The 55,347-nt window shown below is 72.1% G+C and carries 58 protein-coding genes and 1 tRNA gene (1 of these 59 only partly in view); 25 read left to right on the top strand and 34 right to left on the bottom strand.

The annotated features are described in order from the left end of the window. Positions 1–226 precede the first annotated feature (226 nt). A complete protein-coding gene (locus tag AB0910_RS12290; RefSeq protein WP_366744491.1) occupies positions 227–910 on the bottom strand; it encodes a DUF461 domain-containing protein in 684 nt (227 codons plus the stop codon). A gap of 755 nt (positions 911–1,665) precedes the next feature. Here AB0910_RS12290 and AB0910_RS12295 point away from each other — a divergent pair. The 10 genes from AB0910_RS12295 (at position 1,666) to AB0910_RS12340 (ending at position 8,828) form a co-directional block, all read left to right on the top strand. Next, complete coding sequence (locus tag AB0910_RS12295; RefSeq protein ID WP_003953493.1) at positions 1,666–2,148, top strand: CarD family transcriptional regulator; 483 nt, start codon at positions 1,666–1,668, stop codon at positions 2,146–2,148. 430 nt (positions 2,149–2,578) lie between these two features. Beyond that, positions 2,579–3,325 (top strand): 2-C-methyl-D-erythritol 4-phosphate cytidylyltransferase, encoded by a 747-nt coding sequence (gene ispD, locus AB0910_RS12300; protein WP_366744492.1) that lies wholly within the window; start codon positions 2,579–2,581, stop codon positions 3,323–3,325. Next, positions 3,315–3,830, top strand: coding sequence for a 2-C-methyl-D-erythritol 2,4-cyclodiphosphate synthase (ispF, locus tag AB0910_RS12305; protein ID WP_366744493.1), 516 nt, complete (start codon positions 3,315–3,317; stop codon positions 3,828–3,830). Before ispD ends, ispF begins: the two co-directional genes overlap by 11 nt. Before the next feature lie 267 nt (positions 3,831–4,097). Beyond that, positions 4,098–5,498 carry a cysteine--tRNA ligase gene (gene cysS, locus AB0910_RS12310; RefSeq protein ID WP_366744494.1) on the top strand — a complete coding sequence of 467 codons (1,401 nt, stop codon included), beginning with the start codon at positions 4,098–4,100 and terminating at the stop codon, positions 5,496–5,498. 172 nt (positions 5,499–5,670) lie between these two features. Beyond that, positions 5,671–6,624 carry a 23S rRNA (guanosine(2251)-2'-O)-methyltransferase RlmB gene (rlmB, locus tag AB0910_RS12315; RefSeq protein WP_366744495.1) on the top strand — a complete coding sequence of 318 codons (954 nt, stop codon included), beginning with the start codon at positions 5,671–5,673 and terminating at the stop codon, positions 6,622–6,624. A 107-nt stretch (positions 6,625–6,731) separates the two neighbouring features. Then, positions 6,732–6,950 carry a hypothetical protein gene (locus AB0910_RS12320; RefSeq protein WP_366744496.1) on the top strand — a complete coding sequence of 73 codons (219 nt, stop codon included), beginning with the start codon at positions 6,732–6,734 and terminating at the stop codon, positions 6,948–6,950. After that, positions 6,937–7,455 carry a DUF6879 family protein gene (locus AB0910_RS12325; RefSeq protein WP_366744497.1) on the top strand — a complete coding sequence of 173 codons (519 nt, stop codon included), beginning with the start codon at positions 6,937–6,939 and terminating at the stop codon, positions 7,453–7,455. Before AB0910_RS12320 ends, AB0910_RS12325 begins: the two co-directional genes overlap by 14 nt. 15 nt (positions 7,456–7,470) lie before the next feature. Continuing rightward, positions 7,471–8,322: a helix-turn-helix transcriptional regulator gene (locus tag AB0910_RS12330; protein ID WP_366744498.1), complete on the top strand. Its 852-nt coding sequence runs from the start codon at positions 7,471–7,473 to the stop codon at positions 8,320–8,322. Between the two features lie 114 nt (positions 8,323–8,436). Further along, a complete protein-coding gene (locus AB0910_RS12335) occupies positions 8,437–8,610 on the top strand; it encodes a hypothetical protein (RefSeq protein ID WP_366744499.1) in 174 nt (57 codons plus the stop codon). 5 nt (positions 8,611–8,615) lie between these two features. Then, the gene (locus AB0910_RS12340) at positions 8,616–8,828 is read left to right on the top strand and encodes a hypothetical protein (protein WP_366744500.1); all 213 of its coding nucleotides are present in this window, start codon (positions 8,616–8,618) and stop codon (positions 8,826–8,828) included. 96 nt (positions 8,829–8,924) lie between these two features. Here AB0910_RS12340 and AB0910_RS12345 read toward each other — a convergent pair whose 3' ends face one another. The 3 genes from AB0910_RS12345 to AB0910_RS12355 form a co-directional block, all read right to left on the bottom strand. Next, entirely contained in the window at positions 8,925–10,091 is a 1,167-nt protein-coding gene (locus AB0910_RS12345; protein ID WP_366744501.1) for a S1 family peptidase, read from the bottom strand. Between the two features lie 611 nt (positions 10,092–10,702). Next, positions 10,703–12,313, bottom strand: coding sequence for a glycosyltransferase family 2 protein (locus AB0910_RS12350; protein WP_366744502.1), 1,611 nt, complete (start codon positions 12,311–12,313; stop codon positions 10,703–10,705). Continuing rightward, positions 12,307–13,146 (bottom strand): sulfotransferase, encoded by an 840-nt coding sequence (locus AB0910_RS12355; protein WP_366744503.1) that lies wholly within the window; start codon positions 13,144–13,146, stop codon positions 12,307–12,309. The genes AB0910_RS12350 and AB0910_RS12355 overlap by 7 nt, the downstream gene beginning before the upstream one ends. A gap of 386 nt (positions 13,147–13,532) precedes the next feature. Here AB0910_RS12355 and AB0910_RS12360 point away from each other — a divergent pair, with 386 nt between their 5' ends. Beyond that, positions 13,533–15,368 carry a DoxX family protein gene (locus tag AB0910_RS12360; RefSeq protein WP_366744504.1) on the top strand — a complete coding sequence of 612 codons (1,836 nt, stop codon included), beginning with the start codon at positions 13,533–13,535 and terminating at the stop codon, positions 15,366–15,368. A gap of 187 nt (positions 15,369–15,555) precedes the next feature. Here AB0910_RS12360 and AB0910_RS12365 read toward each other — a convergent pair whose 3' ends face one another. From AB0910_RS12365 to AB0910_RS12380, 4 genes are all read right to left on the bottom strand, one after another. Next, entirely contained in the window at positions 15,556–16,287 is a 732-nt protein-coding gene (locus AB0910_RS12365; protein ID WP_366744505.1) for a nucleotidyltransferase family protein, read from the bottom strand. Positions 16,288–16,394: 107 nt separating this feature from the next. Beyond that, positions 16,395–16,814 carry a hypothetical protein gene (locus AB0910_RS12370; RefSeq protein ID WP_366744506.1) on the bottom strand — a complete coding sequence of 140 codons (420 nt, stop codon included), beginning with the start codon at positions 16,812–16,814 and terminating at the stop codon, positions 16,395–16,397. A 262-nt stretch (positions 16,815–17,076) separates the two neighbouring features. Further along, complete coding sequence (gene ugpC, locus AB0910_RS12375) at positions 17,077–18,201, bottom strand: sn-glycerol-3-phosphate ABC transporter ATP-binding protein UgpC (RefSeq protein WP_366744507.1); 1,125 nt, start codon at positions 18,199–18,201, stop codon at positions 17,077–17,079. A gap of 217 nt (positions 18,202–18,418) precedes the next feature. Next, positions 18,419–19,021: a PadR family transcriptional regulator gene (locus AB0910_RS12380; RefSeq protein ID WP_366744508.1), complete on the bottom strand. Its 603-nt coding sequence runs from the start codon at positions 19,019–19,021 to the stop codon at positions 18,419–18,421. 128 nt (positions 19,022–19,149) lie between these two features. Here AB0910_RS12380 and AB0910_RS12385 point away from each other — a divergent pair. Next, positions 19,150–19,223 (top strand) — tRNA-Thr (locus AB0910_RS12385). Positions 19,224–19,268: 45 nt separating this feature from the next. On the opposite strand, the gene AB0910_RS12390 is transcribed toward AB0910_RS12385, so the two are convergent. From AB0910_RS12390 to AB0910_RS12495, 22 genes are all read right to left on the bottom strand, one after another. Then, a complete protein-coding gene (locus tag AB0910_RS12390) occupies positions 19,269–20,666 on the bottom strand; it encodes a site-specific integrase (protein ID WP_366744509.1) in 1,398 nt (465 codons plus the stop codon). A 66-nt stretch (positions 20,667–20,732) separates the two neighbouring features. Then, positions 20,733–20,936: a helix-turn-helix domain-containing protein gene (locus AB0910_RS12395; RefSeq protein ID WP_366744510.1), complete on the bottom strand. Its 204-nt coding sequence runs from the start codon at positions 20,934–20,936 to the stop codon at positions 20,733–20,735. Positions 20,937–21,444: 508 nt separating this feature from the next. Then, on the bottom strand, positions 21,445–22,920 hold the full coding sequence (locus AB0910_RS12400) for an ATP-binding protein (RefSeq protein WP_366744511.1): 1,476 nt from the start codon (positions 22,918–22,920) through the stop codon (positions 21,445–21,447). 3 nt (positions 22,921–22,923) lie between these two features. Further along, positions 22,924–23,796 (bottom strand): bifunctional DNA primase/polymerase, encoded by an 873-nt coding sequence (locus AB0910_RS12405; RefSeq protein WP_366744512.1) that lies wholly within the window; start codon positions 23,794–23,796, stop codon positions 22,924–22,926. Positions 23,797–23,900: 104 nt separating this feature from the next. Continuing rightward, on the bottom strand, positions 23,901–24,353 hold the full coding sequence (locus AB0910_RS12410) for a hypothetical protein (protein ID WP_366744513.1): 453 nt from the start codon (positions 24,351–24,353) through the stop codon (positions 23,901–23,903). 81 nt (positions 24,354–24,434) lie between these two features. Beyond that, positions 24,435–24,836 carry a hypothetical protein gene (locus AB0910_RS12415; RefSeq protein ID WP_366744514.1) on the bottom strand — a complete coding sequence of 134 codons (402 nt, stop codon included), beginning with the start codon at positions 24,834–24,836 and terminating at the stop codon, positions 24,435–24,437. 22 nt (positions 24,837–24,858) lie between these two features. Further along, entirely contained in the window at positions 24,859–25,326 is a 468-nt protein-coding gene (locus AB0910_RS12420; RefSeq protein ID WP_366744515.1) for a hypothetical protein, read from the bottom strand. 6 nt (positions 25,327–25,332) lie between these two features. Next, the gene (locus AB0910_RS12425) at positions 25,333–25,518 is read right to left on the bottom strand and encodes a hypothetical protein (RefSeq protein WP_366744516.1); all 186 of its coding nucleotides are present in this window, start codon (positions 25,516–25,518) and stop codon (positions 25,333–25,335) included. A gap of 57 nt (positions 25,519–25,575) precedes the next feature. Beyond that, the gene (locus AB0910_RS12430) at positions 25,576–25,827 is read right to left on the bottom strand and encodes a hypothetical protein (protein WP_366744517.1); all 252 of its coding nucleotides are present in this window, start codon (positions 25,825–25,827) and stop codon (positions 25,576–25,578) included. Between the two features lie 140 nt (positions 25,828–25,967). Continuing rightward, a complete protein-coding gene (locus AB0910_RS12435) occupies positions 25,968–28,259 on the bottom strand; it encodes a cell division protein FtsK (protein WP_366744518.1) in 2,292 nt (763 codons plus the stop codon). Between the two features lie 304 nt (positions 28,260–28,563). Further along, positions 28,564–28,935: an RRQRL motif-containing zinc-binding protein gene (locus AB0910_RS12440; RefSeq protein WP_366744519.1), complete on the bottom strand. Its 372-nt coding sequence runs from the start codon at positions 28,933–28,935 to the stop codon at positions 28,564–28,566. Then, positions 28,935–29,639: a DNA methylase gene (locus AB0910_RS12445; RefSeq protein WP_366744637.1), complete on the bottom strand. Its 705-nt coding sequence runs from the start codon at positions 29,637–29,639 to the stop codon at positions 28,935–28,937. Before AB0910_RS12445 ends, AB0910_RS12440 begins: the two co-directional genes overlap by 1 nt. A gap of 149 nt (positions 29,640–29,788) precedes the next feature. Then, a complete protein-coding gene (locus AB0910_RS12450) occupies positions 29,789–30,442 on the bottom strand; it encodes a GGDEF domain-containing protein (RefSeq protein ID WP_366744520.1) in 654 nt (217 codons plus the stop codon). Next, positions 30,439–30,648 carry a hypothetical protein gene (locus tag AB0910_RS12455; protein WP_366744521.1) on the bottom strand — a complete coding sequence of 70 codons (210 nt, stop codon included), beginning with the start codon at positions 30,646–30,648 and terminating at the stop codon, positions 30,439–30,441. The genes AB0910_RS12450 and AB0910_RS12455 overlap by 4 nt, the downstream gene beginning before the upstream one ends. Beyond that, positions 30,645–31,718 carry a DUF2637 domain-containing protein gene (locus AB0910_RS12460; protein ID WP_366744522.1) on the bottom strand — a complete coding sequence of 358 codons (1,074 nt, stop codon included), beginning with the start codon at positions 31,716–31,718 and terminating at the stop codon, positions 30,645–30,647. Before AB0910_RS12460 ends, AB0910_RS12455 begins: the two co-directional genes overlap by 4 nt. Next, the gene (locus AB0910_RS12465) at positions 31,715–32,017 is read right to left on the bottom strand and encodes a hypothetical protein (protein ID WP_366744523.1); all 303 of its coding nucleotides are present in this window, start codon (positions 32,015–32,017) and stop codon (positions 31,715–31,717) included. The genes AB0910_RS12460 and AB0910_RS12465 overlap by 4 nt, the downstream gene beginning before the upstream one ends. A 92-nt stretch (positions 32,018–32,109) precedes the next feature. Continuing rightward, entirely contained in the window at positions 32,110–32,874 is a 765-nt protein-coding gene (locus tag AB0910_RS12470; protein ID WP_366744524.1) for a DUF4097 family beta strand repeat-containing protein, read from the bottom strand. A gap of 139 nt (positions 32,875–33,013) precedes the next feature. Next, positions 33,014–33,274: a hypothetical protein gene (locus AB0910_RS12475; RefSeq protein WP_366744525.1), complete on the bottom strand. Its 261-nt coding sequence runs from the start codon at positions 33,272–33,274 to the stop codon at positions 33,014–33,016. Positions 33,275–33,385: 111 nt separating this feature from the next. Beyond that, positions 33,386–33,577 (bottom strand): hypothetical protein, encoded by a 192-nt coding sequence (locus AB0910_RS12480; protein WP_366744526.1) that lies wholly within the window; start codon positions 33,575–33,577, stop codon positions 33,386–33,388. A gap of 97 nt (positions 33,578–33,674) precedes the next feature. After that, positions 33,675–34,148 (bottom strand): nucleoside 2-deoxyribosyltransferase domain-containing protein, encoded by a 474-nt coding sequence (locus tag AB0910_RS12485; protein WP_366744527.1) that lies wholly within the window; start codon positions 34,146–34,148, stop codon positions 33,675–33,677. Then, on the bottom strand, positions 34,148–34,282 hold the full coding sequence (locus tag AB0910_RS12490; RefSeq protein WP_345653705.1) for a hypothetical protein: 135 nt from the start codon (positions 34,280–34,282) through the stop codon (positions 34,148–34,150). The genes AB0910_RS12485 and AB0910_RS12490 overlap by 1 nt, the downstream gene beginning before the upstream one ends. Positions 34,283–34,287: 5 nt before the next feature. Next, positions 34,288–34,464, bottom strand: a complete 177-nt coding sequence (locus AB0910_RS12495) for a hypothetical protein (RefSeq protein WP_366744528.1) — start codon at positions 34,462–34,464, stop codon at positions 34,288–34,290. 784 nt (positions 34,465–35,248) lie between these two features. On the opposite strand from AB0910_RS12495, the gene AB0910_RS12500 reads away from it, so the two are divergent. Together AB0910_RS12500 and AB0910_RS12505 are read left to right on the top strand one after the other, a co-directional pair. After that, a complete protein-coding gene (locus AB0910_RS12500; RefSeq protein WP_366744529.1) occupies positions 35,249–36,019 on the top strand; it encodes an XRE family transcriptional regulator in 771 nt (256 codons plus the stop codon). Beyond that, positions 36,016–36,489 (top strand): NUDIX domain-containing protein, encoded by a 474-nt coding sequence (locus AB0910_RS12505; RefSeq protein ID WP_366744530.1) that lies wholly within the window; start codon positions 36,016–36,018, stop codon positions 36,487–36,489. The genes AB0910_RS12500 and AB0910_RS12505 overlap by 4 nt, the downstream gene beginning before the upstream one ends. Here AB0910_RS12505 and AB0910_RS12510 read toward each other — a convergent pair. The 4 genes from AB0910_RS12510 to AB0910_RS12525 all read right to left on the bottom strand — a co-directional run bounded on the left by AB0910_RS12510 (position 36,477) and on the right by AB0910_RS12525 (position 39,710). Further along, positions 36,477–37,037, bottom strand: coding sequence for an HD domain-containing protein (locus tag AB0910_RS12510; protein ID WP_366744531.1), 561 nt, complete (start codon positions 37,035–37,037; stop codon positions 36,477–36,479). The genes AB0910_RS12505 and AB0910_RS12510 overlap by 13 nt on opposite strands. A gap of 17 nt (positions 37,038–37,054) precedes the next feature. Continuing rightward, positions 37,055–37,504 carry a GntR family transcriptional regulator gene (locus AB0910_RS12515; RefSeq protein ID WP_366744532.1) on the bottom strand — a complete coding sequence of 150 codons (450 nt, stop codon included), beginning with the start codon at positions 37,502–37,504 and terminating at the stop codon, positions 37,055–37,057. Between the two features lie 134 nt (positions 37,505–37,638). Continuing rightward, complete coding sequence (locus AB0910_RS12520; RefSeq protein WP_366744533.1) at positions 37,639–38,952, bottom strand: hypothetical protein; 1,314 nt, start codon at positions 38,950–38,952, stop codon at positions 37,639–37,641. A gap of 368 nt (positions 38,953–39,320) precedes the next feature. Next, complete coding sequence (locus AB0910_RS12525) at positions 39,321–39,710, bottom strand: hypothetical protein (protein WP_366744534.1); 390 nt, start codon at positions 39,708–39,710, stop codon at positions 39,321–39,323. 92 nt (positions 39,711–39,802) lie between these two features. Between AB0910_RS12525 and AB0910_RS12530 the strand changes: the two genes are divergently transcribed. The 11 genes from AB0910_RS12530 to AB0910_RS12580 all read left to right on the top strand — a co-directional run. Beyond that, positions 39,803–40,354, top strand: coding sequence for a hypothetical protein (locus tag AB0910_RS12530; RefSeq protein WP_366744535.1), 552 nt, complete (start codon positions 39,803–39,805; stop codon positions 40,352–40,354). A 34-nt stretch (positions 40,355–40,388) separates the two neighbouring features. Beyond that, positions 40,389–41,033 (top strand): hypothetical protein, encoded by a 645-nt coding sequence (locus AB0910_RS12535; RefSeq protein WP_366744536.1) that lies wholly within the window; start codon positions 40,389–40,391, stop codon positions 41,031–41,033. A gap of 76 nt (positions 41,034–41,109) precedes the next feature. Next, the gene (locus AB0910_RS12540; RefSeq protein ID WP_366744537.1) at positions 41,110–41,838 is read left to right on the top strand and encodes a hypothetical protein; all 729 of its coding nucleotides are present in this window, start codon (positions 41,110–41,112) and stop codon (positions 41,836–41,838) included. Positions 41,839–42,176: 338 nt separating this feature from the next. Then, entirely contained in the window at positions 42,177–42,590 is a 414-nt protein-coding gene (locus AB0910_RS12545) for an NUDIX hydrolase (protein WP_366744538.1), read from the top strand. 28 nt (positions 42,591–42,618) lie between these two features. Continuing rightward, positions 42,619–43,596, top strand: a complete 978-nt coding sequence (locus tag AB0910_RS12550) for a radical SAM protein (RefSeq protein ID WP_366744539.1) — start codon at positions 42,619–42,621, stop codon at positions 43,594–43,596. A gap of 6 nt (positions 43,597–43,602) precedes the next feature. Next, positions 43,603–44,766, top strand: a complete 1,164-nt coding sequence (locus AB0910_RS12555; RefSeq protein ID WP_366744540.1) for a hypothetical protein — start codon at positions 43,603–43,605, stop codon at positions 44,764–44,766. Positions 44,767–44,867: 101 nt separating this feature from the next. Beyond that, on the top strand, positions 44,868–46,058 hold the full coding sequence (locus tag AB0910_RS12560; RefSeq protein WP_366744541.1) for a hypothetical protein: 1,191 nt from the start codon (positions 44,868–44,870) through the stop codon (positions 46,056–46,058). Then, positions 46,049–49,165, top strand: coding sequence for an SUMF1/EgtB/PvdO family nonheme iron enzyme (locus tag AB0910_RS12565; protein WP_366744542.1), 3,117 nt, complete (start codon positions 46,049–46,051; stop codon positions 49,163–49,165). The genes AB0910_RS12560 and AB0910_RS12565 overlap by 10 nt, the downstream gene beginning before the upstream one ends. 856 nt (positions 49,166–50,021) lie before the next feature. Then, complete coding sequence (locus AB0910_RS12570) at positions 50,022–51,233, top strand: cytochrome P450 (protein WP_366744543.1); 1,212 nt, start codon at positions 50,022–50,024, stop codon at positions 51,231–51,233. Between the two features lie 127 nt (positions 51,234–51,360). Beyond that, positions 51,361–52,719, top strand: coding sequence for a serine hydrolase domain-containing protein (locus AB0910_RS12575; protein WP_366744544.1), 1,359 nt, complete (start codon positions 51,361–51,363; stop codon positions 52,717–52,719). 288 nt (positions 52,720–53,007) lie between these two features. Beyond that, a protein-coding gene (locus AB0910_RS12580) for a non-ribosomal peptide synthase/polyketide synthase (protein WP_366744545.1) crosses the window boundary here: on the top strand, positions 53,008–55,347 show its beginning. 16,266 nt of this gene lie beyond the right edge of the window; 2,340 of the gene's 18,606 nt are visible here — the first part of the coding sequence; its start codon is at positions 53,008–53,010; its stop codon lies off the right edge, out of view.

A 55,347-nucleotide genomic window follows, 5' to 3' on the forward strand; every position in this document is an offset into this window, starting at 1 on the left:
GGGCGGGTCTGCTTGTTCTGGGCCTTTACCTGCAGGTTCTCGGTGTGCGTGCGCATGACCGTGGCCTTGTGGTCGAGCTTGTAGAGCGTGGGGAGGCGCTGGGGGTCCTGCTCGCGCTCCTCACGCGACTCGATGACGCCGAGCTGGCGCTCGACCAGGCCGAGGTTGCCGCACCGGGGGCGCCTCCCTCACGTCGTACACGGGGCCCGAGCGGCCCGCTGCCGTGTCAGCCGGTGATCGCGCCGCCGCCTGTACCCGCGGCCGCGCCGGACGCCGCGCCCGACGGCGACCCGGAGGCCGCGCCCGAGGGGGAGCCGGCCGGCGACCCGGACGGGCTGGTGGAGCCCGAGGGGGAGGAGGAGCCGGACGGCGAGGCCGGGGCGCTCTGCGTCGGGGCCCCGGTCGGCGCGACCCGGTCGAAGTAGCTGGTGGCAGGCACGACGAGGGCGCGCACGCCGATGTCGCCGGTCTTGCTGAGGGTGAAGACGACCTGCTCGGCGTCGCCGTTGCGGGAGCCAGGCAGGCCCTTCTGGATCAGCGCGGACGCGTTGCCCTTGCCGCCGAACGTCACGGCGCCCTGGGCGGGCACGGTCAGCGGGCCCGCGCCCTTGGCGGGCTTCAGCTGCACCGTGGCGCCTGTGCCCGGCAGCTTGATCGACTGGAGCGTCTGCGCGCTGCTGCCGTTGTTGAAGACCTTGCCGGTCACGGCCGCGGGGCCGGAGGCGTCCTGCTGCGGCTGCGTCACCACCGTGACGTTCTGGACCTTGATGTCGCCCACCGAGGTGGCGGCGCTGTCCGGCTTCACCTCGTCGGTCTGCGCGGTGCCGCCCGCGCCGCACGCGGCCAGCGTGGCGAGGGGGAGGACAAGGGCAGTCGCGGCGAGAGCGCCGCGTCGAAGGCTGCTGCTCACGGCGGCGGCATCTCCTTGGACGTACGGGAGGGTGGTGGACGTGCGGTGTTCGGCTGTGCTGCGCTTCGGCGTGCGTGCCGGGTCCTTGCGGGCCCGTGCTCATGCCTGAACGCGGGCTAAAGCTGCCTCAGCGGCCATAGGTTACCGACCCGTTGTCGCGGCCCCGCACCCGACCCGCCCCGATGCGCGCCCAGGGGTGGGTTCCCGCCGCCGACCGCGGGGTTTCGCATGCCGTTCACATAATCCGGGTGATCCATTTCCGGGGCGGGCCCGCATTCTGCCGCGCCTTTCCTGTGAATATCGGCGGACGGCCGGGTGGTCGGAATTCCGCGGCAACGCCCCGGCGCAGGTGAGTACGGCACGATCCGCCGCTCCCTTGGCGAGCCCCTCCCGCCACTCCCCGCACACCCGCCGCAGAGTGGCCGGATGTGATCTCCGTTTCAGTCCGCATCCGCCCGGTTTCCCACTCGGATGGATCATCGGAAACCGAACGGAGTGTGGAAATTTTGGCGTCACGAAACCGACAAATGCGGATGTTCGGCCGGTTTGGGGAGGGTTGAGTGGCGCGTGTCGAGCATGTTTCCGTGCGCCGCCGCAGCGCCGGTGACCTGCGGATACCCCCTTCCGGAGGCCGGGTGCAGCACGTCCGCATGGCTGTTGTCAAGCCCCGAGATGCGGCCTGACCTGCGAAAACGCCATTCAGAAGAGGGCATTCTCGTGTTACCCTGGATAGCCACGGAAGGGGTACCTGTCACATGACGTTCAAGGTTGGCGACACCGTGGTCTATCCCCATCACGGGGCCGCGCTGATCGAGGCCATCGAAACTCGCCAGATCAAAGGCGTGGACAAGACCTACTTGGTGCTCAAGGTCGCCCAGGGCGACTTGACGGTGCGCGTACCGGCGGACAATGCGGAGTTCGTCGGAGTGCGCGATGTGGTCGGTCAGGACGGACTGGACCGGGTCTTCGAGGTGCTCAGGGCACCGTACGCAGAGGAACCGACGAACTGGTCCCGGCGCTACAAGGCAAATCTTGAGAAGCTCGCCTCCGGCGACGTCATCAAGGTCGCCGAAGTCGTGCGTGACCTGTGGCGCAGGGAGCGGGAGCGTGGGCTCTCCGCCGGCGAGAAGCGCATGCTCGCCAAGGCGCGCCAGATCCTGGTGAGTGAACTCGCCCTCGCGGAAAACACCAACGAAGACAAGGCCGAGGCCCTGCTCGACGAGGTTCTCGCGTCCTGAATCCCCATGCGGTGCCGTCTGCCCGCCGGCGTGCGCGTCATGCGCGGACGACTGGGACGGAACATCGCACGTAGTGCTCGCAGTATGTGTCGTGGTGCCCGGTGACCGAAGGTCCGGTGGCGCACGGTGCCGTCAGTGACCGCCTCCTCGGATTCCTCGGAGGGGGTCGTCACTGACCGGTGCGTGCGCCGCCCCCTTCGTGTCGGCGGGCGCCGCGGCATGTCCGTACACCCGAATTCTGTCCGTCGCCCGGTGTACATCCCCCGTCCCCCGGCCTGACCGCCGTATGGAGCCTGACTGCCGTACGGCACAAAGCTGGCGCGGCACCTCTTGACCATGGTCACGGAAGGGTCCGGTCAAGGCGTCGCGCCCGGCACGTTCAGGCCATACCCAGGTCGGGCGCGGATACAAACCTGCCGGAGTTCACCCGATGTCAGACGAAGCCAGCCCGCACCGCACAGCGGCCGTGATCCCGGCCGCGGGACGTGGCGTGCGGCTCGGCCCAGGCGCCCCCAAAGCGCTCCGCGCGCTGGGCGGCGCCCCCATGCTCGTCCACGCCGTCCGTGCGATGGCCGCGTCACGCGCCGTCGAACTGGTCGTGGTCGTCGCGCCCCCGGACGGCGCGCCCGAGGTCAGGAAGCTGCTCGACGCGCATGTCCTGCCCGAGCGCACCGACTACGTCGTCGTGCCGGGCGGCGAGACCCGCCAGGAGTCCGTCGCGCTCGGCCTGAAGGCGCTGCCCGACACCATCACCACGGTCCTCGTGCACGACGCGGCCCGCCCGCTCGTCCCCGTCGACACGGTGGACGCGGTCGTCGGGGCCGTACGCTCCGGCGCGCAGGCCGTCGTGCCCGCGCTGCCGCTCGCGGACACGGTCAAGCAGGTCGAGCCGCGCGGCGGCGGGGAGCCCGAGCCCGTCGTCGCCACGCCCGACCGCTCGACGCTGCGGGCGGTGCAGACCCCGCAGGGCTTCGAGCGCGGGGTGCTCCAGCTCGCCCACGACACCGTGGGCTCGGTGGGCGAGGGCGCGACGGACTGCGCGGGCATGGTGGAGCGGCTCGGCTCGCCCGTGGTGGTGGTGCCGGGCCACGAGGAGGCGTTCAAGGTGACGAGGCCGCTCGACCTCGTCCTGGCGGAGGCCGTACTCGCCAGGAGGCGGGCGAACGATGAGTTCTGAGGAATCCGGCGGCGGCCGCGGTCCTGTGGTGCTGCCGCGGGTCGGTATCGGCACCGACATCCACGCGTTCGAAGAGGGCCGCGAGCTGTGGTGCGCGGGCCTGCTGTGGGAGGGCGAGGGCCCCGGCCTCGCCGGCCACTCCGACGCGGACGTCGTCGCGCACGCCGCGTGCAACGCACTCTTCTCCGCTGCGGGCCTCGGCGACCTCGGCGCCCACTTCGGCACCGGCAGGCCCGAGTGGTCCGGTGCTTCCGGCCTCTCCCTGCTGACGGAGGCCGCGCGCATCGTGCGCGAGGCGGGCTTCACCATCGGCAATGTCGCGGTCCAGGTCGTCGGCTCCCGCCCGAAGATCGGCAAGCGCCGCGACGAGGCCCAGAAGGTCCTCAGCGAGGCCGCGGGCGCCCCGGTCGCCGTCTCCGCGGCGACCTCGGACGCCCTCGGCTTCACCGGCCGCGACGAGGGCCTCGCCGCGATCGCCACGGCACTGGTCGTCCCGACGCCCTGAGCCCCGCGCCCTGGCGGGTTCGTACGGCCGTGACCGTACGAGTGAACCGGGCGGCCGGCGGCCCGGGGCGGTGCCCGTACCGGACGCGGCCGGCGCGGGCGCGGCGCCCGGCACGGTGGTGCGCGGGCGCGGGCCCGGCGCCCGACTGGGGCGCATGCCCGGGTGCCGGGCGCGGGCGCGGTGGTGCGGGGCGCGGGCCGGTCACGGAGCGGTGTCCGTGGGTCCGTCGGGCACCGGGCACAGCCCCCCGCGCATTACCCTGAACCCGTGACTATTCGGCTGTACGACACCGGCGCCCGGCAGATCCGTGACTTCACCCCGCTCACGCCGGGCTGCGTCTCGATCTACCTGTGCGGTGCCACCGTGCAGGCCGCGCCCCACATCGGGCACATCAGGTCGGGCCTCGACTTCGACATCCTGCGCCGCTGGTTCGAGTACCGGGGCTACGACGTGACGTTCGTGCGCAACGTCACCGACATCGACGACAAGATCATCCAGAAGTCGGTGGACCAGGGCCGCCCCTGGTGGGCCATCGGATACGCCAACGAGCGCGCGTTCAACGCGGGTTACGACGCCCTCGGCTGCCTCCCGCCCACCTACGAGCCGCGCGCGACGGGCCACATCCCGGAGATGACCGAGATGATGCGGGTCCTGATCGACAACGGCAACGCCTACGCGGCCGACGGCAACGTCTACTTCGACGTGCGGTCCTTCCCCGACTACCTGGAGCTGTCCAACCAGGATCTGGACGACCTGCGCCAGCCCTCGGGCGAGGGCGAGACCGGCAAGCGCGACCCCCGCGACTTCGCGCTGTGGAAGGCCGGCAAGCCGGGCGAGCCCAGCTGGGACACGCCCTGGGGCCGCGGCAGGCCCGGCTGGCACCTGGAGTGCTCGGCGATGGCCCACAAGTACCTGGGGCCCGTCTTCGACATCCACGGCGGCGGCCTCGACCTGATCTTCCCGCACCACGAGAACGAGATCGCCCAGGCCAAGGCGTACGGCGACGGCTTCGCGCGGTACTGGCTGCACAACGCCTGGGTCACCATGAGCGGCGAGAAGATGTCGAAGTCGCTCGGCAACAGCGTCCTCGTCTCCGAGATGGTCAGGCGCTGGCGGCCCATCGTGCTCCGCTACTACCTGGGCACCCCGCACTACCGCTCGATGATCGAGTACAGCGAGGAGGCGCTCCGCGAGGCGGAGTCCGCGTTCGCGCGCATCGAGGGGTTCGTGCAGCGGGTCGTGGAGAAGGCGGGCGGCGCCGTCGAGCCGGCAGCCGAGGTGCCGCCCGCGTTCGCCGCCGCGATGGACGACGACCTGGGCGTGCCGGGCGCGCTCGCCGTCGTCCACACCACGGTCAGGCAGGGCAACTCGGCGCTCGCCGCCGACGACAAGGAGGCCGCGGTCGCCAGGCTCGCCGAGGTGCGGGCCATGCTCGGCGTCCTCGGCCTCGACCCGCTCGACCCGCAGTGGGCCGAGGAGAGCGACCGGGGCGCCGACCTGCACGGCGCGGTCGACACCCTCGTACGGCTCGTGCTCGACCAGCGGGAGGCGGCGCGCGCCCGCAAGGACTGGGCGACCGCTGACGGGATCCGCGACCAGCTCCAGCAGTCGGGCCTCGTCATCGAGGACAGCCCTTCGGGCCCGCGCTGGACCCTCGGCGCGCGCTGAGCCCCGGCCGCCCCACCCGCCGCCGCTCAGGGCGTGTTCTGCTGCGCCCCGTACGGCCCCTGCCAGGGGTTTCGTACGGGGTTGGGCGCCGCGCCGCGCGGCTGCGTACTCTGGTACGGGCACCAGGTCGGTGCGCGCACCACAACCCACGAATCAGGTAGGCACACACACCATGGCCGGGAACAGCCAGCCCAGGAACCGACGCGCGTCAGGGAAGAAGGGCGCGCAGGTCGGCAGCGGCGGCAATCGGCGCCGCGGCCTCGAAGGCAAGGGGCCCACGCCGCCCGCGTCCGCCCGCAAGGGCCATGTGAAGAACCGCATCGCCAATGCCAAGGCCCGCCAGCAGGCGGCCCGCCCGCAGCGCGCGCGGCGCGGCGGCAAGGGCTCGACGGACATGGTCGTCGGCCGCAACCCGGTCTTCGAGGCGCTGCGCGACGGCGTCCCGGCCACGCAGCTGTACGTGCAGCAGTACATCGACAACGACGACCGCGTGCGCGACGCGCTCAAGCTGGCGGCCGACCGCGGCGGCATCCACCTGATGGAGGCGCCCAAGCCCGAGCTCGACCGGCTCACGGGCGGGCTGAACCACCAGGGTCTCGTCCTCCAGATCCCCGCGTACGAGTACGCCCACCCCGACGACCTGGTGGCGGCCGCGGCCGACGAGGGCGAGGACCCGCTGATCGTCGCGCTCGACGGCGTCACGGACCCCCGCAACCTGGGCGCGATCGTGCGCTCCGTCTCGGCGTTCGGCGGACACGGCGTGGTGGTGCCCGAGCGGCGCGCCGCCGGCATGAACGCGGGCGCGTGGAAGTCGTCGGCGGGCACCGCGGCCCGCACGCCCGTCGCGCGCTGCACGAACCTCACCAGGACCCTGGAGTCGTACAAGAAGGCCGGCCTCACGGTCATCGGCCTCGCCGCGGACGGCGACCTCGACATCACCGAAGTGGCCGCGCTCGACGGCCCGTTGGCCATCGTCATGGGCAGCGAGGGCAAGGGCCTCTCCCGCCTGGTCGGCGAGACCTGCGACCTCCGCGTCCGCATCCCCATGCCGGGCGGCGCCGAGTCCCTCAACGCCGGCGTGGCCACCGGCATCGTCCTCTACGAAACCGCCCGCCGCCGCGCCTGACGCCCACCGCACGCGCGCAAGTCCGCGCACGTTCCTGGCGGCGACGGGGTCTGCTCCGCAAACATGATCACGGCAACGCACACATCGGGTTCGATGGAGGAGTGGCTGTGGCTTTACACAGGCTGGGGAAGGATCCGGAGAGCAAGAACGGCGGTTCGCCCACCGCCTACTACGACGACGTGACGGGCAACTACCTCTTGCAGGGCTGGAAGGTGGCTGACGCCGACCGGCTGGGCCAACTGGACATTCCCGCGCACGAAACGGTGATCGAGTTTCCCCGGCGCATGATGCAGTTCTTTCCGGAGGTGCGCCGTGGCGGAGCCTGACTTCGAGCGGCTGTTCCGTGCGGCGCAGGTGTCCGCGCTGCATCTGGAGATGCGCGACGGCTATATGACCTCGGACCCGGGGTTCGCCGCCTGGCAGCGTGGTGAGCGGATCGACCCGGTGCAGGACCCGGACATGCGGTCGTGGGTGGGGCTGATGAAGGAGACGACCGGGCGGGGCGTCGAGGTCCGGCGGGCCAGGATCGTCTCCGAGCCGGTGAGCGACTACATCCGCTACGAGCACTACTTCACGCCCGGCAACATCGCGGGCGGCGAACAGGTGCGGTGGCTGCCCCGGCGGAAGGCGTCCGACCTGGCGCTGCCGGGCAATGACTTCTGGCTGTTCGACGGCCGTCTCGTACAGTTCCTCCACTTCGCCGGCGACGGCGAGTTCGCCGAGGAGCACGACGAGTTCACCACCGACCCGGAGGTCGCCAAGCTGTGTTCCACTGCGTTCGAGTCGGTGTGGGACCGGGCGATCCCGCACGCTGAGTACGAGATCATCTGACAGGCTCCGCGGCCCGTGTCCTCTCCGGTCTCCAGCGTTCAGCAGGCGCGTCGGGCCCTTGGCCTGCGCCTGCGGGAGATCCGGAAGGACGCGGGCCTGACCGCGCGCGAGGTGGCGCGGCGCGCCGGGTGGCACGAGTCGAAGTGCTCGCGGCTCGAACACGGCAGGACGCCGCCGTCCGACGAGGACATCAGGGTCTGGGCGGCAGTGTGCGGCGCCCGTGACCAGATCCCGGACCTGACAGCGACCGCTCGCGGCATAGAGGGCATGTACGTCGAGTGGCGGCGGCAGAGCGCGGCCGGGTTGCGGCAGGTGCAGCGGGCCGCCGTCCCCCTGTACGAACGCACCCGGCGCTTCCGGGTCTACGAGCCGGGCGTGGTGCCCGGCATTCTGCAAACGCCCTCCTACGCGCGGGCATTGATGGGCTCGATCATCGCGTTCCAGGGAATCCCGGACGACACCGACGAGGCAGTGGCGGCCCGCATCGAACGCCAGCGTGTGCTGGGCGACGGCCACCGCACGTTCGCGATCCTTGTGGAGGAGTCGGCCTTGCGGGCGCGGGTGGCACCCGACGAGGCGATGGCGGCCCAACTGGGTCATCTGCTGGGCGCGATGGCCCACCCCAGGGTCAGTCTCGGGGTCGTCCCCGCAGATGTGGCGCGCCCCATGTGGCCGGTCGAGGGCTTCTGGATCTTCGACGACGAGCGTGTGGTGGTCGAGTTGGTGACTGCGGAGGTCACCATCGAGCAGCCCCGCGAAATCGTCCTCTACGCGCGGACGTTCGCGGCGCTCGCGAACCTCGCCGTCTACGGCCCCCGCGCCCGCGCGCTCGTCACCGCGGCGATCGGCGCGCTCGACGGCGGGTGATCCGGGTCGGGCGCGGCGCGGGTTCGTGCGTGGTGAGGGCGCGTTCGGGGGGCGTCGTGCAAGCACGCGCACATGCGTGGTGGGCGCTCGCTGCCCGCTCCCAGAGTGGTGGGCATGGCGGAGACGACATCGGGTGGGCGGCTCGTGGCCCGGCCCGGGTGTGATGTGTGCGCGGCGCTGGTGAAGCAGCGCGCTGCCGCACGGCGCGCCGGGGACTCGGGCGCGGCCGCGGACTGCGACGCCGAACCCCGCCGCCATCGCAGCCGCAGGCAGGAGCAGGGGAGTTGAGCCGTATGACGGTTCCGACGCAGGTGGAGACCTTCGAGAGCCGTGTGCCCGACGGGTGGGGGTGGCGCGGTGTGCCGTTCCGCCTGCCCCCGGTGCCCGCCGGCCGTGGCGGCGCGGCCGCCGGTGCGGACGGCGGCAAGCACGACGGCGGGCCGATGCCGCCGGAGGCGCCGCGCACCCCGCAGCCCGCGGGTGGGGACAACGGCGGCTCGCGGTAGGGGAGTCCGGGAGCCGGAGTCAGGTGCGGCCCCGCCGCAGGGGGTGTGGTGCTTGCGGCGGGGCCGTTCCGGGGCTGAGGTCCCCGGGGGGCGGGGTCAGGCCGAGGTCTGGAGGGTCAGGCCGTAGTGGCTGAGGATCGGGTTGATGGGCTGGAAGAACGACGTGCCGCCGCTGGTGCAGTTGCCGGAGCCGCCCGAGGTGACGCCCTGGGCCTGGTCGCCGCTGATGTAGGCGCCGCCGGAGTCGCCCGCCTCGACACAGACGCTGGTCTGGGTCATCGAGTAGACCGCGCCCTGGGCGTAGTTGACGGTGACGTTGGTGGCCTGGACGGTGCCGCAGTGCCAGTGCGAGGTGGAGCCGGAGCGGCAGATCGCGGAGCCGACGGGCGCCACGGCGGAGCCGCGTACGAGCTGGTCGGAGACCGTGCCCCAGCCGAGGACGACCGGCACGGTCCACCAGCCGCTGCCGACGTTGACCCATGCGTAGTCGTTGCCGGGGAACGTCGAGCCCTGGATGTTGCCGATGTACGAGCCGTCCCAGCCGGTCACCGAGCCGCCGGGCGAGCCGCAGTGGCCCGCGGTGACGAAGCCGCCGTTGACGGAGAAGCCGATGGAGCAGCGGACGTTGCCGGTGTACCAGGGGTCGCCGCCGACCGTGCCCGCTGCCGTGGTGCGGGGCCTGGCCGCGACCTGGTCCACGGCGACGGGACCGGCGGCGCGGGCGCGCGACACAAAGCTTCGGACATCGTTGTCACCCTGTCGGCCTGCGACGACGTCCACGACAACCTGGTTGGTCTCGGGATCGACCCGCCAGCTGCTGACGCCCGCGGGGGCGGCGGTCGAGAGCTTGTCGATGCGGGACTTGGCGGCGTCCAGCTGACGTGCGCTGTGCCGCACCAGCTTGACGGCGGCGCCGGTCGCGCGGACCGCCGCTGCCTTCTTCTTCGTGGTGACGGCCACGGTCAGGGCGCCGGTGTGCGCGTCGATCCAGGAGCCGCCGTACGCCGGGCCCGCGGCGCCGCGCGCCTTGCCCGCGACCGCGGTGGCCTTCTTGTCGGCGGCGAGGCGGGCCTTGGCCCCGGCCTCGGAGAGCCCGAGGTCCTTGCGCATCGCGGCGATCAGTCCTGCGGAGGCCGGCGCCTTCGCCGTCTTCTGGGCGGGGGCGGGCGCGGCCTGCGCGGCAGGCGCGGCGCCCGCCGCGGCGAACGCCCCGGTGAGCAGGAGCGCGGTGAGGCCGGTACGTATCCGGGTGGAACGTCTCATGGGGGGACGGCCCTTCTGTGTTCCGGTTGGCGGGGGTGGCACAGATGATGCCCAAGTGCCCTTTATGCAGAGCAACTTGACGGCGAGGGTAGCCAAGGGCCGGGACTTGGTCCATACCGCGGCGGGAAGCGGGCACGGGGCTGCCCGGTCGGGCCCGCGCCCTCGACTCCCCGTACCGACCGGTTGGCCGCGAACTCCGCGCAGGTCGGGGAGAGTGCGCCAGGGTGCGCGCGCCGGCCCACCGCGCCCGGGGTCGGGTGGAGAGCCGCCCGAAGCGGGTGGCCGGCGCCCTGGGGACGGAGACATGGCCGAGAACGCCGGCCGGGGCGTGGACGGGGAGAGGGCGAAGCCGCGGGCCGACGGGCCGGCCCCCGCATTCGAACTGCGCTGGGGCGGCCCGCACGTGACGGCCCACCGTGTGCCGAGGTGGGCCGGCACGGCGGTGACCGCGGCGACGGGCTCCGCAAACACCTGGCCGGCCAGCCGTTTCGCGCAGGCAGCCGCGGCCGTTTCCCGCACGGTCCCGGCCGCGGGGTGCCTGTGCGAAGACGCGGCCGTGTGCCCCGCCACGCTGGACCCCGGTCTCGCAGGGGCCCAGCGGCGGGGCGGTGCTACGTGCTGCTGCCGCCGCCCGTCAGGCGGCGGGCGCGGCGCTTGAGGCGGGTCAGCAGGGGAGCCGCCGTGCCCTTCCTGAGGACCGGCGGTGCGCCGTCGGTCGCGATGGTCAGGGAGACCCGCAGCTCGGTCTCCTGCTGCCAGCCGCAGCTGGCGATGCGCGCCTTGAGTTCCCAGCGGCCCGCGTTGCGGCCGGAGTTGAGGGTGTCGGGCGCGAGCTTCGCGACCGTGCGGTAGCGCAGCGCGAAGGTGCCGTCACCCGCCGGTGCGCGGGTCACGGTGGTCTCGCCCGGCACGAAGAACTCCTCGCCGCCGCCCCCGCGCCGCCGCGCCACCAGGTCCATGCGCGCGGTCTTCACCCGGTCGGTGACGTCGAGCGCCGGCGCGGGGATGCCGTCGACGGGCGGCGCGAGCACGTCCTTGCCGTCCACCGTGCGGAACGTCAGCGGTGTGCCGCCCGGCGCCGTCAGCTCGCCCTCCACGGTGATCTCCGACGCGTCCGTCACCCGCGCCGAGGCCCTCGCCCGTACGCCCGACTGCCAGAGCGCGAGCTGCCGTACGGCGTCGAAGCGGTCCGCCTCGACGAGCGCGGCGAGGGCGCGCTGCGGCGCGGGCAGACCCGCGGCGACGCCCGGCGCGAAGCGCTCGACCAGCACGGAGCGCACCTCGCAGAAGAAGTCCCTGCGCCAGTCCTCGGGCGCGGCCAGGTGCCGCGCGGAGGCGAGCCTGCCGACCATCTCCACCCGCAGCCACCTGCGGTGCAGCCGGTCGCGGAAGGCGCCGGGCTCGGTGTGCGCGTCCACGATGTCCAGCGCCTCGCGCAGGTTGCCGAAGTAGCCCGCCGGATCGAAGCGCCGGAAGCCCGCGTTGGACGCGTCGCCCAGCGCGACGTGGAAGTAGCACACGTAGTCGGAGAGCACGGAGATCCGCGCGGCCGCGAAGTACGCGGCCGTCACGAACACGTGGTCCTCCAGGCGGCGTTTGCCCTCGGGGAAGCGCAGCCCCGCGTCGAGCAGGAACCGCCGCCGGAACATCTTGTGCGGGGTGAGGCTGTCGATCAGCGGGTCCTTCGCCAGCTTCGCGTCGGGGCGGTTGCGGCGGAACAGCTCGCGCGGCACGCCCCGGCCGCGTCCCGCCATCTTCCCGATGACGACGTCGGCGCCGTTCTCCCGCGCGTACGCGTACAGGCGGTGCAGCGCCTCGTCGCCCAGCCAGTCGTCGTGGTCGGCGAACTGCACGTACTCGCCGCGCGCCCGCTCGATGCCGATGTTGCGCGGGCGGGACGGCCAGCCCGAGTTCGGGATGTGCTCGACCCTGATGCACCCGGGGTGCTCGGCGGCGAGCGTGTCGAGGCGGGCGCCGGTGCCGTCGGTCGACCCGTCGTCGACGAAGACCGCCTCCCACTCGCCCGCCGGCATCGTCTGCCGCAGCAGCGAGGCGACGAGCCCGTCGATCGCGGGGCCCGGGTTGTAGACCGGGACCACCACCGAGACCTTCACCCGCGGCGCGGCGCCCCCGGCCCCGGCCGGTGCGCCGTCCGACTGCTCCCGCGCGCCGTCCGCCTGGTCGTGGTCGGTGGCGGCGGGTCTGTCCGTGTCGTTCAACATGCGTATCCCCAGCGGCGCGTGACCTCCCTCAAGGAATCCGGCACCTCGTCGGGACCGGGCAGTTCACGCGCCTGCTGGATGCTGCCCGATTTGATGTTGTCGCTCCAGTCGCCGATGTACGCCTGGAACGGGCCGTGTTCCTGTTTCCCGTACTCCAGCATGCTCGCATCCCACTCCACTCCGAGGAACGCGCAGATCTCCCGGGTCGTGTCGACGGGCCGCTCGGTCAGGTCCTCGTAGCGCACGGTGAGCCCCGGGAGCGCGCCGCGCGCCTCGTCGACGGCGTCCACGTACCGCTTGACCTCGGCGACGGTCGCGGCGGGGTCGCGGTCGGGCCGCCCGTTCATCAGCGAGCTGACCATCGAGGCGGGGTGGCGCAGCAGGAACAGGTAGCGCGCGTCCGGCCACGCCTCGCGCAGCCGCTCCCAGACCAGGGCGTTGCCGGGGGTCTTGTCGACGATCAGCTCCTTGCCGCTGTGCGCGAGCTCGCGGTGGAGCACCCGGTCCCACAGGAGGTGTTCTAGCTCGGCGCCGTCGAGGCCGAGCTGCCGCATCGCCTTCTCCGTGTACGGCTTGGTCTGCCGGACCTCCAGGGTCCGCAGGTGCATCTCGTGCGGGGCGCGGATCCTGGGGTGGCTGTTGAGGACGACGCGCAGCAGCGTGGAGCCCGACCGTACGGACGACAGCACGAACACCGGCGACGGCACCAGCCGCAGGCCCTTGGGCGCGGGCGCGGCCGCCCGCGCGCGGCCCGTGACCCGCGCCCGCACCCTGCCGAGTCTCCGGCGGGCCCTGCGGGCTACGGCCCGCATTCCGGTGGGGCTGGCAGGCATGGCGCGCACATCCTTCGTGGAGACGGTGAGAGGGGTCCTTCGCGCGGGCGGGAGTGCGGTCGGGCGCCGTACACCCGGCCCTACCGGGGCCCGGCGGCCGCCCGGGCCCTACCGGGGCCCGGCGGCCGCCCGAACGCCCCCGGGCCCCACGGGATTTCTAGGCGGCCTTTCTGAGAGCGGCCTCACGTACGCCGGGCCGCGACATGAGAATCGCGTGAGAACGCGGGGCCGCGGGCAACCGATGCGCGCGAAAACCCCTCGCTGTGCGGGGGCTGTGCCCGCGGCCGGACGGACGGCGCGTGCGCGCCGTACGGAAATGATCTTGACGGGTCTCGGACACTTCCCGCTTGTCAAGGCAGTGTCCTAACCACAGGTCACTCGGTTAGATGAGTGTGGACACCAGAACGCCCCGGTCCGGGTTCGACGAACAGCCGCCGCTGAGCACGCTCAAGGTGGACAGCGACCCCGCGCAGGTCATCGTGAACCACGCGAGCTTCCGCGTGAAGCTCGCGACGCCCAGCCGCCCGGCGCCCCGCCGCGCTGCCGCGCAGCGGGCGGCGGCGGCCGGGGCGGGCGTCGCGGACACCGCGCGCATCCCCGCGGTACGCGACGCGAACACCGCGCGCCGCAGGGCGCCCGTGGTCTGGAGCGGCAGGTCGCAGCCGGGCGACCCCGCGGCGAGCGGGCTCCTCCAGGCCGTGCGCGACTCCGGCGCGGGCACCACCGCGCTCGCGGCCCCCGCCGTGCGCGGCTACGACAACGGCGCCTACGACACGGGCTCCTACGACACCGGTGCGTACGACGCCGGTGCCACGCAGGTCATCCCGCGCGTCGGCGTCGACCAGGACGCCACCGTCCAGGCGCCGGCCGCAGGCGGCGGGCGCGGCACCGAGGCGCCGCTGCTGCCGCCCATGCGCCAGGCCGTCGGCGCGTACGACACCCCGCCGCGGGGCGCCGGTTACGGCGGGGGCGACGGCGACACGTACGCGAGGGAGGCCTACGCGGACGACCCGTACGACACCGCGTACGGCCGCGAGGACGCCTACGACCTCACCCCGGACGACGACGACCCCGAGCAGACCGGCGCGCACCCCCGGGCGCGCAGCGCGGCGGCCGAGGCGGCGGTGCGCCACGCGTACTTCCCCGGCCGCAGGATGAATCTCGGCGTGGTGCTGCTCCCGCTGCGCGTCTTCCTCGGCCTCATCTCCGTCTACGCGGGCATGGGCAAGCTGTGCGACCCCGTCTACTTCGACGGCGGCGAGCGCGGCTCGATGGTCAAGTGGCTGACCTCGCTGCACCCGTGGGCCCTCGCCGAGCCGCTGCGCGACTTCGCGCTCGCCCACCCGGTGGGCGCGGGGCTGAGCGTGGCGTTCCTCCAGATCGTCGCGGGCGTGCTGACGGCGCTCGGCCTCTGGCAGCGCGTCGCCGCCTCCCTGGGTGCGCTGCTCTCGGCCGCGCTGCTGGTCACGGTGAGCTGGAAGACCGTCCCCGCGTACGACGCGCCGGACATCATCTACCTGGCCGCCTGGTCGCCGCTGATCATCGCGGGCGCCCCCGTCTACTCCGTCGACGGCAAGCTCGCCAGCGACGCCTGGCGCAAGCTCGGCCCCCGCTCCAGCCTGCTCGACCTGCGGCGCTACGTGCTGCGGCGGGGCGTGGTCGTGGCGAGCATCGTCATCGGCGTGACCCTGCTCGTGGGCTCCGTACTCGGCGGCGCCGTCCGCTCGTCGGGCGTCGTGACCGTGCCGGGCCCCAACCACGACCCGGTCAACCAACTGCCGGGCGAGCCACTGCCGCAGAACTCGGCGAGCCGCACCAGTTCGGGCACGCCGGGCGCGCGGGCGCAGGGCGAGGACGGCACGCACACCGGCGAGCCCTCGACGGGCCACTCGCACACCCCGACCGCAGGCACGCAGTCGGCTCCCGGCACCCCCGGCGCCGGCGGCGGCACGAGCGGCGGCACCGGTTCGTCCGCCACCCAGGGCGGCGCGCCCACCCAGAGCCAGGGCGGCGGCCAGGCGTCCTCCGGCACCACCCAGCAGCAGGCGCCGCCCGCCGTGGGCGGCCAGAACGTCGCGCCGTCCACCAGTGGTTCGGCGAGCGCGGGCTCCTCGTCCTCGTCCTCCGGCGGTTCGTCCTCCTCCGGGGGCGCGGAGAACGGCGACTCGTCGGGCGGCTCGTCCTCCGGCGGCGGCAACCCGATCGGCGGGCTGCTCGGCTGAACGGGCGGAAGACGGCAGGGGGTTGAGCCCCCGGTGCTCTTGAGGCGGGCGCGGGCCCCGGCACACGGATGGTGCCGGGGCCCGCTGCTGTGCGCGGCGGCGCGCAGTGCGGCCGGGGGCGGAGCCGGTTGCCGGTGCCAGGTGCCAGGTGCCGGGCGCAGGGAACGCGGCGTCCGGCCGGCCCGGGTCACGCGGGGAGCGTGGTCCCCGCCGCGAGTTCCTTCGCCGCCTGCGTGAGGTCCTTCGCCGTGTCGATGGCGCGCCAGTACGCGCCCTGCGGCAACGGAAAGCCCGCCAGGCGCCGTTCGCGCGCCAGGCGGGGGAAAGTGGTGCGTTCGTGGTCGCCGCGGTCGGGCAGCAGCGCGGTGAAGTCCGCGGAGAACACGTACACACCGGCGTTGATCAGATACGGCGAAGGCGGGGCCTCGATGAAGTCGAGGACATGCCCGAACTCGTCGGTCTCCACGGCTCCCCAGGGGATCCTGGGCCGGGCCAGAGCGAGCGTCGCGGTGGCGTCGCGCTCGGTGTGGAAGTCGGCCATCTCGCGCAGCGAGAACCGCGTCCAGATGTCGCCGTTGGTGGCGTACCAGGGCGCGTCCGGCGCGGGCAGGTGGGCCGCCGCGTGCTTCAGGCCGCCGCCGCGGCCGAGCGGCTCGGACTCGACCACGGTTGTGACCCGCAGCGGCAGCTCGTCCGCCGCGGACTCCAGCCACTCCTGCAGGACTTCGGCGAGGTGGCCGCAGGACACGACGGCGTCCGTCACGCCCTCGGCGGCGAGCCAGGACAGCTGGTGACCGATGATCGGGGTCCCCGTGCCGGGGATCTCGACCATCGGCTTCGGCCGGTCGTCGGTGTACGGGCGCAGCCTTGACCCCTGGCCGCCCGCCAGCACGACCGCCTGCGTCGGAAACGTATGCATGGCGTGCACCCTATGCGGGACGGCGCGGCGAACACCGCCGAGGATGCGGGACGGGCGGGGGCGTGGGCAGTGGTGTGCGGGCGGACGGGGCGCGGGCCCCGTCCGCGTCAGCCGGCCGCGGCCTGCGTGGAGACCCCGTAGGCGAACGACGTGTCGCACACCGGGCGCGAGAACGACTGCGCGCGCGTGGGACCGTAGTGCTGCACCGCGGCGCGGCCGAGGGCCCGCGCGATCGCCATGCAGTGCTTCGCGAGCGAGGGGCGCGCCTCGACCTCGCGCTGGAGGTGGGTGAGGGCGATCCCCGGGTCCTTCTCCTGGAGCTCGACGAGGAGCTTGTCGCGCAGGACGTCCTGCGGGGTACGCGACGTGGCGGGCGCCGACGCGGTCTCCGAGGAGGCCGTCAGGGCCTGCGTCTCGGGGCTGGAGGCCCACGGGACACGGGCGACCGCGAGGGTCCCGGAGAGCACCAGGACGACGGGCAGTACGAATGCGAGAGTTCGGCCGATACGCCGCGCTGAGTGGTTCACGGAGCGAGCGTAGCGGGCGGTAGTGATATGGCGACATTTCGTCACCCACGCGAGGGATGGTTCGACGTGTTTATTCGAATCGCGTGTTGACGAGGTGGGGTTGTGTGGGCGATTTGTCGACTTGGGTGGGCGCCTCGACCGCGGTGCGTGGCGGGTGCCGGGCGGCGGCCCGGGTGGTGCGCGGCGCGGCCCCGGTGCGTACGCGCGCGGCCCCGCGCCCGGTGAGGGGCGCGGGGCCGCGTGACGGCTGCCGCGAGCGGGGTCAGTCGCTGAGGCGCTCGCCCGTGGAGGTGGAGAAGACGTGGGCCTCGCCCGCGCGGGGGACGACGTTCAGCGTCGCGCCCTTCTCAGGGACGGCGCGGCTGTTGCCGCGGATGACCAGGTCCCTGCGCTCGCCGTTCACCTCGATGGTGCCGAAGATGAACGCGTCGGCGCCGGTCTCCTCGACCACGTTGACGGTGACCTCGACGCCGGGCGCCGCGTCCTTGGTGAGCGTCTTCGTGTCGGAGGCGCCGCCGCCGATGTCGAAGTGCTCGGGGCGTACGCCCACGGTCACGGTCTTGTCGCCCTTGTCGGCCGCGGCCTTGAGCGCGTCGCGGTTGACCGGCACGACGCTGTTGCCGAACTTCACACCGCCGTCCGTGATCGGGACCTCGATGAGGTTCATCGCGGGGGAGCCGATGAAGCCGGCGACGAAGAGGTTGGCCGGGCGGTCGTACATGTTGCGCGGCGAGTCGACCTGCTGGAGGAGGCCGTCCTTGAGGACCGCGACGCGGTCGCCCATGGTCATGGCCTCGACCTGGTCGTGGGTGACGTAGACGGTGGTGATCCCGAGGCGGCGCTGGAGCGACGCGATCTGCGTACGGGTGGAGACACGCAGCTTGGCGTCGAGGTTCGACAGCGGCTCGTCCATGAGGAAGACCTGCGGCTCGCGGACGATGGCGCGGCCCATCGCGACACGCTGGCGCTGACCGCCGGAGAGCGCCTTCGGCTTGCGGTCGAGGTACTCGCTGAGGTCGAGGATCTTCGCGGCCTCCTCGACCTTCGCGCGGATCTCCGTCTTGTTCACGCCGGCGATCTTCAGGGCGAAGCCCATGTTGTCGGCGACGGACATGTGCGGGTAGAGCGCGTAGTTCTGGAACACCATGGCGATGTCCCGGTCCTTCGGCGGCAGGTGCGTGACGTCGCGCTCGCCGATGCGGATCGCCCCGTCGTTGACGTCCTCAAGACCCGCGAGCATGCGCAGGGAGGTCGACTTGCCACAGCCGGAGGGGCCGACGAGGACGAGGAACTCGCCGTCCGCGATGTCGATCTCGAGCTGATCCACGGCGGGCTTGGTGCCGCCCGGGTATATGCGGGTCGCCTTGTCGAACGTGACAGTGGCCATGGCGGATGTGTCCCTTCACCGGCAGGAACGTGCCGGACGATCCGAGTAAAGGAATGGCTCTCCCCGCGGGTGTGCGGAAGAGAGATGGAGAGGTCTGGTCCACCTGGGTGAACTGGAGGTGACGGTACCCGGCGTTTCGTGATCTGTCAGTAGTCGAGGACCGCCGATTTTTTCCGCCGTGTTACCTGCCCGCGCCCGCCCCGCGCCGCCCGCGCGCTCAGCCCGCGGGCCTGCGTGCCTGCTCGGGGCGGCGTACGGGCCGCCGCTGCGGCCGGGCCTCGGCCCATACCCCGGTCTCGGCCTCCAGCTCCGCGATGACGGACCGTAGCCACTCGACGTCGGCGTGTGCCGTCGCGGCGGCGGTCGAGAGCATCCCGCGTCTGAACCTGTCGGTCATCTCGTCAGCGCGCAGCGGCCTGCCGTGCTCGTAGAAGTAACTGGCCGGCCGGTCGTAGAAGCTCAACCGCCGCCGCAGGATGCGCAGTTGCGCCGCGGGGTCGGGCAGCCTGCCGAGGAAGGCGAGCAGGATCATGAACGAGTCGCGGTCGGTGATCTCGACGGGCGCGGGCGCGGCGAGCCGCCGCAGGAACTCCTGCCGGCCGCTCTCGGTCAGCGTGAACACCTGCCGCCGCGCGGCCCCGCTGCCCGGCGCCTCCTCGCGCACCACGAACCCCGCCCTGCGCAGCCGGTCGAGCGCCGGGTACAGGGCCCCGTCGCTGACGGGCCGGCTGTTGCCCGACAGCCCGGAGATCCGGTTGCGCAGTTCGTACGCGTGCAGGGGCTGTTCGGCGAGGAACCCGAGAATGCTCAGGGTCAGCATGCGCCTACGATGCCACGCCCGCCGCCGCAGGCGGGGGTGCGGCCGCCCCGAAGACCGTGGTAAGGGCCTCGGGCGCCTGTGTAGAGTGGAACGGCCACGGCCCGGGCCCCGCCCCTCCGCCCGGCACTGCCTCCTTAGCTCAGCTGGCCAGAGCAACGCACTTGTAATGCGTAGGTCGTCGGTTCGAATCCGACAGGGGGCTCACCCCAAGCCCAGCTCAGACAGTGTCTGAGCTGGGCTTTTCGGTTCAGCGGATGCGGCGGCGGCGTTGGGAGCGGGCCGCGCGGGTGTCGGGGGTCTCAGTCCTGGTCTCAGTAGGGCCCTGGACCGGGGGCGCCGACGGGGGGACGAAGAACTCGCCCATGCGGCGCATGGCGTCCTTGGACAGGTGGGATCGGCCCTTGACGTAGCGCCGGGTCTGGCTGATCTGGGTGTGCCGGAGGATCTCCATGATCGTGGGCATGTCGACGCCCAGCTCGTTGAGGATCGTGCCGGCGGTGTGGCGGCTCCCGTCGTAGAGGCGGCGGTCATCGATCCCGGCCTCTTCGAGTAGCTCTTTGAATTCCGCGTAGTCGGCGCGCGGGTCCAGCGGGCGGCCGTCCGGTCGGCAGAACACGACGTCGTGTTCCTGCCAGAGTTCCCCGGCCGCTTCCCGCATCGCTTCCTGCTGGGCTCTATGGTCGATCAGGAAGGGGATGAAGACGGGTGGGATCGGCACGGCGTTGCGGCTCTTTTTGGTCTTGGGCCGGGTGAAGGTGAGCCCGCCCTCTTTGCGCTGGGGGCAGCTGCTCGCGTGCTTCGTACAGGTCTTGGAGCAAGGCTTCGGGCAGCCGCGCTTGTAGCCCTTGTGCGCAGTGCAATGCGGCGGGCACGGCTCGAAGCGGTGCAGGCGCCCGCCGCAGACGTGGGGATCGGCGCAGCCGTGCCGCCAGGTGAGCCGCTGGAGCTGCCATTCGGGCCGGAACAGCTCGGCTTCCAGGTCTACGTACGCCCAGCGCAGACCGAGCGTCTCACCCTGCCGGAACCCCATGCCGACCCCGACAATCCAGCGCATGAGGGTGGGGCGCTTCGCCGCGGCTTCGAGGAAGGCTTTGGCCTCTTCCTGGGTGAAGGGGTTGGCCTCGGTCTCGTCAACGCTCGGCGGATCCACGAGCGTGGCGACGTTCTCACCGATGATGCGGCGCCGGTGGGCGATTTTCAGGGCGCGGGACAGAATGCGGTGCACCTTCACGACGTGCGAGGGCGCGTGCCCGGCATCGAGCATGGCCCGGTACATCCGCTCCAGGTGTTCGGCCTGCAATTTGTCGATGCGGTGCTTTCCGACGCCGGGGATGATGTCGTTTCGGGTCTTCGACCAGTAGTCATCGAGCGAGCGCGGCTTGAGTTTCAGGCTCGCGATATCGGTGAGGTAGGTCCCCATCCACGCCTCGACGGTCGGCTTACGGCCCGCCGCGGGTGCACGGCCCTGATCCCGCTGGCGTTCCAGCTCCTTCACCTTGCGCTTGATCTCGGGCTCGGACTTGGCGCGGCGATGGCGCCGGTCGGGGCTCCCGTCGCTTTTCACGCCCATCGTCACGCGGCCGTGCCACCAGCCATCGCTGCCGAGATAGATGGACGACTCCATGTTGGGTTTCCGGGGACTCACGGTGCCTCCATGCGAAGGGGCGAGCCGGAAGCGCTCCGGCTCGCCCCTTCGGGGGTTGTGCGGTGTTCAGTGGACGGATTCGTGGTGGAGCCGTGCGACGTACGACGCGAGGTCGTCGTGCCGGATGCGGCGTGAGCGCCCGATCTTGATGGACTTCACGTCTCCGGTGGCGAGCAGTTCGTAGAGGGTCGACCGCCCGATGCGGAGAGCTTCCGCGGCTTCCTTGGGGGTGTAGAGGAGCTGTACGACGCGCGGGGTGGCGGTGGTCACCGTGACTTCCTCTCGCTTTCACTCGGGGCGCCAGCGCCCCTCAGGCTTCGGATTTTCGGGGGCTTGGTCGGGGTGCTGGGGCCTCGCGCCTGTCCGAGGTGGGGATTTCTGCGTCATGTGCGTCATCAGCGTCATGCGGGGTTGTGGCCTGCGGTTTCGTATGACGCAGGGGCTTGGGCGTGCGTCATGGTCTGCGTCATGTGCGTCATGCGGTGACGCGGGTCCATGACGCAGATGACGCAGGATGACGCAGCGCTCGTTGTCTGCGTCATGCCTGTTGCGGCAGGTCAGGGGCCGTTTTTCGGCTCGCATGACGCACATGACGCAGCGTCTTCCCTCTTAGGACAAAAGAGGGGGCTTTGTAGGAGTGGCGGTGCGGCTCAGTGCCGGGAGAGCGGAGCCGCTGCGCGGCGCGACTTTGGGCGGCGTTCCGCCGAACAGCAAGAGGAGCACCTTGGGCGCCCGGGTGCTCCTCTTGCTTGTTCAGCGGGACCGCTGCCGCGCAGGGTCAGAAGGCGCGTGCTTGCGCGTGTGGGGGTGGGGTGCTCGGTCGGGTCATTTCGAGGTAGCGGCCTTCCATGGTGCGGCCGGAGTCGATGAGGACGCCGCGGGCTGCGAGGGTGGGTTGGAGGCGTTTGAGGCGGTCGGAGAGGACCTTCCCGGTCGTCGGCCACCCCTTTGGCAGGGCGCGTAGCTCGTCGCCGCTGTAGAGGCGGCTGAGGCAGTTCAGCCACTCCGTGGAGGTCATCCGCTGTGCCTCGCCCGGCTCGATGGTCTCGGCGTGCCGCAGGACGGTCTGGGCGAGGAGGTCGCCTTCGATCACGTCGTCGTTGAGGTCGTCGAGGCTGGCCCGGTAGGCGGCGAGGGCTCCCAGGCCGGTTGCGGTGTCGAGCTGCGCGCACAGGTGCGCGAAGTCCGCCATCCGCAGATCGGTCGGCGTCTCCGCGTCGGCGGCGCGGACCTTGACCGTGAGGTCGAGCAGCGACCCGAGCACGACCGGCAGTACTTCCGCGTACTCCGACCACAGTTCCGCCTCGGTGCGCCGGATGCGGGGCCGTTCCAGGCGCAGCGGGAGGAGCCGCTCGGCGAGGTCGGGGCGGATGACGCCGACGTCGATGCCGGTGAGGAGGAGGGGGCGTCGGTAGCGGGCGCGGAAGACATCCCCGTCCGTGAACAGGGCGCGCTTGACGTTCTCGGCGCCGGTGACGATGCAGCACATGGCGTCGGAGAGGTCCGGGGTCATGTGGGAGAGGTTGTCCAGCGCGGTCACCCACCCGGCCGCGACCGCGGCAATCAGGTTCTCTTCGTCCTTGGGGGCGCGGCGGAGGTCGCCGGTCATGCCTTCGATGATCCGTACGAGCATCCGGCCGCCGGTCGACTTGCCCGCGCCCTGCGGCCCGGTCAGGAAGGGCGCCGGGACGGGTACGGAGGGTCCGAGGCAGCCGATGAGCCAGGCGATGGCGAGGCATTCGGTCTCCGCGGTGGCGAAGTTGCACAGGCGCAGCAGGGCGTCGATGCCTTTGCCGTCCGTGTCCTTGGCTGGCAGCGGCAGTTCGCCGGTGAGCTGGGTGCGTCGCCAGCAGACTTCGCGGGGGTCGGGGACGCTGATGTCCCATCCGGTGGGGTGGATGCGTACGGACTGGCCGTCTGCGCGGCCGAGGTCGAGCCAGGTGGCACGGTCGTAGCCGGGGGCGACTCGGATGTGGACGGGTTGTACGTCCTCGGTGAGGGCGAGTGCTTCGATCAAGTCGAGTGCCTCCTTGAGGGCGGTTCCGTTGAAGACGCCGCATCCGTCGCGGTACAGGCCGACCATGAGTTCTTGGCGGTGGCTGCCGGTGGTGCCTTGGGAGCGGATGGGGCGGGCGACGGGGTGGTGGTTCTTCTGTGCGTAGACGGTGCCGTCCGCTGTGCGGAAGTAGCGGAAGTGCGCGCGGGCGTAGTCGGAGATGACTTCGCGGGCGGGGTTCTTGTCGTCGTCGGCCACGGGTCACAGCCCCAGCCGGGTGCGGGCGTTGATCCAGGCGTCGGTGCAGTGCCGCGGGGATTCGCCCATGGTCTGCGCCGCGGCGAACAGCCGGGCGACGTGGGCGTCGGTGAGGCAGCCGCACCGGCCGTGGGTGGAGAGCACGGTGAGGAAGGTGCGGTAGACGGTCGCGTGGATCGCGGCGCGAGCCTGGGTGATGCGCTGCTCGCCCATGGCGATGCCGCGTTCGAGGTAGGCGGGCGTGCGGTGGCGGCACGGCCCGCCCGCGGCCGGCGCGGGCGCGCGGGCCGCGCACGGCACTGGCCGGGGTGCGGCGGGTTGCTTGTCGGCCAGGGCGCGCACCGTGTCCGGCAGGGCCGCCACGGTGCCGGTGCCGGTGGTGAGCCAGCGGGCGTAGGACATGGTCGACTTGATGTCGACGCCGGGCCGGGCGGCGTTGAGGGAGCGCATCGTGCCGCGGTAGATCCAGTGCTCCCCGCGCGTCGTGCTCACCCGCCGGGTGGCGGGCAGGGCGCCGGTGGCCCACTGGATGGCGTCGGCGTTGTCGAGGTCGACCACCGTGAGGTTGGCGCCGCCGGGGTGGTAGGCGATCGCGTGGGCTCGCGCCCATGCTGCGGACCACGGGTGTCCGGTGAGGGTGTGGGGGTTGGTGGTGGCGGCGGCCCATCCGTGGCAGGGCAGGGGGCAGGTGCAGGGGCCGGGGGTCTTCATGGTCGGCCGGCCGCCGCATGCGTTGCTGCGGCAGGTGGCGCAGTTGGCGAAGGGGACCTTGCCTGCCCGTAGGGGCAGTACGGGGATGCCGCGGGCGGCGAGGTCGAGGGCGGCGGGCAGGAGGCTGGTGGGGTGGTCTCGCCGGGCGGGGCCGGGTCGGGGCATGCTGGGGTCCTCCGGTTCCTCTTCATCCACTGTGGAGTTGTGCTGGAGGAGGGCGGCCCCCGGTCCTTGGCCGGAGGGGGCCGCCCTCGTGTGTGCGGGTGGGGTCAGCGGCGGCCGCGGCGGTTGCGCTGGCGGGCACGCTGGACCTGCATGGCGTTGTATCGCCGGCGGCGCTCCCGTTCCCGGCTTCCCAGGACCGCATCGAGCGCCGTGCGGACCTTGTCGGCTTGCCGCTGTGCGTGCTCGGGCGTGGGCGGGGTCTGGCCTGACGCGGTGGCCGTGTACTCGTTCAGCAGGGTGTCGAGGGCGTCGGTGAGCCGGGCGACGCTCGGTTCAACCGGCTTGGGCGGCGGCTGGTAGGTGCAGGCGCTTTGCAGCCAGTCCAGGCTGACCTGGAACGGCTCTCCGATGGGCTGCCACTCGGTGTCGTCGCTGCTCCGCTCGACAACGACCACGCGGGCTTCCCGCCGGGGCTCGAAGGTGACGAGCCCGATGTACAGGGCGCGGTCGTCCGGATCGATCCAGATCTCATCTGGCATGGGCAGAGTGCTGCTCACTGGGGGTTCTCCTGGTCTCTTGCAGGGGCGGGGGCCGGGGCGTGCGCGGGCTCGGAGAGACGGTGCCCGCCCCGGAGCCAGCTACAGGTCGAGGTCGTCGTCGGTGTTGTCGAGGGGGCCCTGGTAGCCGAGTGGGCTGGATGCGTTGTGGGCTTGGTTGAGGGATGCCGCGAGGGCGGTTGCGTGCTGCTCTGCCTCGCGCAGGGCGTGGCGGGTGGCTGCGACGTGTTCGGTGGGGGTGGCGTAGTCGGCGGTGAGGTGCCCTGCGGTGAGCAGTTCGGCCAGTGCCGTGCTGGTCTGGTCGAAGGATTGGGGCAGCCGCTCGGCAAGGGTTTTGAGGGCGCCGATGGCGCGGTAGGCCGTGCCCGGGTAGCGGATGCCGTCGTACCGCGGGTGGAAGGGGAGGGTGGCGTGGTTGAACGCGCGGATCTCCTCAGCGGCCTGGCGGGGGTAGTGAGCGAGGTCTGTGGTGTTGTGGGTCATGAGGTCCTCTGTGGCCGGAGGGTTAGGGCTGGTTGTGGGTCTTGGCCCACACGCCGCGGGTGGTGGTGTGGACGTTGCGCTGGTCCTGGTAGACGGGGCCCTGGTAGTGCTGGTGGATGTCGGGGGCGGGGCGGGCGCGCCGGGCGAGGCGTGCGAGGGCAAGTACGAGCGCGGCCGGGGCGCCGAAGACGACCGCGCAGACCGCGGGGTTGGCGAACTGGGAGACGTACATGACCACGGCCGCCGTACCGCCGACCATCGAGGTGGCGGCGCCGCCGGTGAGCATGAGCATGCTGGCGTCGGTGGCGCCCTGGCTCATGGGCGCCCGCCCCGGCTGTGCGACGGGGGCCGTGTCGCCGTAGGCGGGCACGGGCGTTTCGTCGCGGTAGCCGGTGGGCGGTGCGGGCGCGGGCTGGTAGGCGTCGTAGAGGAGGCGCCTGGCCTCGCGTTCGGCTTCCTGCTCGCTCAGGGGGCGGGGGTTGGGGTTCACGGGTCCTCACATGGTGTGGACGGCCTGGACGACGGCTGTGGCGAGTTGGTTGATGGGTGCGGCGGCGCCGGTGGAGGCGAGGAAGAACCCGAACAGGACCGCGGCGAAGGCGGTGCCGTAGTTGTGGTTCGAGCGCAGGAGGAAGAACAGGACCAGGCCGAACAGGGCAACGAGTGAGACGGAGATGACCACGGCGGTGGTCTCCCTTCCGGGTGTCGTGCCGCACGACGGCGGCGCGGGGCGAGCGGGTCAGCGGGTGCCTTCGCGGTGGATGGCGGCCCACTGGTTGTAGAGGTGGCGGCCGATGCGTATGCGGCGGCCGGTGGCCTTGCAGTGGCGGCAGTCCTTGCCGCGCTTGAGGCGGCCGCGCCGGTCGGTTTTGAGCTGGTGGCCCATGCCGCGGCAACGGCGGCAGGGTCCGAACGGTGAGGCCGCACACAGCCCGACATAACACATAGTGATGATGGTCGCGCAGGCGATAGCGAGGAGGGGCAGGGTCATCGGGGGCCTTCCTGGGCAGTTCCGGGGGTTTGCGCAGGTGGGCCGCTATTCGCTAGCGGCCTGATCAAGTGGGGTTTGGGGCGCTAGCGGGGCCGCTAACGTTAGCGGGTGGTGCCGCTAGCGTTAGCGGCCCCGACCGTTCAGCCCGCGTCCCGCTTTCCGTCACGCTCCGCAATGGCGGTGGTGATGTGGGAGCGGTCGATGCCGCGCTGGTTGACGACCTTGCCGTCCACGCGTCGGCCGACCTGGAGGGTGGAGATGCCGTGGGGCTTGAGGGCCGCGGCCAGGGCCTTGGCGTCCCATCCCGCATACACCTCGCCGCGCAGGTCTGCGAGGCGGGTGACGACGGTCTCGGACCACACCTTCGGCTCGCTCGCGTGAATGACGGCGAGGATGTCGGCGAGCAGGTCGTAGCCGGGCCCGGTCGCTGCCTCGAACTCCTCGCCCAGCGCGTGCCCGGACAGCGTCCCGGCCAGCTCGCGGGCGTTGCGGGCACGCAGGCCGATGGCCTCGGCGGCGGGGGCATCGACGTAGGTGGAGGCGACGATGCGGGCGTCGGCGCCCTCGCCCACGAAGTAGTGGATGCCCTTGTCCTTCCAGGAGAACATGGTGGCCCGCACGCCCCGCTTGTAGGAGGAAGTGCCCAGGACCATGTCGTTTTCCAGCTGGCCCATGACCTTGAGGCAGAAGCGGGCGGACGCGTTGGCGCTGATGCCGGTGGGCAGGGCCTTGGCGTCGGGGCGCTGGGTGGCCAGCAGCAGGACGATGCCGGTGGCGGGGCCGCGCTTGACGAGGTCGGTGCAGATCTCCTCGAACTCGGCCCCGTGCTGGGGGTGTTCGAACCACACCTGGCACTCATCCACCCCCACCACGATGGGCTGGAGCCCGAGGGACTTGTTGTCGGCGAGCTGGGAGGTGACCTTCGATTCGGGGCACAGGTCGCGCGGCAGGCTGCGGATCACCTTCGCGCGGCGCCGCAGCTCCGCGCGCAGTTCCCGCAGGTCGGCGAGGGCGTACTCGATGTCCTCGTCCTCGTCGCCCGCGCGGTGGCGGTGGGAGACGGCGTTGCCGACCGGGTCGAGGTCGCCGGTGCCCTTGAGGTCGTAGGTGTGCAGTTCGGCCCGCGGGTCGAGGGCGGCGATGAGCAGGAGGAGCCTGAGGAGGAAGGTCTTGCCCATGCGGGGGATCGCGCCGATGACGGCGGCGATGTACATGAGGGTGACCTCCACCCACCGGCCGCGCTGGTCCGTGCCGAACGGGATCGGCTTGAACAGGTCGACCGTTCCGGCCTTGAGCAGCGGCCAGGCGGGCTTCTTCGCGGTGGACATGTCCTGGTCTCCGACCCACATGATCAGGCGGCCGGTGTGCTCCTCGGGCACGGCTTCGGGCCACACACACCCGAGGGGGCGGCGCAGGCCGGAGGCGAGCTTGTCGCGGCGCTCGATGACGTCGGTGACGGTCACGCCGTAGGGGAGGTCGCCCTCCGCGCGCCAGCCGGGCCCGTCGCGGGTGATGGGAGCGGTGAAGGCGAACCCGTCCCGCCCCTTGCCCTGGGCCTGGTTGATCGCGGGGATACCGAGCGCACCCAGCGCCCGCAGCACGATGTCGGAAGTCAGCTTCGGGGCCTTGGCCACCTCCACCGCGCGCGAGACGACGGGGGCGTCGGCGCGGGTGCCGGCCGATCCGAGGAGCAGCACGAGCGCGAGCGCGGACAGCGCTTCCAGCCACCCCGGCGCCATCACGTACACCGCGAGCGCAGCCCCGAGGCCGACGATGGTGGCGACGGCGGTGACCAGGGCGCGCAGGCGCACCCGGCGGTCGCGCTGGCGCGAGAGGGACAGGTACTCGCCCGCGTCCTCGCGCCGCACGGCGGCGAGGCGGACGGCTTCGCCCTCACGGTCGGCAGCCCACCGCAGTGTCCCGCCCACGAACCGCGCTGCCCCGCGGGGGGCTTGCAGGGCCAGGCGCCCGGCGTAGTACGGGGTGCGCACGCTGTGGTAGGCGGCGACGTGGCCGTAGTGCCCGCCTGCCCAGCGTGCGGCGGTGGCGAACTCGGTGGTCGAGCGGACCCATGCGGGCCACACGGCCCGCCGCTTCGCGCCTTTGACCCGGGTCAGGTAGTCGGGCCCCGCCATCGCCGGGCCATCGACCATCCGGCGTGCGGTCGGATCGCCCGACTCGGTGCCCGACGCGTCGGGCGACTCGGGGGCGGTGCCGTCCGCCGACTCCGGCGCCGACCGGTCGGCCGCCCCGTTGCCGGGTGCGTCGGCCGACTCCGCGCGGGCGGAACGCGCCTTGTCGAGGTCGACCACCTCACCGCCCGCGTCGGCCCCCGCGTCGAGTGTGGGGGCGGGTGTCGGGGGAGGGCCGTAGTCGGCTGTCAGGTCCGCCTCAAGGCGGCGGAACATCTCGTTCTCTTCCTCATGGTTCACTGCTGGGGTTCCTTCCTGAGCAGGGGAGGACAAGCGGGTCCGGCCGCACGCTGTGAGAGGTGGGGCGGCCGGGCCTCGCGCAATTGAGGATGTCTTTCAGGGACGCGCTTGTCAGGAGGGTTGCTGTCCCATCCTGTCCCATCCTGTCCCGGGACAGTTGGGACAGTTGGGACAGCGGGACAGCCCGAGAAACCTGGCCCGCTACGGGCGAGGCATGAGCGTAGGCCCGGATCGAGGGCGCGACCTGAACTCAGAGTTCCGGTGAACTCTGAGTTCGGGTAGCGGGGGTTGACGCTTTGATTGGTCAGTCCGGGTAGGCGCAGGGCACGCACGCGCCCAAGGAGGGCGGAATGCAGTACCCGGCGTTGGTGTGGCAGAGGGGGCAGGTGCGGCGCGCGAGCATCGCCTTGGCGAGCGCCGCCGACCGACCCGGGGTCATGGGTCGCACCGGCTTCGCGCGGTCGAGGCGGTAGAGGTAGGCGACGCTGACGCCGGTCTTGCGGCGGGTGGAGCGGCGCATCACCTGCGCGGCGACGGGCTGCCCGCCGGGCCGCAGCCCGCGCGCCCGCAGTTGGCGGCGGGTGGCGTAGCCGTCCGGTGCCAGACGCCAGGGGAAGGTGGGCACGCCGTAGACGGTGCCGGTCGGGTCGTAGCACTTGCCGAACGTGGGAGACATCAGGCGGCCCTCGCCAACAGCGTGCGGGGGAGGGCTGCTTGGGGTCGGGCGTGTGCGGCGAGTCGGCGGGCGGGGTCGGGTTCGTAGGAGGCGCCCCATTGGCCGGTGGTGATGAACTGGCGGCCGATGTACTGGGTGTAGGCGGGTGGGATGGCCTCGGTCAGTTCCTCGTGGATGTCGGTCCAGGTGATGTCCATCGCCTGTTGCATCTCGCGGACGGTGGCTTTGCCGCCGCCCTTGCCGTAGGCGGCGACGTAGGGGCCGTCGCGGTAGACGCCGTGGCGCCACCCGCGCACCGGGCCACGATGCTTGCGGTGCGCGGGCCGGGCGAGGGGCGGTGCGCCGTGCCATCCGATCTCGAAGTGCCGGTGACGGATGACTCCGAGGGCGAACATCTCCCCGCACAGGGTGAGGTCTTTGCGTACGGCGGCGCCGGTGACGTTCTCGATCACGTAGGGCACGCCGTACCAGGCGCAGACCTCCCGCACGACAGGGATGAGGTCGGTGTAGAGCCTGCCGCGGTTGGTGCCCTTGGTCAGGGTGCACGATGCCTGGCAGGGCGGGGAGGTGTGGATCAGGTCGAAGTCCTGGCACGTGGCGTGGAACGCGGCCACCGCGTCGGCCCTCAGGAAGTGGAAGGGGTAGCGGGGCCGCTCCAGCAGGTCGACGCCATAGACGTCGAACCCGGCCCGCCAGTAGCCCATGCCGGCCCCGCCCGCGCAACAGAACAGGTCCAGCACCCGCGGGCGTCGCGGCCCCGGCCGGTAGGAGGGAAAGGGCGGGAAGGTGTCGGATGTGGGCCGGTCGGTGTGCGGGGCCCATGGCGGGATCACCAGGGCCTGCCGTATCCGCCTCACGCGACCACCCCCGGCGTGCCTTTCGTGCGGGCGCCGCGGCGCCCGGCCCGCCGCCCGGCGAGGGTCGCGAACAGCCGCCCCACGCCCGTGCTTGCGCGGCGGGGGCCGGTGCGCTGCTGTTTGGCGGCGTACATGGATTCGTCCGCGCGTCGCAGTAGGGCGGGCAGGTCCTCGCCGGGGAAGTCCCCGGCCCGCACCCACCCGAGGGAGACGGTGGTGCGCACGGCCGCGTCGAGGTGGTTGACCGGACGGGCCAGCACGCCGTGCAGGACGGCGAGGAGGTCGGTGGCGCTGCCGTCGCGGTCGCGCAGGACCGCGGCGAACTCGTCACCCCCGAGCCGTCCGGCGATGCCGTCGCGGCCGACGTAGTGGGCGAGCCGGTCCGCGATCGCCTTGAGCAGCGCGTCCCCGGCGGCGTGGCCGTGGGTGTCGTTGACCTGCTTGAAGTGGTCGACATCGGCGAGGATGACGACGGAGGCTGGGTCTTTGAGGAGTTTGCGGGCGTGGCGGGTGAAGCCGTCGCGGGTGACCAGCCCGGTGAGCGGGTCACGCCGCGCGGTGCGCAGCTTGCCGCGCAGCCACCACCCGTGAACGGACCATCCGGCCGCGAGCGGTAACACGGCCGCGCTCGTGCTGAGCAGCGTGCTCATGCCCGCACCCCCGTCCGCGCCCGTCCGGAGTGGAGGCGGGAGCGTGTGACGGCGGCGCCGATGATGACGCCGACCAGCAGGGGCTGCGCTGCGACCCACACCAGCAGCGCCGCCGCGGGCACGGTCACCAGGGAGACGAGCTGGGGGAAGGCCAGCAGAACGAGCAGGACGACGGCCGGCAGGCCCCAGGTGCGTATGGTTCTCATGCCGCCACCTCCTCAGCCTGCCGGGCGTCCTCGTCGCGCGCGTTGGCGTCCGCGAGGGCGGGCTCGGTGTCCTCGGTGGCCTGGAGGGCGGGGGTGGTGCGTTCGGCGCGCAGGCTCTCGCGCAGGGCGCGGGCGTTGGCCTGCGAGGTGCGGACCGCGGTGCGGATGCGCTCCGCAGTCAGCTCCCCCTCCGTCCATGTGGCGGTGGCCTCGCGTGCCTCGCTCAGCAGCTCCTCGGGCGTACGGGCCGTCTTGCGGGCCTTGGCCCGCGGCCTACGTGCCGCCGGACGGGGCGACGAAGACCGCGCCGCACTGCTCTGCGGGGCGGCGGCCGGGGGCTCCGGCCGCGCGGCAGCCGCAGCGGGCTCGGGTGCCGGCGTCGTGGGCTGCTCGGGTGTGGGTTCGGCCGTGGTGGCGGGGGTGTGGTCTCCGAGCTTGAGCAGGACGCGCTGACGGCGCGGGGTGCGCTTGCGCCAACTGCGCCCGTAGGTCTCGCGCAGGTCGGCGCGGGCCAGCTGGCGTTCGCGTTCCAGGGCGAGGGCGTGGGTGTAGGAGGTGACCTCCCACAGGGTCATGCGCCGCCACAGAACAAAGGTGCTGAGGGGGGCCAGCAGCCAGCGGGAGCGGCGGATCTTCTCCATGCGGCGGCCGGTGGCGGCGCCGATCCGCACGGCGTAGATGTGGGCGACGATCTCGGAGAAGACCACCCACAGCAGCGGCATCGTCCCGTGCGCCACCCGCGCCGGGGTGGAGGTGCCCGCGGCGATGTTCAGGCCGCAGGTGACCAGGGTCAGGACCCAGGGCACGAAGCGGACCCAGGCCAGGCGCATGTCCATGCGGATGAGCAGGAGGTTGGCGACGGTGAAGACGGGGATGGCGATGTCGATACCGATCGGCAGCATCCACGGCGCCGCGAACTCCCACCGTGCCGCCGCCGCGGAGACCGCGGTGAAGGAGGAAGCGAGCCCGAGCGCGCCGACGCCTGCCGCGGCGAGCGCCGCCATGCCGGTCAGCCCGATCTCGGGACGCGTCAGCGGCGGAACATCCGAACGGGGGGCGGTGTCGTTCATGCGGCGGCCCTCCGTCCCGTACGCGAGCGGCGGGCCGCGAGGCGGGGCCGGTGCAGGGGCGTGATCGCGAACAGCTCGGGCGCGAACGCCTCGATGGCCTCCACCGCGGCGCGGCTGACGCGGTCGGGCAGGTGCGGCTCCTCGGTGAGGATGTCGCGGGCCGCGTCCCGGCGCGCCGCGGCTTCCTCGGGGCTCTCCCCGCCCTCCGGCCCGAGCCACAGGTCGAGCGGGGTACCGAGCGCGAGTTCGATGAACTCGCTCGTGCTGACAGGGACGTGACCGGCGACGATACTTCTCATGGGTCGTGCACTCTCCTCAGATGGTTGGGAACGGCCCGACAGCGGTCCCGGTGCTGCAACACCGGGGCCGCGCCGTTCGCGGGGTGGGTGGGTTAGTGGGTGCGGGTGCGGCCGGAGACGGTGCGGGCGTGGACTGTGAGGTGGCCGGCGCCGGGCAGGTGCACGTCGCCGGAGACGCTGCGGGCGCGGATGCTGCCCGACGCCGCGGAGGTGACCTGCATGTCCACGTCGCCCGACGTGCTCTCCACGACCGCGGACCGGCCCTGGTAGAGGGCGACGTTGATGTCGCCGGAGACCGAGCGGGCGGCGAGCTGGCCGGTGATGCTGCCGACGTGGATGTCGCCCGAGGTGCTGTCCGCATCCAGGTCGCGGATGCCGTCGGCGTACAGGTCGCCGGACTGCGAGCGGAACTCGACGCGGTCGAGGCAGCCGTACGTCGACACGCTCGCCGAGGTGGAGACGACCGCCAGCGACGACCCCGCGGGGAGCGTGACGTGGGCGATGATCTCGCCGACCGTGCGCCCGCGCTGCGGACCGCCGGAGACGACGCGGCCGTTGACGATGACCATGTTGGTCACCACCCCGGACACGCCCCCCGGCCGGAACTCCTGCCCGCTGCCCTGCATGGTGACGTTGGGGGGTAGGGCGGGGACTTCGATGCCGAACGCCTGTCCGTCCTGCATGTGGCGGGCCGCGTGGATCGCGTCGGCGGCCGGGCCGCTGGTGTCGTCGGTGTGCAGGGTGACCTGCGCGGTGGTCAGGCTGTCGATGACCTGGACATGCACACGGCCGACCGGCAGCGACAGCCCGAGGATGACCGGGCCGGTGGAGGAGGAGACGAACAAACGCTCCGTCATGCGGAACTCCCGAAAAGGTGTCGAGGACAAGGCCCCGGGGCCAGACGGCGCCGGGAGCGAGGAAGGCGGGGAGGGGTGCCCCGGCCGGGAGTCGAACCCGGCCTTCGACCATCGGGGCGGTGTCGTGCGGGAGTGGGGGCTACTTGTAGAAGGTGCGGGAGCTGCCGGTGCCGCCGGTCTGGTTGCCCGCGACGTAGGTGGAGCCGGGCCCCAGCTGCGGCGCGTGTACGCCCGGGCCGGTGGTGTTGACCTGGTCGCCGGATCCGGTGGTGTGGGCCCCGGTGACCTCCCCGATCACGGTGGTGTTGGTCGTGGTCGAGGTGTTGATGCCGGCGACGTTCCCGGCCTGGATGACCGTGCCGGAGGTGGAGCCGCTGACGTGGTTGTGGACGCTGCCCATCACAGGACTGCCTTTCTCGGTGCGCCGGGCCTGGTGCCCGGCGTCGTGCCCCGGGCCGGAGTCGAACCGGCCCTGCGACCATCGAGGCGACCGGCCGCGCTGCGTGGCTGGTCAGTCGCGGTAGTTGGGGTAACTGTGGCCCTGCGGCGGGTAGTTGGGGTTCGAGGCGGCGTTGCTGGTCATCAGCGAGCCGATCATCAGCCGGTCGAAACCGTCCGGGCGGTCGCCGTACTGCTCTCCGAGCCGCTCGATCAGTCCCTGCGTCAGGTCCCGGTCCTCGCTCTGGTTCGCGTTCATCGCCATACCTGTGCTCCGTAGAACTGCGCCGGAGCTGGTGTCCGGCGTCGTGCCCCGGCCGGGAGTCGAACCCGGCCTTCGACCATCGGGGCGGTAGGGGATGTCAGCCGTGCAGCGCGTAGCGCAGCGCGGCGAGGGTGTCGGTGAGCGAGGTGTGCACCCGCATCCCCGGACGCGCCAGGCGCGCCTGCCACTGCACGTCCGCGGCGCGGGGGAAGGCGGGGTCGGTGCCGACGACGATGCGGCGGGCGGGGTTGTCGAGCGCCGCCCCCAGTTCGAGCATCGCGATGGGCTGCGTCGTCACTGAGGCGTCCGAGCGCGGGAACCAGAACACGGTCACCGCCGCCAGGTGCAGGGCCCGGTGCTCCCATCGGATCTGTACCGGGGTCTGCGAGGGGTCGTCGATGGGGAAGTGGCGGCGCCGCGGGTTCAGGACCACGACTTCCAGCCCGGCGAGGCCGCGTACGGCCTCGCGCTGCCAGTCCTGAACCCCCGTGATGCCGCCCGCCAGGAACACGGCGGGCGGGTCACCGGGGGCGGGCTCGTAGAGGGCGGGGCACTCGATGTAGGTGACCATCAGCGCCTCTTCCGTGCGTCGCGCTTCTCGGACGCCGCACGCACGGCGGCGCCCTTGCGGTAGTCGTCCTTGCAGTCCTGCACGGTCGCGGGCTTGCCCACGATCGAGGACGGGCGCGGCTTGCTGTCTGCCATGCGGCTCACCTGCTGTTCGGCTGGTCGGTGAGCGTGGCGGCGTCCTGGTAGGCGCCCTGGATCAGGTCCTGCTGCCAGGCCAGGTCACTCCCGGCCGGCGCCGGGTCCTGCCCGGCGAGGTCCGCAGCCCAGGCATCGGCCTGCGCCTGCAACTGCCACGCCACGGGGTCGGGGTTGCTCACCGCGAACCACCCCGCGCCTGCACGTCCCGCTCACTGCGCGCGTTCTGCTCAGCGTTCTTCCGGCTGAGCGCGTCGCGCTCAGCCTCTGTCAAACTGGTGATCACAGGTCCTCCCAATCAGGTCCTGTACAGCGGGCCCCGGGGGTGCAACCCCGGGGCCCGCGCTGGCGTTGACCACTCCCTACGAGCAGCCACAGCCGACCGACGCGCACCCCGCAGGGCGAGCGCCGGTCACTGTGGTTCCTGGTGATGGAGCAGGGCTTCACCGGCCCGCCGTTGCCACGGCGAAGCCGGTCCCGAGCCCCGTTCGGGTGCGTCATGTCTCTGCCTGACGCGAGCAGGGCAGCTCACGGCGGGTGGCGCTCCCGAGTGGGGGCGTTCTCCAGAGCCGCGGTGCGGTACGTGCCACGCCGACGCGTGACACCGCTGCCGACGACCGTCACCCGGGCCGCCGCGGGGGCGGGGAAGTCTCACCCCGCCATCGGTTCACTGTTCAGTTCTCAAGGAACGAGCGCTTCCTTTCGACCCGTGTCACGGGGCCGTCCAGGCGCCACCGAACGACACGCCCTCGATGAGGAACATGTAGTACGTGTTCCTCATCATGCAGAGAGGTGTTCGCGGCGTCAAGTCGTTCTCGGGTTCGGCGTCGCGAGCGCCTGGGCCGCTCGGTGTGTCTCCAGGCTCGCCCGTATGGCGCGGACGTTCGACTCCGCTGCTGTACGGCCCACGTACGTCTTCGCTACGGTGAAGTCGTCCCAAGTCGTCCCGTACGAGGGGGAGTCGGCATGGCCAACGAGAGACTGCGCGGCGCGATCGTTGCAAGCGGCCTCAGGTTGGACGAAGTGGCGGAGCAGCTCGGCGTCTCCGGCAAGACGGTTGAGCGATGGATCGGGGAGCCCGATCGGAAGCCGTACCGGCGCTTTCAGTACGCGGCAGCTTCGCTGCTGCGATGCGAGGTGTCCTATCTGTGGCCCGACGAGCGCACGTCGTCCGAGGTCACCGAGGCCGGCCATGCAGAGCTGCGGAAGCTCTATCCGCACCGGTCGGTGGTCCCGAACGGGCTGTGGACTCAGCTCTACGCGGCGGCGCGGCGGAACTTTGACGTCCTCGTGTACTCGGGCTTCTGGCTCACCGAGGACGCCATGTTCCACAGGATCGTCAAGGAGAAGTCCGCGGCGGGCGTCCCGGTCCGGTTCATGCTCGGCGACCCCGCCAGCGCAGCCGTGGCCGTTCGAGGGGCGGACGAAGGGATTGGTACGGCCATGGCGGCCAAAATCCGCAATGCCTTGCTGAACTACGCTCCGCTCTTCGGCCTGCCCGGAGTTGAATTTCGCCTCCATGACACGACGCTCTACAACTCGATCTACCGGGCAGATGACGAGATGCTGACCAACGGCCATCTCTACGGCGTCGGCGCCTACATGGCGCCCGTTCTGCACATCCAACGGGTTCCGGGCGGCGAACTCTTCGACTCCTTCACGGAGAGCCTCGAACGCGTCTGGCAGGCCGCCCGACCGATCTTGTCCCCGACAGACTACGGAGAATGCTCACCGTGAGCCGTATCGACCATTTCCAGAACCCCAATGCCCCGAGGGCAAATTCGGTGGTTCCCTCGGTCACCGCAGTTGTACGGAACGCGGGAGGAGAGCTGCTGCTCATCCACAAGACGGACAACGACCTATGGGCGCTGCCCGGCGGAGGACACGAGATCGGCGAGAGCGTCGGCGAAACCGTCGTGCGAGAGGTGCGCGAAGAGACCGGGATCGAGGTCGAGATCGAGGCGGTGACCGGCCTCTACACCAATCCGGAACACGTCATCGAGTACGACGACGGGGAGGTGCGTCAGCAGTTCTCGATCTGTTTTCGAGCTCGTCCGGTCGGCGGTTCACTGCGGACGAGCAGCGAATCAAAAGAGGTCCGCTGGATTGCTCCAGCGGACCTCGACAAGCTCGACATCCATCCGTCAATGCGCCTACGGATCGACCACGGTCTGGATGATTCGCGCACGGCCCTCTACGTCGGCTGAGGGCTGACACCCGCCTTACGCAAGCGTGCAACAACTCGCCCCGCTGCGTCGTGGATCTCCGGCGCCGCCCGCTGGATGAAGCGACCGACGAGCGTGTCCGGGCCGTACCGGCCCACGATCTCTGCGACGCGACCGTGCGTCGATGTCTCGCCGCCGTCAGGCGTGGTGGTCATGTCGCAATAGATGAGGGCATCGGTGAGCGCCGGCGCCTCCATGGGGAACTCCGCGGCAAGCTCCTCGCGCAGGCCGCGCTCCTCTGCCTCCAGGAGGGCGCATGAGTGGTTGGCCACCAGCCGTACCACCCGCTCGTTGACCCCCTCCTGGCGCAGGAAGCGCCCACCGTCGAGGGGGTGAAAGCCGGTGTGGGCGATGCGGGGCGCATACCCGATGTCGTGGAGGACCGCAGCGGCCTCCAGCAGCCGGGCGTCTTCCCCGAGGATCGGCCGCAGGGACCGTGCGCGGCCGGCCACGCCCTGCGAGTGCCTCCAGCGGCGCGGCAACGGCTCGGCGAGCAGCGCTTCCGCGAGCTTCCAGGCATCTTCGACCATGTCGGCACCCTCCCTGGTCACTGCTGCCCACTCTCGGCTGTTGGAAGCGCTCGCACGGTGCGCCCCTTGCCGTGCTTCGTGTCGAGCAACCCGCTGCCCTCCATCTGGGCCAGGGCGCGGCGTACGGCGGTGCGTGAGGCATCAAAGCGCTCGCAGAGCTTCGCTTCGGACGGATACGGGTCCCCGACCACGAGAGACTCATCGGTGATGAGCGCCGTCATCCGTGCGAGCAGGGGACGCGCCTCTACCCGCCCCTGCACGTGCCAGCCGGCGCCAGGTCGAGAGGTGACGATGCTGGCCGCTTCGAGAGCCTTCAACGCACGGCGCACGGTGTTGCGGCTGACCTCGTACGTCTGCATCAGGTCTGCCTCAGACGGCAGCACGTCCACGATCTGGCCGTCATTGATGTCTCGACGCAGCGCTTCCGAGATGCGCAGGTAGGTACCCCGTGGACTCACGTTCGGCATCTACTGTCTCCTACTCATTCGTGGCATCGACTCCAGACTGTCACGAGCCCGTTTCCCTGATCGAGTGACCCTGCCACGCCGAATACGTGAGGCTGTGGCCTCGCTTTAAGGTTTCTACCTCGGAATGGCGAACTCTAGAAGAGTTGGAGAGGCTCACTTTGAGCGAGATCGTTCGTTATATTCGGTGCTCCAGCGACCCAAGGCCATGTAGGGTCGCCGTGTCGCCGAAAGAAAAGAAAAGCGCGATCGGCTAGAAAAAGTTTACGACTCGACTTATTGTATGTCAGCACTAGGGGTTTTACGTCAATCTTCACTTGCAATGCGTCAATGCGCTCCAGTGCCTGAGTCAAGTCTGACGACCTGATCCCTGAACCGCCTGGGTGGGATGAAATTTTCTGCAGTAGGGCCGCAGAATCTATCCCGTTAAGGAGCTCTTGGTCGGGGGCGTCGGTAACGGCCTCAAGTAGGTGGCGATAGACTTCAAGTCCCTGGGAGAGTCGACGCATCCCGCGAATGAAATTATCGGCGAATGTCTGAAACCTGCCCTGCATCTGGTCGGCCACGGCATGCCGTGCGGACGTAAGGGCAGGCCCTACGTCAAGTTGCCGGTTTCCGCCACTGCGTGAGTCAAAGATGTTTCCTGCGGCGCACACTTGTTCGGCAAGTCTTTGCAGCAGGCCCACGTTTTCTGACGCTTCGCGGACCAATTCATCAATTAGGGCATCTGAGAATTTGACGCGCAGGGCTTCGGCTCCTTGCTCTAGAACTTGCTTGAGCTCTTCCTTTTCCCAAAGGAGATGAATGTCGTCCACTCGACCTTCGAGGTCGCCGTTGTAGTACGAGAGAAGGTGGGTCTTCGGCCATACTCCGACGACTATGACGAATAGCCCGTATTCGCCCATGGCTTTTAGCATGAAAGCGAGCTGACGCTGCACCGACTCGTCAATGTAGTGAAAATCTTCCAAAACGAGTCTATGTTTTGAAGCTACGATGGTGCGAGCAACCCAAGACAGATCGGCAATTGTGTGTCCAATGGGTTGATTTTCGACTGCGCGGCCAGATCTGATGGCGGCTCCCATATTGGCTGATCCTGTAACTTTAGCTAGCAATTTCATCCCGGCGCTCCCGGAGGCCGAGAAATCCAAGGTCCCGCTGAGATCTCGGGACTCGGTTGATTTCAATACTGCATGTACCCCAAGTCGACCTAGCGCTTCGGTTAGCAGGGACTCGGCCGTTGCGGCCGGAGTGCATTGGATGACAAGCGTGGGCGAGTCCTTTAGTCCCTTTGTTCGCAACCAAGTCTTTCCCTGTTTACTGCCTCCATGAACGGCAACGTGTCGATCGCTCCCGAGCGTGCGGTGAAAACGGGCGTCAAGACCGCCCCGGTCTACGTAGGAACGGGAGTCGACTTGTGCGCTGATGCCGAAGACATCGTTAAGTTGGGCCATGGGGTGACTCTAGCCGTGGACGGCGACATGCATGGCCCGAACTCGGTGGGGGCCGTGGTGCCCTTTTGGGAGGTGCTGGCTCGCCTGAGCGAGAGGGCCAGGGTCAGACCCGGGGTGCCTGGGCTGAGCGGATGCTGAGCCCTCTTGTCACGCATGCACTGGACAGCGGGAAGCGGGAAGCGGGAAGCGGGAGGTGGCCGTGGTCTCAGTCGTGGTCGCAGATCGCGTCCCCTCCACGCTCGTCCCGAGCAGTCCACCGAGGTCCGGCATCCGTGTTGCGCTGCGGTTTTGCACTCCGCTGGACGGGCGCGGACGAAGATCGGACAACTTGTAATGCGTAGGTCGTCGGTTCGAATCCGACAGGGGGCTCAGCTGGAGCCCAGGTCAGAGCGCATGTGACCTGGGCTCTTGATCATTTCTGGGGCCCCTGCGTGAGCGGCTGCGCCAGAGGGCTCCTTCCGGACCCGCGGCACCACCGCAGCCGTGCGCTCGGTCAGATCGTCCTCGTACTCCTCGAACAGCTCCATGTACGTGTCCGACGTCAGCGTGATCGTGGAGTGCCGCAGCTTCACCTTCGCGTCGTGCTGATCCCCGCCGCCCGCCTTCACGAGCGCCGCCGCGCCCTGGCGCGCGTCCCGCAGGTTGATCGGCGGCAGGCCCGCGGCGCCGCGGGTCTCCCGGCACGCGTCCGACACCGTCTCCGGGTGCAGCCACGTCCCGTCCTCGTTCGTGAAGACCTTGCCCGTGTCGGTCCACACGGCAGGTTCGCCGCGAGCCGCGAGGCGCCGACACCCTCTCCGAGTGTGGTGCGTGAGCAGGTGTGAGCCCGAGGCGCACCGCTCCGCTCGTCGTGGAGATCGCCGCCCGCATCACGGGGCGCCGCGGCGCGCTCGTGGGTCTTCTCTCTGTCGACGCACGCGTCGCCGACAGCGGGATCGACGGCGACGAAACCGATGCCCTGGCGGTTGCGAACCGCGTGCGTCCGCGACGACGCGGCGTTCACCGGCGGGACCGGCGACGCCCGCGCGGACGGAGCAACGGCACCGTGCTGCGCCGCTGCACCGACGACCACACGGGCGACAAGCTGATCACGGCGTCGTTGTCGCGGGCGACGCCAGGAACGGCCTGCACCGCGGCCGTCACGGACCCGGTGATCAGCCTCACGAGCGACGCGGTCCACGACCGGGTGGAACCCGCGGTGCCGGAGGATCTGCTGCCCCAGCACAGGGGCGCCCCGCAGGGGCTCGCGGACGCGTGCGTGGCCCCGGCCCGAGCGGACGGGGCCGGGCGCCGCGACGACGCCGCAGCCGTGGTGATCACCCGCGAGTGGGCGTCCCACGACGCACAGAACCGGTCATCCAAGGAGGCCGAAACGTGCCGCAACCCTTCACCGGCGGCATAGGTCGCATACGTCACTAAACATCCCAGGGGGGATCATGAACCGCGCAACCCGCACCCTCGCCGGCCTCGCCGTCGGCGCGCTTATCCCGCTCGCCGCCGCCTGCGGCAGCCACGACCAGGGTGTCGCCGAGCGAGCCACCGCGCACCCCGCTGCGGGCGCGCGCGACTCCAGCCCGGACTGCTCGACGAACAGCACCATGTCCCAGGCTGACTGGATGGCGAAGTGCGCCACCGAGAGCCCGACGCCGTCCGCGAGCGTGCCGAACACCGAGCTCGCGGTCGGAGACACGTTCGCGTACAACGACGGCGTGAAGATGGCCGTCAACAGCATCAAGACACTCACGAAGTTCGGCGAGTACGACGTCGGCCCCGACCCCGACGAGTACGGCTTTCGCATCACCTGGACGATCACCAACGGCACGAAGAAGCCCCTGTCGCTGGACGACTGGTCGGTCGAGGCGGAGGGCGCATCGAGCGGCGGGTCTCTGGAGATGCTGACGGTGGACGACGGGTCGAAGGAGATGACGGGCCGTATCGCCGCGGGCGGGCGGGGGACGTTCACCGGGGAGTACGCGATCCACAAGGCCGACGGGAAGTCGATTGTGGTGACGGCGACGCGTCTGGACACGTCGGACGGCCTGCTCGACGAGGACCCGCACTGGACGGGCGACATCCAGTAGCACTCGTACGGCGCCCGTGCTCTCACGGTGCGGGCGCCGAGTTGCCCGCCCTTCGGCCCGTCTGAACGGATCCCTGATGACCTCCGACGACGACCTCATCCGCTTCCACAACGGCGACACCCTCGACAGCATCCCCGTCGTCCGCATACCGCCCGCGTCAGCGCCGCGCCGCCGTATTCCCGTGCCGCTGGTCGCCGGGGTCCTCGCGCTCGCCGTCGCCGCGGGCATCGGCGGCAGCGCCCTCGCCCACCACCTCGACAGGCGGGCCACCGCCGCGCCGGCCGCCCGGACGGCTGACCCGCAGCAGACCACGGCGGCGGCCGCGAGTTCGCCGGCCGCGGTGCGGCAGGCGCCCGCCTGCCGCACGGTGCACTTCAAGGCCGAGAGCGGCCCGGCCAGTTGCAAGAGCGTTCCGGACATCTGCGCGCCGGGCGCGCCCTGGTACACCGTCGACATCGACAGCCTGTGCGGGGCGGTCGGCCGGCAGGCCGTGCGGATCGTCGCGTCCCCGGCCACGGGCGGAGACGCGAGTTCGTCGTACTGCATTGCCTGGACCGGGACCGGCGACGGGGCGACGCGAGAGGCCGCGCTCCTGATGAATGCGCCAGCGGTGAGCTGCACTGATCAGCTGGTCACGGCGTCGACGGCACAGGGGATCGACCCGACGGGGCAGGGCGTCTTCTACGCGGAACCGCAGCAGTGCGCGCCCGCCTACCCGGGGACGAGGTCCACATTTCCCGCGGTGCTCCTCGACTACGACACGGGCCCGGTGTACGTGTGCCTGACCGCTGACAACGGTGCCTGACGCGTGCTCCACCGCCCCGACGAAGTGCAGTGAAGCACGGGTCGTACAGCAGCCGGAAGGCGCGGGGTGCGAGCTGCTCCCGTGGAGTGGGCGGGAATTGATGTGCGAATGTTCTGGCGCGTTGTCCAGCCCCACCGGCCCCATCGGTGACTGCCGTGGTCATTTCATCGCAAGATCTTTGAGGGGAATGGCTCAAGGCCCCTTACCGCGAGGCCAGTTGACGCTATTGTGGGCGCACCTCCCCAGGGGGTGGGTGTTTCCGTGCCCGCGGTGGTGCCGCCGTGTGCCCTCTGAAGATCCGTGCCAGGGTTTTGTGCGCAATCGAAAGGCGAAGACTTATGACCTTGTTCTATGGGGCGGCGCACGCGCTCATCGAGCGGGACGGGCGTTTCCTGCTGACGCGCCGGTCGGCGGTGGACGACTACATGCCCCTCAAGTGGGATCTGCCGGGGGGGACGGTGGATCCGGGGGAGAGCCTGGAGGACGCGCTCGTCAGGGAGGTGCACGAGGAGACCAGGCTCAAAGTCTCCATCGAACGCCTTCTCTACGCGTACACCAATCTGGCCACGCTTCCGCAGCGGCAGACCTTTCAGACGGTCTACCTCTGCCGGTACCTGGACGGCGACGTGGAACTGGATCCCGCCGACCACGATCAGTTCATCTGGGCGTCGAAGCGCGAGATCGACGAACTCGACGCCATGGCCTTCCTGGCCGGATTCCGCGAAACGATGATGTATCGCACGGTGAAATAACCATCAAGGGGCGGGGGTTCCTGTGCGCGTGCGCTCGTTGGACATCTATGTGACCTATCGTTGCAATCTGCGCTGCGCGCACTGCTTTGTCGGGGAGAATTTGTCGACGGCGCAGAGCTTCGCACAGGATTCCCTGGCCCGCCTGATCACCGGCGCCCCGCGCAGGTGGGGCACGGAGGAAGTGACCTTCCTCGGCGGCGAGCCGACGCTCCACCCCCACATCGCGGACGCGGTCCTGCTCGCCCAGGCGAGCGGGCTCCGGGTGCGGATCGTCACCAACGGGCTGCACGGCTTCCGGTCGTTCGTCGAGCGCTTCGACGGCGCCCCGCTGCCGGTGGTCGGCATCAGCATCGACGGCGCCTCCCCCGAGACCCACGACGCGGTCAGGGGCCCGAGGTCCTTCGAGCGCACGATGGCGAACGTCGAGCGGGCCAGGCAGCGCGGCTACCGCCTCTTCGGCATCATGTCGGTGAGCAGGGCCAACGCGGGCGACGTCGGCGACGTTCTCGCGCTCTGCGACCGCCTCGGATTCGGCTGGGTGAACATCCACTATGTCTCCAACCGGGGTTTCGCCACGCCGGAGATGGTGCTGCCGATACCCGCATGGCGGGCGCTGGCCGCGGAGATCGAGCGGTTCTCGGCAGGACTCCGGCTGGACGTACGGCTGGAGCGCACCTTCGTGCCCGCGGGCGCGCACCGGCGGTACTGCGCGATCCGCAGCGCAGACAACCTCCTCTTCCTGCCCGACGGCCGCGTCTTCCTGTGCCCGATGTTCATCGACGTCCCGGACGCGCACTCCTTCACCTGGACGGGCAGCGAGCTGCTCGACCGGTCGGGGGCGGCGACCGAGCGGGCGCTCGGCGAGGCCCGGAGCCCGGTCCACTGCCCCGCCATGCGCCATGTGAACCGGCGGTTGGCGGCGGACGCGCTCGCGTCGGGCCTCGAAATATCGTGCGTGCTCGAAAAGACCCGGCTCAGCCAAGGACTCGTCCTCGATGAGAAATGACGACTGATGGACATCTGGACCGACAGTGACCTGGCCTTCGTGCGGGAGCGCGCGCACGGCTGGGACCGCCACTTCTCCGCGGCCTTCTGGGGGACCCCGCTGTACAACCTGGTGGAACCGCTGATCGCCTCCTTCAACCAGGACTGCGGCGTGCCGAAGCAGATCGGCGTCCCCTCGGAGTCGCTGCCCGAGACGACCGCCACGGTGCTCCTCGCCCTCCACCGCATGGGCCTGCTCAGCCCGGCCATGCGCGACCGCGTCCACGGCTACCTGTGGTCCACGCACCACGCGGTCGGTGCCGGCGCCTCCGGGGACGCCGCGTACCCGGAGAACGAGTGCTGGAGCACGGCCTCGCGGAACGTCTGGGCCACGGCGGCGTGCCTGTGGGCCCTCGTCGCGACGGGCTACCGGGGCCCGCACGAGAAGCGGTACGCCCCCGCCGTGCGGTGGCTGGCCGACGCCCAGGACGAGGACGGCGCCTGGGGCTTCAGCCGGGACTCGGACAACCCGCCGTCGCTGTTCCTCACCGCCGTGTGCGCGTACACGCTGCGTCTCGCCGCGGAGCGCGGCGGCGCGGGCGGCGGCGACGCCGAGCGGCGGCCGGCGGCGGCAGCCGTCGAGGCCGCCACCCGGTATCTGAGGCGGACCAGGCACCGGCGCAGCGGCCTCTGGCGCAGCGGCGCGGGGGAGCCCGACGCGACGAGCACGGTGATGGCGCTGTGGGCGATCCGGTGGTGCGAAAGCGGCGCCGCCTCCGACACCGCAGAACTGGTCCGCCACGGCCTGCGCGCGCTGACCCGCGCCCTGGGCACCGAACTCTGCGCCCCCAGCCTGGAGATCGCGGTCGGGACGCTGCCCGACTCGCGGGAGGCCATAGCGCTCCAGAGCTACACCCCCGCGCTGCCGCTCGCGCTCCTTCAGCTGGGCGTCGACCCGTTCCACGAACTGGTGCTCAGGCCCCTGGACTTCCTGCGGACCAGCCGGCAGCCGGACGGCTGGGAGTTCCCGGTCATCGGCGGCGGGGAGCAGGGCAGGTACATCAAGTCCGTGCCGTACGTGGGCACGGGCGAGCCGCTGACGTTCACCACCGCGCTCGCCCTCCAGACCGCGCACGCCTGGCACCGGCGGACCGTCCGGTGGGGCATCGAGCAGCACCTGGCCAGGAGCTGACCCGTACGCCGCAGGGCACGTCGGCGGCCCGGGGCGCGGGGCAGCGCAGGCAAGGCATGGCAAGCGGCACCACCCGACAACTCGCGGCAAGGGGGGCCACCGTGACCGCTGTCCTGTTCGTGCACGGCACCGGAGTACGGCAGAAGGCGTTCGACGCCACGCTCGACGTCGTGACGCGCTCGCTGCGCGCCCGGCGCCCCGGCCTGGCCGTCGAGGGGTGCTTCTGGGGGGAGGCGCACGGGGGCAGGCTCTGCGCGGGCGGTGCCTCGGTGCCCGTGGCGGACGGGGCCAGGGACGCGGGCGCGGGCGCCGCCCCGGAAGAGGCCGACGTCATGGCCTGGGAGGCGCTCCAGGACGACCCCCTCTTTGAACTGCGCCTGCTGGCCGCTGCGGACGCGCCCCAGGACGGCGGAGGCGGCTTCCACCCAGGACGGCAGCCGCAGGGCCGCGCCCTGGCGGAGCGGTACGGCAGGTTCGCCGCCTCGGGCCCGGTGGAGGCGCTGTTCCACGAGGCCGGTCTTGGCAGCGAGTTCGCCGGGAGCTGCCGGGCCGTCGCCGCGTCCCGGCCGTTCGGCGACCTGGCGTCCGGCGCACCGCCGCAGGACGCCTGGCAGGTCCTGGTCCGCGCGACCGTCGCGGAAGCGGTGCGCGGCGCGGAGCGCGCGGGCGGCCCGGGGCTGCGCGCCGTGTACGACAGGGAGTTCAGGGACGAGTTCCTCAGGGCCGTGACGGCGGCCGGCGGCGAGGAGCACCGGGATGTGCTCGGCAGGGCCCGCAGGCGCGTCGGCACGTTCTTCGCCGGGCGGACCACCTCCTACGTCACACGGCGGCGCGAGGCCCTCACCGCGACGGCGTCGTCGGTCGCCGGCGACATCCTCGTCTACCAGCGCGACGGCGCGGCGGTCCGCAGATTCGTGGCCGACCACGTCGAGCGCCTGGAGCCGCCGGTCGTGGTGGTCGCGCACAGCCTGGGCGGCGTCATCTGCGCCGACCTGTTCGCCACGGCCCCGCCGCCCGGTGCCCGGCTGGTCACCGTCGGCACGGCGGCCCCGCTGTTCTGGGAGCTCGACGCGCTGTGGGGGCTGCGCGCGGGCGCCCCGCTGCCCGCCGGGTTCCCGCCCTGGACCAACGTCTACGACCAGCGGGACTTCCTCGCCTACGTCGCCGCGCCCCTGTTCGGCGACCGCGTCCTGGACGTCCGGGTGGACAACGGCCAGCCCTTCCCGCGCTGCCACAGCGCCTACTGGTGGAACAGCGCGTGCTGGGACGCCGTGCTGAGCGCGTGTCCGTGAACGACTTCGCGCACGCCAGGGCCCTGGTGGTGGGCGTCGAGGAGTACGCGGCTGGACAGGACTGGCGGCTGGTGGGGCCCGCGGCCGACGCGCTGGGCTTCACGGACTGGCTGCTGGCCATGGGCATGCCCGCGGACCGTATCGGCCTCTTCGCCAACTCGGCTTCCCCGCAGGCCTTCGAGGAGTGGCGGGCGCGTACGGGCGTCGGCGTCGGCGAGCCGACGTCCGACGCGATACACGCGGCGCTCCTCGACGGCGTCAGGGAACTCGGATGCGACGTCTTCTTCCTCTTCTGGGGCGGCCACGGGATCACCGACCCCCAGGGCCACCTGCGCCTGTTCACCGCCGACGCGCGTACGGACCTGCTGCGCAACGTCGACGTGGACAACCTGGCGCAGGCCCTGCGCTCCTCGGCGTTCTCCCGGGTCGGGCGGCAGATCCTGCTGCTCGACGCCTGCCGCCGCTACGTCTCCCACCGCGAGCTCAGCCAGGGGCTGCCGCCGGGTACGTTCCCGGTGGGCGACCTCGTCCAGACCGACCAGTTCGCGCTGTGCGCCACGCGCGAGGGCGAACTGGCGGTCAACCTCACCGCCGAGGGGACAGGCCGGTTCTCCTCCGTGCTGCTCGGGGAGCTGCCGACCGTACCGGGCTCGCTGCCGGACATGCCGCTCGTCGCGCGCCGCGTCAGCGCCGAGTTCTCCCGGCTGCGCGCGGCCGGGACCACTGCCCAGATGCCGGTGTTCTACGCGTCCAGGGGGTACGACGGGAGCGTGCGGTCGGACCAGCTGGCACCGTGGGCCGCGGCGCCTGTCGCCGGCCCGGCGGCCGATGAGGGGCAGCATGTGCGGCGGCTCGCCTGCACCCTGGAGAGCCGGCTCGTGCGGGAGGTCCGGGTCAGCGGCATGGGGCCGTCCTTCGACTCGTTGGAGCGCTCGTCGGTCGTCACGCGGGCGCAGGTGCGCACCACGGCCATCAGCGCCCAGCACACGGTGGTGCCGGACGCCGCCGACTACGTGCGGCGCGCGCGCATCCGCAGGGCGGTCGTCACCGGCGCCCCCGGGATGGGCAAGAGCGTGCTGCTCGACCTCCTCGCCCTCGCCCAGTGCCGTGCGTACGAGGCCGGCGGCGCGAGCGTCCCTGTGCGGCTCTCCTTCGGCGACCGGGGCGGCCAGGAGTGCGGCCTCCCTGCCGTCGAGCGGCTGCTGCGCGAGTGCACGCGCTTCCTCGGCGGCGCGGACCTGGACGACGTCCTGCACCGGTGCGTCTTCTACCTCGACGACTTCGACGAGCTGACCCCCGCGTACCAGCGCGCCGTGCTGGACTTCCTGCGCGCCCGCCCGCACGCGTCGTTCGTGCTGTCGGCCCGCTCGACCCGCGGCCTCGACTGGTCCGTGCCGAACTGCGTGGAGGTCGAGCTGCTCCCTCTCGACCCGCCCGAGGTGCTGCGCCATCTGGAGTGCGAGCTCGGCACGGCGCTCGCCGAGGAGCTGTTCCGGCAGCTGGCGGGCCGCGACTACGAGGCGGTCGAAGACAGTTGGCGGGCGGCGGGCGGGGACGTCGAGCAGCTGTGGTCGCTGTCGGCGCGGGCGCCGCGCGGCGTCCCCGGCGAGATCGCCACGCTCAGACTGCGGCTGCTGCGGGATCCGCCGGCCGCGCTCCAGCTGGCCCGCACCCCGTTCCTGCTGCGGGCCATGGTGACCATCAGGCGCGCGGGGGAGTACCTCGACCTGTCGAGGCCCGACCTCCTCGACCACCTCGTCACGGCGCTGTGGAGCAGGCTGCACGCGGAGCCCGGCTACCGCGACCTCCCGCTCGACCGGCTGTTCGCCGGTCTCGGCCCCGTCGCCGAGCACCTCGTAAGGACGCGGCAGGAGCGCTGCGAGCCTGCCGTGGCGGCCGCGCTGCTGGCCGAGGCGGGCGAGGTGTGCGGTGCCCGGCTGGTCGAGGCGGCCGCAGCGGCCGGCCTCGTCGACGAGGACGGTGCGGGCCTCACGTTCCGCCACCGGGTGCTCCGCGACTACTTCGCGGCGGCCGCCCTGTCCGTCCGGATCCCGGACGGCGCGCGGGCGGCCGACCATGTGGAGGCGGCGGCCTGGTGGGCCGAATCGCCCTGGCGCGCGGTCCTGTTGCTCGTACCGCGCTTCCACGGCGGCCCCGACCGGGTCGCCGACTGGCTCGCGGGGGCGCAGCCGGAGTGGGCCGCGGAGTGCGTGCAGCGCGGCGGGGCGCACGACGGCGCGGCGCGCCGTCGGCTCCGCGGCGCGATCAAGCGGCGGCTGGCCGCGGCGGCGACGGGCCCACCCGCGGAGCTCGCGGCGCTCGGTCGCGCCCTCGGCAGGGTCGGGGACGACCGCCCGGGGGTCGGGGTCGGGCACGGGACGGCGGTGGGTGTCCCGGCCGTCGAGTGGGTCTTCGTCCCGGAGCAGCTCGTCCCGGTGCCCGGGCCGCCCGGCGTCCGGGTGCCGGCCTTCTGCATGAGCAGGTACCCGGTCACCAACGCGCAGTTCGAGGTGTTCGTGCGCAACGACGGCTACCGCGACGACGGCCACTGGACGCGGGAGGGTATCGCCTGCAGGGACCGGTACGGGTGGGGCGCGCCCGAGCGGTTCGGGCCGCCGTTCGACCTGCCCAACCACCCGGTCGTCGGCGTCAGTTACCACGAGGCGCGGGCGTTCGCGAGCTGGCTGGGCGCGCTGCGCGGGGAGCGGGTGGGGATCCCCGGGGTCGCGCAGTGGATGGCGGCGGCGCGGTCCGCCGACGGCTTCGACGGATACCCCTGGGGCGCCGACTTCGAGACGAGCCGCGGCAACAGCCGGCAGACGGACATCAGGACCACCACGGCGGTGGGGCTCTTCGCCTCCGGGGCCAGCCACTTCGGCCTCCTCGACTGCGGCGGCAACGTCTGGGAGCTCTGCGCCCCCGGGCCGAAACCGCGCCGCACGGCGTGGCGCGGCGGCCGCCGCGCGAGGCCCGCCGAGCGCTACTTCCCGGTCAAGGGCGGCTCGTTCGCGCACTACTGGTGCTCCGTGAAGACCCGCTCGGACGTGACCGTGCGCGAGGCCGACCGGGAGTGGGACGTCGGCTTCCGTCTGATGAAGCACCTGTGACCGGACCTCCGCCGCCGGAGCGGAACCACTGGAGCAGAACCACCGGAGCGGAACCGCCGGCCCTCGGCCTTTCGTACGGCCCGGTGTCCGCGCCCCGCGCCGTGGTGAGCAGACGGGGTACGCCGATGGGGTGTCATCAACGGAACGGGAAAAACGGTCACATGGGCCTGGCCGAGGGCAGCGCGGCGGCAGCCCGGGTCTGGTAGCGCCTCTTTGCGCTCGCGATGACCGGGCGCGTCCCGGCCGCTCACTGAGGCGGTGCGCCCGGGCGTCACGTGCCGGATGCCGAGCGTTACGCCAAGCCGCCGTCAAGTCACTCTCCGTTCGACTTCGGGGGGTTGCTTTGTGATGACGGCGTGTGAAGACTGTGCCCGAGCGCCGGGGAACCGGAAGCGCGCGCCGGGGAACCGGAAGCATTCGAGGGGGCGCATTCCGCGGAACCCGGGCGGGGGCCGGCGGAAGATGCGTACTCTCGCGTCGACGGCCCCGGCTTCGGGGACCGCTGTCCGGCCGTGCGCCGGCGGGGCACCGCGCGAGGGTCGCGCGGAGGTGTCACCAAGGGGGGATCAGCGTGTCGGGTCGTGCCGCACGGAGAACGTGTCCGGTGAGCCGTAGTAGCAACGGCACACACCACGGGGAGTGTTGACAGCAGGACGACGGGCCCGGCAGGGCCCGGGCAGGAGCCGCAGGGACGGCCGCGCTCAGGGGGCGCGCGGCACCCGTGGCGCCCGCCGCCGACGCGGACGTCCGCGGACGGCGGCAGCCGCGCCGCCACCCGGGCGCACGCCCTTTTCCCGCCCCAACCCGCCGCGCGGGCACGGCAGTCCCGTGTCCGCGCGCCGCCACCCGAGGAGCCATGGTGTCCACCGAGCAGATAACCAACGAAACCTTTTTGCTTGACGCGTTACCCGACCGCTGGCGCGCGCTGCGCGCGGCAGGCCCCGTGCGCCACGACGACGAGCAGAACGTCTGGCAGGTGACGGGCCACGAGGCGGTCTCCGCCGTGCTCGCCGACCCGGCGACCTACTCCTCCGACCTCTCCTCGCTCGCCCCGACCCAGCCGGACTTCGAGACCTTCACCCGGGGCAACTTCGTCGCCATGGACCCGCCGGGGCACCGCACGCTCCGCGCGCTGGTCAGCCAGGCCTTCACCCCCCGCGTCGTGCAGGGGCTCCAGCCGCGCATCGAGGCCGTGTGCGCACGGCTGCTCGACGCGGTCGACGACCGGGACCGCTTCGACCTCGTCGAGGCCCTGGCCTACCCGCTGCCCATCATCGTCATCGCGGAGCTGCTCGGCATCCCCGCGGCGGAGCACCGCAGGTTCCAGGAGTGGGCGAGCGTCCTGTTCGGCGGCGAACAGCTGGGCGAGGCGCCCGACATGGCCGACCTGGAGCGGGCGCTCGAGGCCATCGCGCCCACCGTGCGCGAGATGAACGGCTACATGCTGGACCACATCCGCCGTCGCCGTGCCGACCCCGGCGACGACCTGACCAGCAGGCTCATCGCCGCCGATGTGGACGGGGCCCGTCTCGCGGACCAGGAGATGGTGGGTTTCGTGGCGCTGCTGCTCGTCGCGGGCCACATCACCACCACCGCCCTGCTCGGCAACGCCGTCGTCACCCTCGACCGGAACCCCGGCACCGACGCCGCGCTGCGTGCGGACCCCGACCGGATCCCGGGAGCCGTCGAGGAGGTGCTGCGCTGGCTGCCCCCCTTCCCGGAGCTGGGGCGCCGCATCACCCGGCCCGTGGTCCTCGGGGGCCGCGAACTGGCGGCCGACACCATGGTCATGGTCCATCTGGGCGCCGCCAACCGCGACCCCGCGCGGTTCGAGCGGCCCGACACGTTCGTCGCCGACCGCAGCCCCAACCCGCATCTGACCTTCGGGCACGGCATCCACTTCTGCTTCGGCGCGCCGCTGGCCAGGCTGGAGGCCAGGATCGCGCTGCGCGCGCTGCATAAACGATTCCGCGCCCTGGGGGTCCCGTCGTACGACGACGTCGTGCCGCAGAACCCGGCCGTACTCGTCGGCCTGCGCCACCTGCCGGTCGAGGTCGGCCGGGCGTAGGCCCCTCCCCCTCGCGTACTCGCCGAGTACGCACCCGCTCGTGCACCACCGGCGCGGCACCGCTCGCCCGCCGTCCGAGCAACCCCACCCCGCACCCGGGAAACCCACTCAACGGGAGCACCCACTCATGCCGTACACCGTCCCCACCGGTCAGGCCGGCGCCGCCGCGCCGAGCACCCTGCGCCAGGAGCTCCAGAGCCGCCTCGACACCCTCGCCGACGTCCACCGGGTGCCCGGCGCCCAGCTGTTCGTGGACACCGGGGCCGAGACCTTCTCCCTGCACACGGGCGTCGCCGACGCCGCGACCCGCGCCCCGCTCATACCGGAGACGGCCGTGCCGCTCGGCTCGCTCACCAAGCCCTACACGGCCGCGCTCGTGCTGCTCCTCGCCGACGACGGCGACCTCGACCTGGACGAGCCCGTGGCCGACCACCTCCCCGAACTGCGCGGCTTACCACGCGTCAGCGTCCGCCACCTGCTCAGCCACACCGGCGGGCTGCCCACGGGGCCCGACTCCGACACGGCGTCCGCGACCGGCGGCGCCCGCTACCTCGCGTCGCTGTCCACCCCCGACCAGGCACTCTTCCCGCCGGGCAGCGACTTCTCGTACTCCAACGCCGGGTATGTCGCGGCCGGCCGGCTGGTCGAGTCCGTCACCGGCATGCCGTGGCACGAGGCCGTACGCGCGCTGCTCCTCGAACCCCTTGGCACGGTGCCCGCGTTCCTCGGCGACACCACGGCAGCGCGCCCGCTGGCCACCGGGCACACCGTCAACACCGCCACGGGACAGGTGCGCCCCGTACGCCAGAACCTGGCCCCACTTGAGGCGCCCGCGGGCGCGCTGCTGGCCGGCGCCGCCGACCTGGCGGCGCTCGGCCACGCCCTGGCCGGGCGCTCCGACGCGCTGCCGCCCGCCGTCGCCAAGGAGATGCGGCGCGGCGAGCGCGCCGCGCGGCCCGGGACGCTGGCCGACGGCTGGGGTCTCGGCGTCGCCCTGTACCGGCGCGGCGGGCGCGTCTGGTACGGGCACGACGGCAACGCCCAGGGGACCTCCTGCCACCTGCGGGCGGAACCCGAGAGCGGCGCCGTGGTGGCGTTCACCGCCAACGCGGGCGCGGGCACGGCGCTCTGGCGCGACCTGGCGGCTGATCTCGAACACGTCACCGGCCTGCGCGTGCCCGCGGCAGCGGCGCCCGCCCCCGACCGCGGCCGCCCCCTCGCACCGCCGGCCGCCTGCCTCGGCACCTACCGCAACGGCGGCACGCCCTACCGCGTCACCGCGGGAGACGACGGCGCGGCGGCGCTGTCCGTCGACGGCGACCTGCCGCTGCCGCTGGTCTGCTACGCCGACCTCTCGTACGACCTCGTCGACCCCGCGACCGGCCGCAGGGAGCCGGGCGGCCGCTTCCACCGCGACCCCGTCTCCCGCCGGGTCGAGCGGATCCAGGTCTCGGGCCGCACCGCGCGCCGCACCGACGACGGCTGAGGCGCCGTACCCCGCGGGGCGGCCCGTGCCGCCCTGCGGCCGCGGGGGCGCCGCCGGGTGCTCCGGCGGAGCGCGGCCCCCGCATCCCGCCGCCGTGCCAGGGCACGCGCGCCCGGGTCGGCGCTCCGCCGCCTGCCCGTGCCCCGCGCTCCCGTGCCCGCCCTCGCCGCCTGCCCGTGCCCCGCGCCCAGCAGCCGTGCCCCGCCGCCCGCTCGGGCCAGGCGGGAGCGGCCGCCCCCGCTCGCCCCCACCCGCGCCGTACCCGCGCCCGCCCTAAGGACTGGACCCATGAAGGACCCGTACGAGAAGCCCGCGCCGGCGACCCCGCTGCCCGGGGGCGGTGACACCGCGGCCGCGCACCCCGCGCTCGGCGAACTCTTCGCGGCCCGGGTGGCCGAGGCCCCGCACGCCCCCGCGCTCACCGACGGCGCCCGCACCTGGAGCTACCGCGAACTCGCGGACCGGGCAGACCGGTTGGCCGGGCACCTGGCCCGCGCAGGCGCCGGACCCGACCGGGTGGTCGCGCTGGTCCTGCCGCGCTCCATGGAGCTGGTCGCGGCCGAGCTCGCCGTGGCGCGCGCGGGCGCCGCGTTCCTCCCGGTCGATCCGGCGTATCCCGCAGGGCGCAGGGAGCTGATGCTCGCCGACGCGGCGCCCGCGGTGACGCTCGACGACCCCGGGGCGGTCCGCGCCCTGCTGGAGAGCGGGGACGGCGCGCCGCCGCCGGAGGGCGCGGCGCGGGGCGCGGGCCCCGACGGGACGGCGTACGTGATCTACACCTCGGGGTCGACCGGCACGCCGAAGGGCGTGGCCGTCACCCACCGCGGCATCAGCGGGTTCGCGGCGGCCGCCGCCGAGCGGTACGCCGTGGGGCCCGGCGACCGGGTCCTCCAGTTCTCCTCGCCCAGCTTCGACGCCTCCGTGCTCGAACTGTGCGCGTCCGTGTTGTCGGGCGCCACGCTCGTCGTCCCGCCCGAAGGCCCCTGGCTCGGCGACGAACTCGCCGCCGTCCTCGACGAGCACCGCATCACCCACACCCTCATCCCGCCCGCCGCGCTGGCCACTTTGCCGGACCCTGCCCGGGGCGCGGGGCGCTCGCTGCGCACGCTGATCGTGGGCGCCGAGGCGTGCCCGCCGCACCTGGTCGACCGGTGGGCGCCGGACCGCCGCATGATCAACTCGTACGGCCCCACCGAGGCCACCATCGTCGCCACCTGGACCCCGCCGCTCGTCGCAGGGCGCGGCACGCCGACGATCGGCGCGGCCCTCCCGCACACCCGGGTCCATGTACTCGACGCCGCGATGCGGCCCGTACCGCCGGGCGGGGAGGGCGAGTTGTTCATCGGCGGCGACGGCGTGGCCCGCGGCTACCTGCGGCGGCCCGGCCTGACCGCGGCCCGGTTCGTCGCCGACCCCTTCGGCCACGCGGGGGCCCGTCTGTACTGCACCGGCGACCGGGTGCGGCTGCGGCCCGACGGCGAACTCGACTACCTGGGGCGGCTCGACCGGCAGGTGAAGATCCGCGGCTTCCGCGTCGAGCCCGGGGAGGTCGAGGCCGCCCTGAGCCGGGATCCGCGGGTCGCCGAGGCCGTGGTGGTGGTGCGCGAGGACGAGCCGGGCCGGCCGCGCCTCGTCGGCTACGCCACCCCGGCGGACCCCGGCGCGCCGCCCGACCGGGCGTCGCTGCGCGCGGCCCTGGCCGCCGTGCTCCCGGCCCATCTGGTGCCCTCGGCCGTGGTCGTCCTGGACCGGATGCCGCTCACCGCGCAGAACAAGACCGACCGCGACGCCCTGCCCAAACCCGAACAGGCCGACCCCGCAGCCCGGTTGGCGCCGCGCACCCCGCAGGAGGCGACGCTCGCCGCGATCTGGGCCGACGTGCTCGGCGTCGAAGAGGTCGGCGTACGGGACGACTTCCTCGACCTGGGCGGCGACTCGATCCTCGCAGCCCGCGCTCTCTCGCGGACCCGCGAGGAGCTGGGCGCGCACCTCACCGTCAGGGACCTCTTCACCGCCCGCACCGTCGAGGCCCTCGCGCCTCTCGTCGGCGACACCGCGGCGGCCGCGCCCCCCGAGCCGATCCCCGCGGCCCCCCGCACCGGCGGCCTGCCGCTGTCCGGCGCCCAGCGGCGGCTGTGGTTCCTCGACGACCTCACCGGGGGCGGCGCCGAGTACAACACCGGGCTCGCGCTGCGGCTGCGCGGCCCCCTCGACACCGAAGCGCTGCGGCGCGCCCTGCGCGGCCTCGCCGCCCGGCACGACGCGCTGCGCACCACGTTCCGCACCGTCGAGGGCCAGGGCCTCCAGTACGTCGCGGTGGAACCCGAACTGCCGCTGCGCACCGCCGACCTCACCCACCTGCCCGCCGACCGCAGGGAGGAGGCCGCCGAGCGGCTGCTGACCGGGGAACTCGGCAGGCCGTACGACCTGACGGCCGGGCCCCTCACCCGCGCCCTGCTGGTCCTGCTCGGCGACGCGGACCGGGTGCTGCTGCTCGCCCAGCACCACATCGTCACCGACGGCTGGACCACGGGCGTCCTCACCCGCGAACTGGCCGCGCTCTACCGGGCGGAGGCCACCGGGGAGCCCTCGGGCCTCGCGCGGCCCGCCGTGCAGTACCCGGACTTC

The organism is Streptomyces sp. NPDC047002, assembly GCF_040704505.1.
Lineage (GTDB): Bacteria > Actinomycetota > Actinomycetes > Streptomycetales > Streptomycetaceae > Streptomyces.

Bases quoted from the DNA above. Each gene is read 5' to 3' on its own strand.
- AB0910_RS12295 (WP_003953493.1), top strand. From the start codon at position 1,666: ATGACGTTCAAGGTTGGCGACACCGTGGTCTATCCCCATCACGGGGCC.
- ispD (WP_366744492.1), top strand. From the start codon at position 2,579: ATGTCAGACGAAGCCAGCCCGCACCGCACAGCGGCCGTGATCCCGGCC.
- ispF (WP_366744493.1), top strand. From the start codon at position 3,315: ATGAGTTCTGAGGAATCCGGCGGCGGCCGCGGTCCTGTGGTGCTGCCG.
- rlmB (WP_366744495.1), top strand. From the start codon at position 5,671: ATGGCCGGGAACAGCCAGCCCAGGAACCGACGCGCGTCAGGGAAGAAG.
- AB0910_RS12335 (WP_366744499.1), top strand. From the start codon at position 8,437: ATGGCGGAGACGACATCGGGTGGGCGGCTCGTGGCCCGGCCCGGGTGT.
- AB0910_RS12340 (WP_366744500.1), top strand. From the start codon at position 8,616: ATGACGGTTCCGACGCAGGTGGAGACCTTCGAGAGCCGTGTGCCCGAC.
- AB0910_RS12345 (WP_366744501.1), bottom strand. From the start codon at position 10,091: ATGAGACGTTCCACCCGGATACGTACCGGCCTCACCGCGCTCCTGCTC.
- AB0910_RS12350 (WP_366744502.1), bottom strand. From the start codon at position 12,313: ATGTTGAACGACACGGACAGACCCGCCGCCACCGACCACGACCAGGCG.
- AB0910_RS12355 (WP_366744503.1), bottom strand. From the start codon at position 13,146: ATGCCTGCCAGCCCCACCGGAATGCGGGCCGTAGCCCGCAGGGCCCGC.
- AB0910_RS12360 (WP_366744504.1), top strand. From the start codon at position 13,533: ATGAGTGTGGACACCAGAACGCCCCGGTCCGGGTTCGACGAACAGCCG.
- AB0910_RS12365 (WP_366744505.1), bottom strand. From the start codon at position 16,287: ATGCATACGTTTCCGACGCAGGCGGTCGTGCTGGCGGGCGGCCAGGGG.
- ugpC (WP_366744507.1), bottom strand. From the start codon at position 18,201: ATGGCCACTGTCACGTTCGACAAGGCGACCCGCATATACCCGGGCGGC.
- AB0910_RS12380 (WP_366744508.1), bottom strand. From the start codon at position 19,021: ATGCTGACCCTGAGCATTCTCGGGTTCCTCGCCGAACAGCCCCTGCAC.
- AB0910_RS12405 (WP_366744512.1), bottom strand. From the start codon at position 23,796: ATGCCCCGACCCGGCCCCGCCCGGCGAGACCACCCCACCAGCCTCCTG.
- AB0910_RS12415 (WP_366744514.1), bottom strand. From the start codon at position 24,836: ATGACCCACAACACCACAGACCTCGCTCACTACCCCCGCCAGGCCGCT.
- AB0910_RS12430 (WP_366744517.1), bottom strand. From the start codon at position 25,827: ATGACCCTGCCCCTCCTCGCTATCGCCTGCGCGACCATCATCACTATG.
- AB0910_RS12440 (WP_366744519.1), bottom strand. From the start codon at position 28,935: ATGTCTCCCACGTTCGGCAAGTGCTACGACCCGACCGGCACCGTCTAC.
- AB0910_RS12445 (WP_366744637.1), bottom strand. From the start codon at position 29,639: ATGGGCTACTGGCGGGCCGGGTTCGACGTCTATGGCGTCGACCTGCTG.
- AB0910_RS12450 (WP_366744520.1), bottom strand. From the start codon at position 30,442: ATGAGCACGCTGCTCAGCACGAGCGCGGCCGTGTTACCGCTCGCGGCC.
- AB0910_RS12455 (WP_366744521.1), bottom strand. From the start codon at position 30,648: ATGAGAACCATACGCACCTGGGGCCTGCCGGCCGTCGTCCTGCTCGTT.
- AB0910_RS12460 (WP_366744522.1), bottom strand. From the start codon at position 31,718: ATGAACGACACCGCCCCCCGTTCGGATGTTCCGCCGCTGACGCGTCCC.
- AB0910_RS12465 (WP_366744523.1), bottom strand. From the start codon at position 32,017: ATGAGAAGTATCGTCGCCGGTCACGTCCCTGTCAGCACGAGCGAGTTC.
- AB0910_RS12470 (WP_366744524.1), bottom strand. From the start codon at position 32,874: ATGACGGAGCGTTTGTTCGTCTCCTCCTCCACCGGCCCGGTCATCCTC.
- AB0910_RS12475 (WP_366744525.1), bottom strand. From the start codon at position 33,274: ATGGGCAGCGTCCACAACCACGTCAGCGGCTCCACCTCCGGCACGGTC.
- AB0910_RS12480 (WP_366744526.1), bottom strand. From the start codon at position 33,577: ATGGCGATGAACGCGAACCAGAGCGAGGACCGGGACCTGACGCAGGGA.
- AB0910_RS12485 (WP_366744527.1), bottom strand. From the start codon at position 34,148: ATGGTCACCTACATCGAGTGCCCCGCCCTCTACGAGCCCGCCCCCGGT.
- AB0910_RS12490 (WP_345653705.1), bottom strand. From the start codon at position 34,282: ATGGCAGACAGCAAGCCGCGCCCGTCCTCGATCGTGGGCAAGCCCGCG.
- AB0910_RS12500 (WP_366744529.1), top strand. From the start codon at position 35,249: ATGGCCAACGAGAGACTGCGCGGCGCGATCGTTGCAAGCGGCCTCAGG.
- AB0910_RS12510 (WP_366744531.1), bottom strand. From the start codon at position 37,037: ATGGTCGAAGATGCCTGGAAGCTCGCGGAAGCGCTGCTCGCCGAGCCG.
- AB0910_RS12515 (WP_366744532.1), bottom strand. From the start codon at position 37,504: ATGCCGAACGTGAGTCCACGGGGTACCTACCTGCGCATCTCGGAAGCG.
- AB0910_RS12520 (WP_366744533.1), bottom strand. From the start codon at position 38,952: ATGGCCCAACTTAACGATGTCTTCGGCATCAGCGCACAAGTCGACTCC.
- AB0910_RS12535 (WP_366744536.1), top strand. From the start codon at position 40,389: ATGAACCGCGCAACCCGCACCCTCGCCGGCCTCGCCGTCGGCGCGCTT.
- AB0910_RS12540 (WP_366744537.1), top strand. From the start codon at position 41,110: ATGACCTCCGACGACGACCTCATCCGCTTCCACAACGGCGACACCCTC.
- AB0910_RS12545 (WP_366744538.1), top strand. From the start codon at position 42,177: ATGACCTTGTTCTATGGGGCGGCGCACGCGCTCATCGAGCGGGACGGG.
- AB0910_RS12555 (WP_366744540.1), top strand. From the start codon at position 43,603: ATGGACATCTGGACCGACAGTGACCTGGCCTTCGTGCGGGAGCGCGCG.
- AB0910_RS12570 (WP_366744543.1), top strand. From the start codon at position 50,022: ATGGTGTCCACCGAGCAGATAACCAACGAAACCTTTTTGCTTGACGCG.
- AB0910_RS12575 (WP_366744544.1), top strand. From the start codon at position 51,361: ATGCCGTACACCGTCCCCACCGGTCAGGCCGGCGCCGCCGCGCCGAGC.